The sequence below is a fragment of the Stenotrophomonas sp. STEN033 genome, from assembly GCF_056856655.1.
In genome coordinates this window covers 1-42,948 of the sequence record NZ_JBXFWM010000035.1, presented here as the reverse complement: position 1 = coordinate 42,948, position 42,948 = coordinate 1, and the positions used below count along the sequence as shown (strand labels likewise).

The following is a 42,948-nucleotide window of genomic DNA, read 5'->3' as shown; positions in this document are numbered from 1 at the left end:
CACGGCCGCGCGGGGGTGCGGGGGGTGGGGGGTGGGCGGCCGCGGGGCGGCCGGTTCGCGGGCCGCCCGCCCCCCCCCCGCCCCCCCCCCCCCCCCCCCCACTACCGTGGATGCGCTTCAGCGGATACGTACCGGCAACGGGATGTTGCACAGGTCGATATGGCCGGCGGCGCGCTTGTAGAAGCCGTCAACGCGGTTGCGGCGGGCTTCCACCGCATCGGCGAAGGTCTTGGAATCGGTGCGCAGTACCTGCAGTTTTACCCGCTGTGCTTCCGGCAGCTCGCTGGCCAGGGTGATCGCCTTGATCGGCGTACGCTGTGCGGGGTCTTCGTAGAAGCCCATCGGGTCGGGGCCACGCTTGATGGTGCTCAGCAGTTCCATGCCCTTGAGCACGCGGCCGACCAGGGTGATGTTGCGGTCCAGCTGGCGCGGCGATTGGCCGGTGACCACATAAAGCTCCGCACCGACGCTGCTGTCCTCGTCGTTGTTGCGACCAGCGCCGAGCGCACCATAGCAATGCGCCAACCAGGCATTCTTGCCATCGCTGCCAACGGCGAAGTCGCCAACGAAGCCGGTGCGGGGGGCCCAACCATCGCGGTCGGGCAGGGCGGTGAAGGCCAGGCCTTGCAGCGGTCGCTGGAATTCGGCGGGCAGATGAGACTTGGCGCTGCCCATCGATTTGGCTTTGGCCGCGTCGTCGGCATCGGCGTCGCCGAACTGAACAACGAAGTTGTCCTGCGAGCGGTAGATGCTCAGTCCATCCCAGAAGTGCTCCCTGGCCATCGTGCGGATATTGCCGGCGTGCTCGGGGGCGAACTGCGGGGCCAGCTCGATGATGACGCGGCCGCCTTCCAGGTCCATGTACAGCGTGTTTTCCGCCGCCGGGGTGTGCCAGTCGCTGGCCGGCGCGGCGTCGATGATCTCCTGGGCGCTGCGGTACTTGGCGGGGGCGTCGGCGGCCAGCAGGGGCAGCGGGGACAGCGACAGGGCCAGGGCAAGCAGGCAGGGACGTAACGTCATCGGGCGCATTCCAGTTGGGTGTAGGCCGATTCTGCGCGATTGGCCGGGGCACCCGCCAGCGCCGTGACGGCGGTAGGGGTGACTACCGGCATATTCGCTATAGCGAACTAAATACTAGTATTTGCTTCAGGCTAGTTGGCGGGAGTGAAGGCCATGACGGAGTTGGATGCACATCTGCGCAAGTTCCAGAAGGAATTGAGCACAGGCACGGTGTCGCTGGCCCTGCTGGCGGTGCTGGCCAAGGCGCCGGAGCCGCTGTATGGCTACCTGATCGCCAAGGAGCTGGAACGGATAGGCGATGGGGTGCTCAGCGGCAAGCAGAGCGCGCTGTATCCGGTGCTGCGCAACCTGGAAGCTGCCGGCCTGCTGGAAAGCCATGTGGAGCCTTCGGTGGCGGGGCCACCGCGGCGCTACTACCGCATCAATGACGACGGTCGCGCCGCGCTGCGGCAGTGGGTCGCCGCCTGGAATGCCACCCGCGACTCGGTCGAGTCCGTACTGGAAGGGATCAAATGATGAATACCGAACACAACACGCGACCGCTGCCGACCACCATCCCCGAATACCTGGACCAACTGCGCGCGGCATTGGCAGGTGCCGACCTGGCGATGATCCAGGACGCGCTGTACGACGCCGAGGAATACCTGCGCTCGGAGCTGGCCGAACAGCCGGGCAAGAGCGAGGCCGAGGTGATTGCCGGTGTGGCCGGCAGTTATGGCGCGCCGGAAGAGGTGGCCGAGATCTACCGCGAAACCGAGGTGACAGTGAACCGCGCCCTGCGCACGCCGCGCCCGGCATCGCGTGTCATGCCAGCAGCTGCTGCGGCGGTGGCTGACGCGAGCGCGTCCCCGGTTGAGCCAGGTGTCGCCGCATCGGTGCGCACGCCAGCGCCGCGATCCTTGCTGGCGCGCTTCTTTGGCGTGGCGCTGGATCCGCATACCTATGGCGCGCTGTTCTACATGCTGCTGTCGCTGGCCACCGGCATCTTCTTCTTTACCTGGGTGGTGACCGGCCTGTCGGTGTCGGTGTCCTTGCTGATCCTGATCATCGGTATCCCGATCCTGCTGTTGTTCCTGGGCTCGGTGCGGGTGTTGTCGCTGGTGGAAGGGCGCATCATCGAAACCATGCTGGGCGTGCGCATGCCGCGCCGGCCCACCTATACCGATCGCAGCCAGGGTTGGCTGCAGCGCATCGGTGCGATGTTCTCGGACGGCCGCACCTGGCTGACGATGCTGTACTTCGTGCTGATGCTGCCATTGGGGATCCTGTATTTCACCGTGGCCACGACCTTGTTGTCGACGTCGCTGGCGCTGGTATTCGCCCCTGTGGCTGCACTGTTCACCAATGAGGCAATCGGCATCTGGATCGACGGCGTCAATGTCGGCAGCTCCTTCTGGCTGTGGCCTTTGTCGGTGGGTGTTGGCGTGCTGCTGCTGTTTGGCACGCTGCATCTGGCGCGAGGCATCGGCAAGCTGCATGGCGCGATGGCCAAGCATCTGCTGGTGCGCTTGTAAGCGCCGCTTTTCGAGGGAACGTAGACGAGGGCGCCAACGGCGCCCTCGTTTTTTGTAGTGCCGGGCCATGCTCGGCAGGGGCTTTCCCGGTAAGGCCTCTGCCGAGCATGGCTCGGCGCTACCACGCGCTATGCTGGTGCCGGATTTTTCAAGGAGAACACCATGGCCGGCAAAGGCTGGTTCTACGTGGCGCTGACCTGCCTGTTCGAGTTGGTCTGGGTGTATGGCTTCAACGTGGCTGCCACATGGTGGCATTGGATTCCGATCATCGTGGTGATCGTGGTGGACTTCCATTGGCTGGCCAAGGCCTGCGAATCGTTGCCCACCGGCACGGTGTACGCGGTGTTTGCCGCCGTTGGCACGGTGGGTACCGCGCTGATGGATATCTTCCTGTTCGATGGCAGCTTCAGCCTGGCCAAGGGGGTGTTCATGGCGGTGCTGGTGGCGGGCGTGATCGCGCTGAAACTGGCCGATGGCAAGGTGGCTGCCGCGTCTGATGCTAACGGGCCTAACGGGCAGGGAGGCTGACATGGGCTGGTTTCTGGTGATTGCCGCTGCCTTGATGGAGACGCTGGGCGTGATTGGCCTGAAGCGTTACAGCGGGCGCAAGAGTCTGTTGAACGCGCTGATGTTCTTCGGTGGTTTTGGTGCTTCCTTCGTGCTGCTGTACCAGTCCTTCCGCTACATCCAGTTGAGCATTGCCTATGCGGTGTGGATTGGCCTTGGAACCGCGGCCGCGGTGCTGGTGAACATGCTGTTCTTTGGTGAGTCGCGCAGCGCCGCCCGCCTGTTGAGTCTGGCAGTGATCGTGGTTGGGGTGGTGGGCTTGAAGGCGGTGTCCTGAATGCAGAAGGCCCCGGGAGCGCCGGGGCCTTCTGGTTTGCTTGTTAGCTTCGGTAGAACTGCCGTTGCTGTAAACGTCTGGTTTCGGCTTGCCCTCACCCCCAACCCGTGCTCCGTGCCGCGGCCCTTGCGCTGGCGCAAGGGCGCTCGAGTGACCGCGAACCGGTGGTTCGCAAACGGTCCCTCTCTCCCCGCAGGCGGGAGAGGGGCTTACGCAGGGCGGCTCAGCGCTGGGCGCGGCGGCGCAACGGGGTGACGTTGCTGCTGGCCTTCTTTGCTTTTTTGGCAGCCGGCTGCGCGGATTGGGCGCTGAAGAAATCACGCATCTTCGGGTACACCACTTCGCGCCAACGGCGGCCGCTGAAGATGCCGTAGTGGCCGGCGCCTTCGACGATGAAGTGATCACGGCGCGCGGCCGGGATGCCGGTGCACAGCGCCTGCGCCGCTTCGGTCTGGCCGAGGCCGGCGATGTCGTCCAGTTCGCCTTCGATGCTCAGCAGTGCGGTGTCGCGGATGGCCGAAGGATCGACATGTTCGCCGCGCACATACCACTCGCCACGCGGCAGCAGGAACTCTTGGAACACCACGCGGATCGTGTCCAGGTAGAACTGCGCCGGCATGTCCAGCACGGCGTTGTATTCGTCGTAGAAACGGCGATGCGCATTGGCATCGTCCAGGTCCCCCTTGACGAGGTCCGTGTAGAAATCCCAATGCGACATCAGGTGGCGGCTGGGGTTCATCGACATGAAGCCGGCATGCTGCAGGAAGCCCGGATAGACCCGACGGCCCTGGCCCGGATACGGCGCCGGAATGGTGTGGATGACGTTGTTCTCGAACCAGGACAGCGGGTTGCGCGTGGCCAGGTTGTTGACCGCAGTGGGGCTGCAGCGCGCATCGATCGGCCCGCCCATCATCACCAGCGAGCGCGGCGTGGTTTCGCCACGGCTGGCCATCAACGACACCGCAGCCAGCACCGGCACGGTGGGCTGGCAGACGCTGACCACGTGCACGTTCTCGGCACCCAGGTGACGGATGAATTCCTGCACGTACTCGATGTAATCGTCCAGGCCGAACTCGCCCTGTTCCACCGGCACCATGCGCGCGTCCACCCAGTCGGTGACATAGACGCGGTGGTCGCGCAGCAGGGTGCGCACGGTATCGCGCAACAGAGTGGCGTGGTGGCCGGACAGCGGCGCCACCACCAGCACGATGGGCTGCGCCAGCAGGGCCTCGACCTTGGAGGTCTCATTGCTGTGGCGCTTGAAGCGCAGCAGCTTGCAGAAGGGCTTTTCGACCTCGGTGAGCTGGGCGATGGGCACGATTTCGCCATCCAGCTCCAACTCGTGGATGCCCCATTCGGGCTTCTCATAATCCTTGCCGAGGCGATGGAACAGCTCGTTCATCGCCGCGAAGCGATCAGCGCCCGGCATCGACGACCACCAGTGGCCGGAATTATTGAAGAACGCCGCATTTGCCTGCGCCTGGTGAACCCAGGGCGCAAGCAGGTTGCGGGTCAATTCATGCAGTTGATAAAGCATGACGTCCCAATATGTACAGTCATATGATGCTGTGCAGCATAGCGCACTATGACATTTGCGGCGTTAAGCAGGTATCGGCCTTTAGTCGGCCCTTTCCAGCGCGGCGATGTCCTCGCTGAACGCGGGGGCCAGCCAGCAGTGCGAACCGACCGGACGGAAGCCCACCTCGCGCAGCTGGCGCCGGTACCAGCGGGCCGGGCGCTGCTGGAAGCCGTCGTGGTCGCCATGGAATTCGTCCTCGGCGGTGAACAGCTCCAGGAAGGCGACCCCGCCGCACAGCTCGGCCAGGCCCGGCAGGCCCTGGCGCAGCTCGCGGCTGGGCACGTAGTGCATGACGTCCGAGCAGACCAGCAGGTCCACCGGCGCGCAGGGCCGCAGCCACTGGAAATCGCCGAAGCTGGCCAGGTGCAGGTTGCGGGTGCGGCCGTAGCGGCGCACTGCATATTCGCTGCTGTCAAAGCCCATGTACTGCAGCTTGGGCCGCAGCTTGAGCAGCGGCGCACGCCAGGCGGCTTCACCGGCGCCGATATCGAGCACGCTGCGGATCGGTCGTTCAAGGTAGTACTCAGCGGCGGCAACGGCCAACTGCACCTTGCGCGCGAGCCGGGCCGGGCCGCCGATATCGTCGCGGCGGTACCAGCGTTGGAAGTAGTCGGCGTCGTACTGCTTGTCCTGCATGTGCGTGTCTTGTGCGGATGGGCGAAAATGGGGCACATCCTACGCCGCCGATGGAGCCAGCGCATGCAGTCGTACTTTTGGGTCAAGACCTTCCACCTTGTTTTCGTGGTGGCGTGGATGGCGTCGGTGTTCTATCTGCCGCGCATCCTGGTCAACATCGCCGAGGCGGCGGGCCAGCCGCCGGTGGTGGAACGGCTGCAATTGATGGGTAAGCGTCTGTACCGGTTTGGCCATGTGATGTTCGGCATCGCCTTCATCCTCGGCCTGGTGCTGTGGCTGGGCTACAAGGTGCTGCCCGACTTCCCGACCATGGTGGCGCCGGGTGCTGCCGGTTGGCTGCATGCCAAGCTGGGGTTGGTGGTGCTGCTGATGGTCTATTTCACCTTCACCGGGCGCTGGCTGAAGGGCACGCTCAAGGGCAAGGCACTGCCATCGTCGGGCACGCTGCGTTGGTTCAATGAGCTGCCGTTGGTGCTGTTCATTGCCATCGTGTATCTGGTGCTGGCCAAGCCGTTCTGAGTTTTCTGCTGGGCTGCGAAGATCAACGGCACCCCTCCCAACCCTCCCCATGGCTGCGCCAAAGGGAGGGCTCAAGCTCTGCCCCCTCCCTTTGGCGCAGCCAAGGGGAGGGCGGGGGAGGGGTTGAGCTTGTGACCCTTACTGCCCCCGCAAAGCCTCCGCAAACTGAGGATAGGCAAACACATCGTTGTGATCGGCATCAGCGATGGTCACTGCCTGCGCCACACCGGGCCGGAATTCGCGCAACAACCGCAACGAACTCGCATTCGGAATCACCTCATCCCTGCCGGCGATGATCAGCGTGGTGGGCGCAGTGATCCGCGCGGCGTGGCGCCATGAATCGTAGTGATCGCGTAGCAGCAGGCGCACCGGGAAGGCCGGGAACATGCGTGCAGCCAGGCTGCCAATGCTGTCGTAAGGCGTGATCAGAACCAGCCGCTGAACTGGCCGGGCAGCGGCGAGTTGCACGGCGACGCCTGAGCCGAGGCTGCGGCCAACCACGATGATGTCGTGGGGTTGGCTGGTGCTGGTGCCGTCATAGAGCGCCAATGCATCGCTGATAAGCGAGGCTTCGGTTGGTGAGCCGCTGCTGCCGCCATAGCCACGGTAGTGCATCGCGTGGATGGCGGCTTCGGGAAACGCCTGCTGCAGCATTGGCAGCGCCTGCGAGACGTCTTCGGCATTGCCGCCGAAATACAGTACGAGCTGCGTGCTGTGCTGCCTGTTGCTCGAGACGATGATGTCGGCATCGTCGCGTGGCAGGGTCCAGTGCGGTACATCGGCACTGCGCGGGGCCGGGTGGTAGAGCATGCTGCGGGCATTGAAGGCGAGCAGGGCGCAGGCGATCAGGTACATGCTGGCGAGCACGCTGATGGCGATCAACAGGACTTTCAGGCTGGTGATCATGCTGCTTGGCCTCGCCGGGGATGGGGAGAAGGCAGATAACACAGTCCATTTGCGCATCGCGTCGCCACAATCCGATATCCGTGCGCAGGCGCGGGATGCGTTTGTGGGAGCGGCGTAAGCCGCGAAGCCAGTACATCATCAGATGGCAGAGGTGCCAAGGGCTTTGGCAGGGTCAGCTTCGCGGCTGACGCCGCTCCCACAAAAAAAAACAAGCGGGCTCAGCCTGCCGGCGTCAGCTGCCGCAGTTCCTTGCGTGCGGCATCGATCCACGCGCGCTGCGCCTGCTGGTAATAGCGCGGTGAGGTCTCGGCGCGGTCGAGGATGTTCTGCAGTTGCCTGGCCGCCTCGTCGTCGCGTCCGGCGCGCTTGAGCAGCAGCGCATAGCGCAGCCGCGCTTCCTCGCCCGGGTAGCTGCCGATCATCGCCTCGTACTCGTGCAGGGCGGCAGGGATGTCCGCGCTGTCCTCCACCGTGCGTGCATACAGCAGGTGGCCGTCATGCGATCGGAAACCGGGGTTGGCAGCGATCAGTGCTTCCAGCGTCTTGCGCGCCTGTGCCGGCTGCTGCAGGCCGTACTGCGCCTTGGCCAGGCCGAGCATGAGATCGGGATCCTCGCGGTGAATTCCGCGCAGCGCACCTTCATACAACGCCGCTGCCTCGGCGTACTCGCCGCGTTCCAGGTGCTCCTCGGCCAGGCGTCGGCGGTTGTCGGCGGTGTCCGATACCCGCAGGCGTTGGTCTGCCTGGCGCTTGCCACGCTGCGGGTCGATCTGGTCGCGCACCTGGCGCAGGCCGCGTCGCGCCGTCGGGTTGTTGCGCAGGTCCGGCAGCACTTCGGCGATGACGTAGATCAGCACTGCCAGGTAGGAGAACACCAGCAGGATGAAGATCCAATACAGCGGCCGCCCGGTGCGCACCACGTGTACGCAGCAGGCGATCTGCAGCAGCAGCGAAAGCAGAATGATCGGACTCATCCCTGTGTCCTCGGTCTGGAAGCGGCTCAGGCCGCTTCGTAGGCACCATAGCTGCGCAGGCGCTTGTAGCGCTGCTCCAGCAGTTCTTCCACGCTCAGCTTGTCCAACTTGTCCAGCTCGTTGAGCAGCACGGCCTTCAGGCGCTTGCCCATCTGGGTCGGGTTGCGGTGTGCGCCGCCGATCGGCTCGCGGATCACCTTGTCGATCAGGCCCAGGCTCTTCAGTCGCGGCGCGGTCATGCCCAGCTGCTCGGCGGCGTCCTTGGCCTTGCCGGCGTCCTTCCACAGGATGGAGGCGCAGCCTTCCGGGCTGATCGTCGAGTAGACGCTGTATTCCAGCATCAGGGTGCGGTCGCCCACGCCCAGCGCCAGGGCACCGCCGGAGCCGCCTTCACCGATCACGGTGCAGATCACCGGTACCTTCAGCTCAGCCATTTCCATCAGGTTGCGGGCGATGGCCTCGGACTGGCCACGTTCTTCGGCGTCGATGCCCGGCCAGGCACCGGCGGTGTCGATCAGGGTCAGCACCGGCAAGCCGAAGCGCTCGGCCATCTTCATCAGGCGCAGTGCCTTGCGGTAGCCCTCGGGCTTGGGCATGCCGAAGTTGCGCTTGACCTTTTCCTTGGTGTCGCGGCCCTTCTGGTGGCCGATCAGCATCACCGGACGGCCGCCGATGCGGGCCAGGCCGCCAACAATGGCCTTGTCGTCGGCAAAGGCGCGGTCGCCGGCCAGTTCCTGGAACTCGTCGCAGAAGATGCGGATGTAGTCCAAGGGGTAGGGGCGCGACGGGTGGCGGGCCACCTGCAGCACCTGCCAGGAGGACAGGTTGCGGAAGATCTGGGCAGTACGCAGGCGCAGCTTGTCTTCCAGCGCCTTGACCTCAGCATCGACATTGACCGCCGGCCCGGCGCTGGCACTGCGCAGGTCCTTGATCTTGGATTCCAGATCGGCGATGGGTTGCTCGAAATCGAGGTAGTTCGGATTCATCGGAAACCGTCAGCAATGAAAGGGGGAAAGTGTAGCCGAACGCGCCGTATCAACCCGTACGCGTCCGTCCGGACAATCAATTGGCCCAGGGCGGGCTGTACTTGACCTTGACCCGGCGCACGGCCGGGTCCTCGCGCAGGGCATCAAGCAGCTTGGGCGTGACCCGTACCGCGCCGCTGCTGCCGAGGTCGAGCATGCCGGCAATGCTGCCGCTGGGCTTGCCGTTGAGCAGCAGGTCCAGCCGCAGTGGGGTACGGCCCGGGCGGTGCGCGGCCAGCAGGGCATCGATGCGCTGCCAGATCGGGCCACCGCGGCCGTCCACCCGCATCGACACGCGCAGGGCGTGGTCGGCGCACAGCTGCTCGTAGTCCCAGCATTGGCGGATGCGCAGGGCGTAGCCGCCGTTGAATTCGTCCTCGCGCAGGCCGCCCTTCACGACCAGGATGCGGTCCTTGGTCATCAGGTGGCCGAATTCGGCCAGGCCGTCGGAGAAGGCGCTGCATTCGACGCGGCCTTTGCCGTCTTCCAGGGTCACGAAGACCTGGCTGTCACCCTTGCGGCGTACGCCAATGACCATGCCGGCCAGGATCACCGGGGATTCCTGGCGCCAGGCGCGCTTTTCGCCATCCTTGGAGGGGAAGGCCGGTGCGATCAGTTTGTCCAGGCCGCCCAGGTCGGTGCCGACCAGTTCCTTGACGTCGTCGGCATAGGGATCGAACGGGTGGCCGCTGAGGAAGAAGCCCAGCGTTTCGCGCTCGCCGTTGAGCAGCTGCGCCAGCGGCCATTCCTTGCTCTCGGGCAGATCCAGCTGGCTGGCCGTGCTGACCGGGTCGGGGGCACCGAACAGCGAGTTCTGCCCGGAGGCCTTCTCGCGCGCCATCTGTTCGGTGGCCTTGATCACTTCCGGCAGCTGCAGCGCCAGCGTTGCGCGATTCTTGCCGATGCCGTCGAAGGCGCCGCAGTTGATCATCGCTTCCAGCGTGCGGCGGTTGAGCTTGCCCGATTCCACGCGTACGCAGAAGTCCAGCAGCGAGGCATATTCGCCGCCGCGTTCGCGCTGTTCCACCACCGCTTCGCAGGCGCCCTGGCCGACGCCCTTGATCGCGCCCAGGCCGTAACGGATGGTGTCGGCGTTGGCGGCCTCGAACATGTAAGCCGAATCGTTGACACGCGGTGGCAGCACGGTGAGGTTGAGGTTCTTCACCTCGGCCAGGAACCCCACCACCTTGTCGGTGTTATCCATGTCCGAAGACAGCGTCGCGGCCATGAACTCGGCCGGGTAATGGCGCTTGAGCCAGGCGGTCTGGTAGCTGACCAGGGCGTAGGCGGCGGCGTGCGACTTGTTGAAGCCGTAGCCAGCGAACTTTTCCATCAAGTCGAAGATCTCGTCGGCCTTGGGGCCATCGACGCCGCCCTTGGCCGCACCTTCGCGGAAGATCTCGCGGTGCTTGGCCATTTCCGCCGGCACCTTCTTGCCCATCGCACGACGCAGCAGGTCGGCGCCGCCCAGCGAGTAGCCGCCGACGATCTGCGCCATCTGCATCACCTGCTCCTGGTACACCATGATGCCGTAGGTGTCCTTCAGGATGGCCTCGGTGCGCGGATCGGGATAGATGATTTCTTCCTGGCCGTGCTTACGCGCGTTGAAGGAAGGAATCAGGTCCATCGGGCCGGGGCGGTACAGCGACACCAGCGCGATCAGGTCTTCGAAGCGGTCAGGCCGCGCGTCCTTCAGCAGGCGGCGCATGCCCGAGGATTCGAACTGGAACACCGCGCCGGTATTGCCGTTGGCGAAGATGTCCTTGTAGGTGGGGGCGTCGTCCAGCGGGATATGGGCGATGTCGATCGGCGGGATGCCGGCGCGCTCATGGCGCTTGTTGATCGCCTTCACCGCCCAGTCGATGATGGTCAGCGTGCGCAGGCCGAGGAAGTCGAACTTCACCAGGCCCACTTCTTCCACGTCGTTCTTGTCGAACTGGGTGACCGGGTTCTTGCCGATACCGCCTTCGTCATGTTCGGCGTACAGCGGGCAGAACTCGCTCAGCGGCTCGGGCCCGATCACCACGCCACCGGCGTGCTTGCCGGCGTTGCGGGTGAGGTCTTCCAGCTGCAGCGCCAGGTCGATCAGGTCGCGGACATCGTCCTCGGTTTCATAGCGCTGGATCAGCTCGGCCGAGGCCATTTCCGAACCCACGCCTTCCTTGCCCTTGCCCAGTGCATCCTTCAGGTGGATGCCGAGGATGTTGGGGATCAGCTTGGAAACGCCGTCGACCAGGCCATAGGGGAAGCCCAGCACGCGGCCGGTATCACGCACCACCGCCTTGGCCGCCATGGTGCCGTAGGTGATGATCTGGCTGACGCGCTCGCGGCCGTACTTGCGCGCGACGTAGTCGATCACCTCATCGCGGCGGTCCATGCAGAAGTCGATGTCGAAGTCGGGCATCGACACGCGTTCGGGGTTGAGGAAGCGCTCGAACAGCAGGTTGTAGGGCAGCGGATCCAGGTCGGTGATCTTCAGCGCCCAGGCCACCAGCGAGCCGGCACCGGAACCACGGCCGGGACCGATCGGGATGCCCTGGTTCTTGCCCCACTGGATGAAGTCGGCCACGATCAGGAAGTAGCCGGGGAAGCCCATCTTGATGATGGTGTTGAGCTCGAACTCCAGGCGCTCGTTGTAGTCCTCGCGGCTCATGCCGGCGGCCAGCGGATGCACCTGCAGGCGTTCTTCCAGGCCTTCGCGCGACTGCTTCTGGATCCAGGTATCCAGCGTCTCGTCGTCCGGCACCGGGTAGTTGGGCAGGAAGTAGGTGCCCAGCCGCATCTCGACGTTGCAGCGCTCGGCCAGCGCCAGGGTGTTGTCGATGGCATCGGGGATGTCGGCGAACAGCTCCGCCATCTGCTCCGGTGTCTTCAGGTACTGCTCGCGGCTGTACTCGCGCGGGCGCTTGGGGTCGTCCAGCACGCGGCCGGTGGAAATGCACACGCGCGCCTCGTGCGCGTCGAAGTCATCCGGCGACAGGAAGCGCACATCGTTGGTCGCCACCACCGGCAGGCCGCGCTGGCCGGCGGCCATCAGCGCGAACTGGTTGAAGCTTTCCTCGCCGTCGCGGCCGGTGCGGGTCAGTTCCAGGTGCAGGCCGTCGCCGAACACGCGCTGCCAGTCGGCGAGCTGCTGCTCGGCCAGGTCGTGGCGGCCTTCGCTGGCCAGGCGGCCGGCCAGGCTGTGGCGGCCGGCCAGCGCGAACAGGTTCTGGCAGCCGTCCTTGAGCCACTGCGGGTGCACGGCCACGCCGCCTTCATTGCGGTGGCCTTCCATCCATGCCCGCGTCAGCAGCCGCGACAGGCTCAGGTAGCCCTCGCGATCACGGCACAGCAGGGTCATGCGCCAGGGGTCCTGGCCGTCCTCGGTGATCAGCAGGTCGGCACCGGCGATTGGCTTGATGCCCACGCCTTCGGCGGCCTTGTAGAACTTCACCAGCGCGAACATGTTGTTCAGGTCGGTGACTGCCAAGGCCGGTGCTTTCATTTCGACCGAACGACTCAGCAGGTTGGGCTGCTTGGCCTTCTTGGGATCGGCCTGGTCGGGCTTGGCGGGGACGCGAATGGTGGAGTCCACCATCGAGAATTCGGTGTGGACGTGCAGATGGACGAAGCGGGAAGAAGTAGACATGCGGGGCCAGAAGTATGCCGGTGCAGGGTAGCGACGGGGGCGGGGTGGGGCAAGGCTTGACATGCCCGGCACGCGCGCCGGCCCGGGCCGGAGGCCCGCATGTGCACACTATCAGGGCAGGCGTCGGCCTGACCGCAATGGGGTCGTCCCGGCCTTCTGTGCAGGGGCCCCAGCCCGACCTGGGCGGTGCTGGCTGGGGCCCTGCCGTTGTCGCAGTCAGTGGACGCGGAAGTAACTGAGCGGTTCCGGCGCATAGCTGCCTTCACGCACCCGTCGCTGGTGCTCATGCAGGCGGGCTTCGATCTCACGCAGTTCCAGCCAGCTGCGGCGGTTGAAGGCGATGTCATGGTAGCCACGGCCCTGACGTTCGGCCTCCTGCTGCCGCAGGCGCTGGTAGTCGAGGAAGTTGGTGACTTCGCCGGCAAGTTTTGGCCAGACGGTGTCGATGACGATGGCCTGGTCCAGCTGGCCGACGCCGGGGACCGTGTCGGGGATCAACTGGTGGCTGGCGTGCAGGTAGGCAATGACCATATGCAGCTCGCAGCTCACCTCGGCGGCGGGCTCCCAGTCGGTCTCCTGCAGCAGCTGTTCCAGCAGATGGGCGTGGCGCATCCGCTGCGTGATGCAGGGCGAGGCGCTTTCGTCCCCGGCTGCGTTGTTCAGGTTGCGGGCAGCGGTGGCCAACTGGTCGGTCTGCAGTGGCGGTTGGGTGCGGCCAAGGCGGGCCAGCAGGCTGTTGAAATGCTCCATTTCACGCGGGACCAACAGATAGTCGTTCACATGACTGCGGCGTTGCGGGGCGCCGCTAGGGTACTGGTCCAGAACCTGCGGCAGCGGAAGGCGGGGGTCGATGGTGTACATGGTGTTGCTCCTGCGGGTGGGGGGGCGTCCGGGGGGAGAACGCAGCGCCAGCATCCGCTTGGGCGTAGCATTGGTCATGATGGCAGGCGGAGCCTTCAGACAGTCATTGCGCTGGTTTCTGAGGAATTCATGAGGGCTTGCCGATGGGTGCGGTCGAAGACCCGGGTGACACAGGTCAAGCGGTCGAACGCTACCGTTTCGACGGCATCGTGGTGGATGCGCTGGCGCATACACTCAGCCGTGACGGCCAGTATCAATCGCTGGAGCCAAAAGCGTTCGCCGTGCTGTTGCTGCTGCTGCGGCACGCCGACGAACTGTTGGTGCGCGACCAGCTGCTGGATGCTGTCTGGGGCCATCGCCATGTGACACCAGGTGTACTGACCCGTGCCATCGCCCAGTTACGTTCCGCGCTGGACGACCATTCGCATGAGCCGCGCTACATACAGACCCAGCATGGTTTGGGCTACCGCTTCATCGGCAAGTTGTTGCCGCCGGAGGCCACGGCTTCCTCTGCTTCGGTTGTTGAACCGATCTCCACTTCTACGACGGTCGAGCTGCCTGATGCAGTTGCTGAACGCGCTGAACACGTGGTTGCGGATAGTGACCTGCATGCCGAGCCGCCATCACCGCCAGCACGGCGATTGTCGCGCTGGTGGCGGGAGGCGCCGAAGTTGCCACTACCGGCGTGGATGCGTTCACGCGCGTTCCTGATCGGCTGCGCGTTGTTGCTGCTGTCGGGGGCGGGCTACTGGTGGTGGAGTCGCACGCCGGTTGTGGTCGGCGCTTCGATTGCGGTGATGCCATTCAGCAGCCTCAGCGACGACGCCGCCGACCGCTATTTTGCCGATGGTCTGGCGGTGGAGATGCATGATGCCCTTACCAATGTGCCGGGCCTGAAGGTGGCCGCACGACAACTCGCAGCGCCTGCCGAAGGCGATACCGATGATGACGATGTGCGTCGGATCGGACGCCGTCTGGGCGTGGCCACACTGCTCGATGCCAGCGTGCGTCGCGAGGGTGGGCGGGTACGCATCAGTGCGCGGCTGTCAGATACCAATACAGGCTTCACCTTGTGGGCGGAAACCTATGACCGGGAGATCAACGACGTGTTCGCGCTGCAGGGCGAGATAGCGAACAAGGTCGTGCACGCCCTGCTCGGCCATCTGCCCGGAAAGACTGCCGGAATTGCACAGCGCTTGAATCCCACCAATGACGTCAACGCCTATGACGCCTATCTGCGTGGTCTGGCGCTGCTGCAAAGACCCGTCGGCGAGGCGGGCAACGAGCGGGCGATGGCGGCGTTCGCACAGGCGCTGGCGCTGGACCCGCATTTCGCCCGGGCCCAGGCCGGCCTTTGCCGTGCGCAGATTGCGCGTTTGGAAGGGGTCAGTGACGCAGGTGCGTTCGAGCGCGCGCGGCAGGCCTGTGCGCGCGCGCAGGCGATGGATCCGGGATTGCGCGAGGTGAGTCTGGCGATGGCGGAAATCGCCCGCGTCAGCGGCCAGAACGAACAGGCGCTGAAGCTTTACCAGCAGGTCATCGATGACCCTGCACTGCGTGCCGACGGTCTGGTCGGGCAGGCACGCACTTACGCCGCGCTCGGCAAGGAAGAGCAGGCGCTGCAGTCGTTCCAGCAGGCCATCGCGGCGCGGCCCAGCGATGCGCAGATCTATCGCCTGCTCGGCTACCACCATTGGTTGCGCGGCGACGTTCCCAAGGCCATCGATGCGTTTGTCACGGCCACCGTGCTGCAGCCGGAAGACAGTCGCTTATGGGGCAGCCTGGGCGGTTTGTATCTTGCGCAGGGCGATACCGTGCAGGCCGGGCATGCATTCAACATGTCCTTGTCGATCGAGCCCAATGCCGGTGCCTTGACCAACCTGGGCACGATGAAATTCGATCGCGGCGAATACGCGCTCGCTGCGGAGTTGTTCCAGCAGGCGACGGTGCTGGAGCCGGAGGACTATCTGCACTGGGGCAATCTTGCCGATGCGCTGGCCGCTGCCCCCGCAACGGCAGCGCAGGCACAGGCGCCGTATCTGCGTGCGGCGCATCTGGCACAGCAATACGTCGACGTGCGCCGCGATGATGCTTATGCCTTGGCCTTGCTGTCCTGGTACCGCGCCAACCTGGGCGAGCGAGCACGCGCGCTGCAGGATCTGCAGGCGGCGCGTGCGCTGGGTACGCAGGCGGCCGAAGTCGCGTTGTGGTGTGCGCAGACCTTGACCCTGCTCGGCGACAAGACGGGCGCGCACAGCTGCGTAGAAAGCGCGTTGAAGCAGGGCATTCCGCAACAGCGCATCGACGCCTTGCTGTCGCTGCAGCGTTACGCGCTGGTCGGCAGTGGCGTGCGGAAGGAATAGAAACGGTTTTTCCTGTCCGGGGCGGCGGACCTCATCGAGGAGTGGTCGTCATGAACTACAACATGTGGGTCTATCTTGCTGTCTCAGCGGGAATCATTGTCGGTGCAGTGGCCTGCGCCACGGTTCCGCCAGCCCCGGGCGAAGCGGTGCAATGCACGGAGAATCTGCCGGCCCGGATCGTCAAGCTGGTCTACGTCGACGTGGCCGCAGGGCCGAACGGTCCCGTCATCACCCCGGAGGTGTGTGCGGTGCGCAGTGGTACGCAGGTGTTGTGGCGTACGGCGGAAGATGTGCTGGATCCTTTCGCGCTGGCGTTCGCCGAGTCGCCGGGGGCCGCCGCGTCATACCGCAGCGCTGCAAATACAGGACAGAAGGACTTCGATTCCCAACGCATGGGTCGACGTCAGGAGGTGTTGATCGTCGCCAAGGCAGTAGTCAGCGAGAACAACATCAACTATGACGTACGCATCGGCTCAAGCCATCTTGATCCCGGAATAAAGATCATGCCGCGTTGATGGGGCCGCGTGTGGCTCAGGGCGCTTGCAGGCAGGCTCGGACCGGGGCGAAGCTGCGCCGGTGCTGCGGGCAGGGACCATGTGCGCGCAGCGCAGCCATATGGAAGGGTGTGCCATAGCCCTTGTGCTGGTCGAAGCCGTATTCGGGATGCTGCTGGTGCAGCTCCAGCATGAAGCGGTCGCGGCTGACCTTGGCCAGGATCGAGGCGGCCATGATGCTGCGGTCGATGGCGTCGCCACCTACCAGCGCTTCGGCCGGGCAGGGTAGGCCCTTGGGAATCTTGTTGCCATCGATGCGGGCGAACTGGGCCACATGCCCCACGCCTTCTACCGCCAGGCGCATGCCCTGCATGGTGGCCTGGAAGATGTTGAGGCTGTCGATCTCGGCCACGTTGACCATCACGATCTTGTAGGCCAGGGCGCGCTCGATGATGCGGTCGTAAAGCTGATCGCGGCGTAGTGCGGTCAATGCCTTGGAGTCATCCAGGCCGTTGATGCGCGGGCGTTCGGGATCGAAGACAACGGCCGCTACCGCGACCGGGCCGGCCAGCGGGCCGCGCCCGGCCTCGTCGACGCCGGCGACCAGACGCGGGGCCTGTCGCGCAAGCAGGGCGGCATCGTCAAACAAGGACAGCGAGACATCCGCTGCCTTGGGGCTACGTCTTGCAGTCACGGCTGACCTTGCTTGCGCGGTGTCTGCAGCAGCCCGGCGACAGCGTCGGCGGCGCGCGCCGAGGCATCCTGACGCAATTGCCGGTGCAGCTGCTGGTAGTCGTCCTGCAGGCCGCTGACGCAGTCGGGATGCTCAAACCAGTTGCGTACCGCGGCGGCCAGATTGTCTGGCGTGCATTCGTGCTGGATCAGCTCCGGCGCCAGGTCCTTGCCGGCCAATACGTTGGGCAGGGCAAAGCGATTGACCTTGATCAGGCCCAGTGCCTTGACGATGCGGTAGGTGAGTTCGGCCACGCGGTAGCCCACCACCATCGGGCGTTTGACCAGCATGGTTTCCAGCGTGGCGGTGCCGGAAGCCAACATCACCACGTCGGCGGCGACCATTGCCTGGCGTGCCTTGCCATCGAGCAGGTGCAGGCGCGCGCTGGGTAGCGCGGCGCTGCGGATCTGCTCGGTGATCATCGCCTTGCACTTGGCATTGGCCGCCGGCACCACGATATGCAGGCCGCGGTCTTGCTCGCACAGTTGCCAGGCGGCGGCGAAGAACGGCGGGCCGAGCCGGCTCACTTCGCCCAGGCGGCTGCCAGGCAGTACTGCGAGCAACTTTGCCTGCTCTGGAATGCCCAGCGCTTGCCGTGCGGCAGCGCGGTCAGTGTGTAGCGGGATTTCATCAGCCATCGGATGGCCGACAAAGCGCGCGTCAATGCCGTGGCGGGCGTAGATCGGCGGTTCCATCGGGAACAGGCACAGCACCAGGTCGGCGCTGGCACCGATTTTCTCGGCGCGCTTCTCGCGCCAGGCCCAGACCGAGGGGCTGACGTAATGCACCGTACGCAGGCCGCGCTGCTTGAGCCATTTTTCAACGCCCAGATTGAAATCAGGTGCGTCGATGCCGATGAATACATCCGGTTGCCAGTCGAGCACGCGCTGGCGGAATTCCTTGCGCAGCTTCAGCAGGCGCGGCAGATGGCGCAGGATTTCAGCCAGCCCCATCAGTGCCAGCTCGCTGGCATCAAACCAGGTTTCGCAGCCGGCGTTGCGCATCGCATCGCCACCGATGCCGGCAAATTCGGCATCGGGGTAATGCGCGCGCAGGGCATTGATCAGGCCGGCGCCGAGCAGATCGCCCGACGCCTCGCCGGCAACCAGCGCGATGCGCGGCTTGCGGCCTAGCGCCAATCCGGAATCCTGGGTTACAGCGCTCATCGCTGCAGCGGACGCTCGCCGTGCTCGATGAAGTCCAGCATCTGCTTGACGTCATCGCTGCTCTGCGCCTGCTCGGCCAGTGCCAGCTTGGCTTCGGCCAACGGCACACCGGCCACGTAGATGGTGCGGTAGGCACGCTTGATCGCGCTGATGCGCTCGGCGTCGAAGCCGCGACGTTTCAGGCCTTCGCTGTTGATGCCGCGCGGACGGCCGTGGCCATCGATGCCGACCATGGTGAACGGCGGGATATCGCCGGTGACCAGTGCGCCCATGCCAAGGAAGGCATGGTCACCGATGCGGCAGAACTGGTGCGCCCCCGCGAAGCCGCTGATGATCACCCAGTTGCCGACCGAGACATGCCCGGCCAACGTGGTGTTGTTGGAGAACACGCAATGGTCGGCCACGTGGCAGTCGTGGGCGACATGTACATAGGCCAGCATCCAGTTGTCGTTGCCGATGGTGGTCACGCCGCCGCCGCCGGCGGTGCCGCGGCTGAGGGTGACGAACTCACGGAAGACATTGCGGTCGCCGATCACCAGTTCGGTGCGTTCACCGCCGAACTTCTTGTCCTGCGGTTCGCCACCGACGGCGACGTGGCCGATGAAGCGATTGTCGCGGCCGATCCGGGTCGGCCCATGGATGCTGCAATGCGGACCCACCTCGGTACCGTCACCGATCTCGACGTCGGCACCGATCAGGGTGAACGCACCCACGCGCACGCCCTGGCCCAGCTTTGCCGAAGGATCAATGACCGCGGTCGGGTGAATCAGAGGGGCGCTATCGCTCATCGGCTTGCTCCAGGCAGGTTATTCGCGGGTGCCGGCGCACAGCACTTCGGCGTGTGCGACCACTTCACCATCCACCTTGGCTTCGCCGTAGTAGACCGCCATGTTGCGGATCATGCGCTTGACCTGCACATGCAGTTCCAGCACGTCACCGGGCACAACCTGCTTCATGAAACGCACGTTGTCGACCTTGACCAGATAGAACAGCTTGGACTGCGCGTCGCGGCCAAGGCTGAGCTGGGTCAGCACGCCACCGGCCTGGGCCAGCGCCTCGATGATCAGCACACCCGGCATGATCGGCTGGCCCGGGAAGTGCCCCTGGAAATAGGGCTCGTTGATGGTGACGTTCTTGTGCGCAATGATGCGCTTGGCGTCCACATCCAGATCGACAACCTTGTCGACCAGCAGGAACGGGTAGCGGTGCGGAATCAACGTCTGGATGGTGGTGACGTCGATGGGCATCTGCAGTGGTGCGTTCATTCCTTCTCCTTGCTCACAGCCAGGATGCGACGTGCCAGCGCATCGAGCTGCTTGAAGCGCGCGGCGTTTTTGCGCCACGTGCGGTTATCGGTCAATGGGGTACCCGACGAGTATTCGCCCGGTTCGGTAATCGAGTTGCGCACCACCGAGCGGCCGGTGATGACGACGTGGTCGCAGATCTCCAGGTGGCCAACCACGCCAACGGAGCCGCCGAGCAGGCAATAGCGGCCGATCTTGGCGCTGCCGGCGATGCCGGTGGAACCGGCGATGGCGCTGTGCGCGCCGATCTGTACGTTGTGGGCGATCTGCACCAGGTTGTCCACGCGCACGTCTTCGTCCAGCGTGGTGTCTTCCAGCGCGCCGCGATCAATGCAGGTGTTGGCGCCGATCTCGCAGTCGTCGCCGATGCGCACGCCGCCCAGCTGCGGCACCTTGATCCAGTGGCCGTTGTCCATGGCCAGGCCGAAGCCTTCGGCACCGAGCACGGCGCCCGGGTGGATGCGCACGCGCTTGCCCAGCTTGACCCGGGCGACCAGGGTGACGCGGGCCAGCAGTTCGCTGCCGGCTTCGACCACGCAGTCGTCACCAACGATGCTGCCAGCGCCGATGATGCAGCTCTCGCCAATCACGCTGCGTGCGCCGATGCAGACGTGCGGGCCGACATGGGCGCTGGCGGCCACCGTCGCGCTGGGGTCGATGACCGCGCTGGGGTGGATGCCGGGGGCGCGCACAGGAACGGTCTCGAACAACGCGCCGATCTTGGCGAAGCTGGTGTACGGGTCCTTGGCGACCAGGGCGGTGCCTGGCGCGGCCTCGGCGTCGTCGGCGCGCAGCAGCACGATCGACGCCTTGCTGTCGGCCAGCTGTGCCCGGTAACGCGGATTGGCCAGGAAGGTCAGCTGCCCGGGGCCGGCATGGGCCAGCGTGGCAACGCCATGGATGGCGACCGACGGGTCACCGTGTACCTGCAGGCCGAAACGGTCGGCAAGTTCCTGAGCGGTATAGGTAGGAGTATTCACGCAGCAAGTTTACCGTGTGCGCCGATGGCGGTCATGCGAACGGACGTTATCACCCTTGCAGGGCAAGGGCAGCGGGGGGGGCGGGTTGGCCGGAAGTGGGGGCCAATGGAGCAGTATGGCTTTGATGGAATGTCCCGCTACGCCGAGCGCAGCCACATGTCCCATAAAAGCAAACCCCGGGGCGGTGTTGCTTCCCGGGGCAGGTTGAGGCGGTAGTTCTGGTGGAAAGCCCCCTTTGGTAAAGGGGGCGCGCCGACAGGCGCGGGGAATCGGTAGACCGAAGCGCGCCCGAAGGTTATGCCTGCGGCATAACCTTCGGTCCCCGGGGCTTCACCCCGGGGCAGCGGGTCAGTTCGTCAGAACTGACCACCAAAGGTGAACTGCAGACGCTCGATCTCGTCACCATCTTCCTTCTTCAACGGGAAGGCATAGCTGATCGAGATCGGGCCGACCGGGGCGCGCCACAACAGGGCCACGCCGGCCGAAGCGCGCAGCTCGTTGGCCTTGAAGTTGCTGGTGCCGTTGTAGACGTTGCCGAAGTCGAAGAACGCCGAGACGCGCGCCGACGGGCTGTCGAACAGCTTCGGGAAGTAGGCTTCGATGGAGCCCACCGTCTTCACCGAACCACCCAGCGGCTGGCCGTTGTAATAGCCACCGATGATTTCCGAACGCGGACCCAGGGTGTTGTCCTCGAAGCCACGTACCGAGTTGGTGCCGCCGGCGTAGAAGTTCTCGAAGAACGGCAGGCCGCTCGCCTTGACCTGACGGTGGTTGGCGGTCGGGTTGCTGCCGCAGTCCACCACCTGGGTGGTAGCGGGGGTGCCGGGGGTGCCGGGTACTGCAGGCGTGGTGCCGGTTGCCGGCGTGCCGGGGGTGCCCGGAGTGCCGGGGATATCGTTCCAGCAGATATCGCGGACCTTGTCCTTGCCGTAGGAGTCGCCGTAGCCCAGTTCCAGGCGGGTATTGATAACCAGTGACGGAATGATCGGCCAGTACTTGGAGAACTGGTAGCTGAGCTTGTAATACTCGACCGTTGAACCCGGCAACGTGGTCTCCAGGCCCAGGCGCTGGTAGGTACCGCGGGTCGGCATGAAGTAGTCGTTGCGGGTGTCGCGGGCCCAGCCCAGCTCCGAGCGCCAGGAATGGAAGGTGCGCGTGCCGACCGCATCGATGTAATCGATGATCGCCTTCGGGGTGTAACCCTGATAGGTGGTGATCTGGTTGCTGTCGATGCCGAACATCAGCGAAAACGCATCGTTCTCGGTGATCGGAATGCCGAACACCACCTGCGCCGAGCCGTTGGTGCTGTTGTACTGGGCGGTGTTGAAGTCGGAGTAATCGAGCTCACGCCACGACAGGTTATAGCCCAGCGAGACGCCGTCATCGGTGAAGTAGGGGTTGGTGTAGCTGAAGCCATAGCGCTGCAGGTAGCTGCTGCGCGAGGCTTCCACCGACACGCGGTTACCGCCGCCGAGGAAGTTGTTCTGCGACAGCTGTACCGAGGTGGTCATGCCGTAGGACTGCGAATAGCCCAGGCCGAACACGAAGCTGCCCGAAGTGGTTTCCTTGACGTTGTAGACCACGTCGACCTGGTCGTTGCTGCCGGTGACCGGCTGGGTCTCGACGTCGACCGACTCGAAATAGCCCAGGCGCTGCAGGCGGATCTTGGAACGGTCGATCGCAGCCTGCGAATACCAGCTGTTCTCGAACTGGCGCATTTCACGGCGCAAGACCTCGTCGCTGGTGCGCGAGTTGCCCTTGAAGACGATGCGGCGCACGGCCACGCGCGGGCCCGGCACGACCTGCATGTTCACCGCCACGGTACGGTCGGCGCGGTTGCTGGTCGGGATCGGGTTGACCTTGGCGAAGGCATAGCCAACGTTGGACAGGCTGTTGGTGATGCCGTCGGCACTGAACTCCAGCAGGGCGCGCGAGAACGTATCGCCCGACTTCTGGATGACCATCTTCTCCACGTCTTCCTGCGGCAGGATGGTGTCGCCGGTGACCTTGATCTCGGAAATCTTGTACTGCTCACCCTCGGTCACGCCGGCGGTGATGAACATGTCACGCTTGTCCGGGCTGATCGAGACCTGGGTCGAGTCGATGCTGAAATCGACGTAGCCACGGTCCAGGTACCAGGAGTTGAGCTTTTCCAGGTCGCCGGACAGCTTTTCCTTGGAGTACTGGTCATCGCGGCGGTACCAGGAAGCCCAGTTGTGCTCCTTGGACTCCCAGATATCCAGGATGTCTTCGGCCGGGAACTTCTCGGTGCCGATCAGGTTGACGTGGCGGATCTTGGCCGCCTTGCCTTCCTTGACGGCGATGGCAACGTCGACGCGGTTGCGGTCCAGCGGGCTCACCGTCGGGGTGATTTCCACGTTGTACTTGCCGCGGTCGTTGTACTGGCGGCGTAGCTCCTGGGTCACGCGGTCCAGGCTCAGGCGGTCAAAGGTGCCGCCTTCGCTCAGGCCGATGTCGCTCAGGCCCTTGAGCAGCTGCTCGCTCTTGATGTCCTTGTTGCCGGTGACGGTCAACTTGTTGATCGCCGGGCGCTCCTTGACGGTGACGACCAGGATGTCGCCCTGGCGGTCCAGCTGCACGTCTTCAAAGAAGCCGGTCTTGTACAGGGCGCGGATGGTGTCGCCGACCTTGGCGTCGTCGACCGTGTCGCCGCGTTCCACCGGCAGGTAGGTGAACACGGTGCCGGAGGAAATGCGCTGCAGGCCGTCCACGCGGATATCGCTGGCGGTAAAGGGCTCGGCTGCCTGTGCAAGCGCAGGCAGGGCCAGACCGGCAGCAAGTGCGAGGGCCAGCAGGCGGCGATTGGGAAGTCGCGTCATATCACGTCCGGTTGGAGTCGATTTCGATAATGCGTGGGTGCCGGCGTAAGACGACGACAACGGGAAAAAGTTCATCGCGGAACCAGGCTCAGGATGTCGTTGTAGAACGCCAGTCCCATCAGCCCGGCCAACAGCGCCAGACCGATGTATTGGCCGGCAGCCATGGCACGCTCGCTAAGCGGGCTGCCCTTGACCAACTCGATAAGGTAATACAGCAGGTGCCCGCCGTCCAAGACGGGGATGGGCAGCAGGTTGATGATGCACAGGCTCAGCGACAGCAGGGCCAGGAAATACAGGAACCAATCCACCCCGCGTTCAGCCGAGGCATTGGCCACGCGGGCGATGGTGATCGGGCCGGAAACGTTCTTGAGCGAGGCTGTGCCGGTGAGCATGCGGCGCATCATGCCCAGCGAATCCGACGCCAATTTGCCGGTTTCGCGCACGGCAGCGGGGAGGGCCGCCAACACGCCATACTGCTGGCGGGCGTCGTATGCAGGCGTCTGGTTGGTGGCGAAGCCCACGCCTATCATCCAGCGAGGCTTGCCATCCGGGCCTTGTCCGGCCTGCGGGGTGAGCTCCAGCGCCAGGCGCTCGCCATTGCGCTCTACCTCGACCATGCCGGGGCCGCCACGCTGGCCAAGCTGCTGGATCAGCGGCGTGACCTGTTCGGCGCTGTCCACGCGCTGGCCGTCAACGGCCAGGATCAGGTCGCCTGGCTGCAGCAGGTCGGCGGCCGCCGAATCGGCCGAAACCGAGTCAACCCGCGCCGGTTGCAGCCAGAACTGCCAGATGAAACCGGCCTGCATCGGGACCTGGCGTTCGTCAAAACCGGCCGGCAGCTGCGACAGCGGCAGCACCCGGGTGCGCTCGTTGTCGAGGTTGTCGCGGACGCGGACATGCGCATCCTGGCGATCCATGGCGGCGGTGGTGATGGCCATGCTGGCCTCGGCCCAGGTGGCGACGCTGCGGTCTTCCACGGCCAGGATGCGGTCGCCGGCGACAAAGCCGGCCTGTGCGGCCATGCCGGTGGTGCGGCCGATGGTGGCCGAGTAATCCTGGCGGCCGATCACGAACATCGCCCATAGCAGGGCGATGCACAGGATCAGGTTGGCCGCCGGGCCGGCGGCGACAATGGCGATGCGCTGCCAGACGCTCTTGTTGTTGAAGGCGACGGCGCGTTCACCGGCCGGGACCTCGACCTCGCGCTCGTCGAGCATCTTGACGTAGCCACCCAACGGGATGGCAGCGATGGCGAACTCGGTACCGTTGCGGTTGCGGCGGCTCCACAGTGGCTTGCCGAAGCCCACCGAAAAGCGCAGCACCTTTACCCCGCAACGGCGGGCGACCCAGTAGTGGCCGAATTCATGGAACGTCACCAGCACACCGAGGCTGACGATCATCCACCATACGGACCCCAGGAAGTCAGCCATGGGTGCAGCTCGGTTGTAAGGTGGGATCAGACATTCGGCAGGCGGGCGATGGCGGTTTCGGTGATGTGACGGGCTTGGGCATCAGTCGCCAACAGGGCGTCCAGTGTATCGGCCGCCACGTAGGGCAGGGTAGACAGGGTGTGCTCCACCAGTGCCGGGATCGACAGGAAGCCTATGCGCCCCTGAAGAAACGCTGAAACCGCCACTTCGTTGGCGGCGTTCAGGATCGCCGGGGCGCTGCCGCCGGCCTCCATCGCCTGCCAGGCCAGGCGCAGGCAGGGGAAGGCGTCGGTGTCCGGTGCCTCGAAATCCAACCGGCCCTGGGTCAGCAGGTCCAGTCCAGCAACACCGGACTCGATCCGCTGCGGCCAGCCGAGGCCGACCGCCAGGGTGGTGCGCATGTCGGGCAGACCAAGCTGGGCCAGGGTCGAGCCGTCGATGAACTCGACCAGCGAGTGCACCAGGCTCTGCGGATGGACCAGCACGTCGATACGCGAGCCCGGCACGTTGAACAGGTGGTGGGCCTCGATGACTTCCAGGCCTTTGTTCATCAACGTCGCCGAATCGACCGAGATCTTCGGGCCCATCGACCACTTCGGGTGTGCCACCGCCTGCGCCACCGTCACTGCTTCCAGTTCGGCGCGGCTGCGGCCACGGAACGGGCCGCCGGAAGCGGTCAGGATGATGCGGCGTACCCCGGCCTCCGGCCGCGCATCACGTGAGCGCAGGCACTGGAAGATGGCGTTGTGTTCGCTGTCGATCGGGATGATCTCGGCGCCGGCGTTGGCCGCCTCGCGGGTCAGCAGCTCGCCGGCCAGGACCAGTGATTCCTTGTTGGCCAGCAGCAGGCGCTTGCCGGTGCGGGCAGCGGCAAGCGTCGAGGACAGGCCGGCGGCACCCACGATGGCTGCCACGACGGTGTCGCAGCAGTCGCTGGCGGCCAGTGTGTCGATGGCCGGATGACCGGCGTGCGGCTCGGTTGCCAGGCCGGCTTCTTTCAGGCCATCACGCAGACGAGCGAACAGGGCCGGGTCGGCGATCGCGGCATGATCCGGGCGGTGCTGAAGGCACAGTGCGATCAACGCATCCACATTGCTGCCGGCTGCCAGCACGCTGGCACGCATCTGCTGTGGATGACGGGCGATCACATCCAGCGCCGAGGTGCCGATGGAGCCGGTGGCGCCAAGAATGGCGACCTGACGTAGAGAGGAGGTGGACATGCTCAGAAGCCGAAGATTTCCTTGCCCAGCGCAAATACCGGCAGGGCGGCCAAAACGCCGTCGATGCGGTCCAGCACGCCGCCGTGACCGGGGATGATGTGCCCCGAATCCTTGGCGCCGGCATGGCGTTTGAGCAGGCTTTCAAACAGATCGCCGAGCACCGAGGCCAGTACCGCGACCGTGGTGACCAGCATCAACGAGCCGAACTGCGAGATCTGCACGCCGGCGAACCAGCCGAACACGCCAGCGGTGACCAGGCCGGCGACCAGTCCGCCCAGCAGGCCCTCGATGGTCTTGTTGGGGCTGATACGCGGGGCCAGCTTGTGCTTGCCGAAGGTGCGGCCCGCGAAGTAGGCGCCAGAGTCGGCTGCCCAGACCAGGGTCAGTGCGGTCAGCAGCCAGAGGTTGCCGTTTGGCGCGCTGGCATGGATCAGGACCAATGCGGCCCAGGCGGGAATGATCGCCAGGGTGCTGGCGGCCAGCTTCAGCATGCGCGCGCTGCTTTCCTCGTGTGCGCCGAAATCGAAGAAGCGCAGCCACAGCAGGGCCAGCAGCCAGAAACCGACACCCACCAGCGTGGCCAGTTGGAACAGGACCATGCTGCCGGCCGATGCCCAGACCAGCAGCACCATCAGCAGCAGGTTCAGTACCACCAGTACGGTGCGCGGAAGCCCGTCGACGCCGGTGAGCTTGAGCCATTCCCACAGGCCGATCAGGAAGACCAGTGCGGCCGCGGCGGCCAGCCATTGGGTTGGCAGGAACAGGATCGCGCAGATCGCCACGGGGGCCATGATCAGCGCTGCAATCACACGGGTTTTGGTCATGAATGTGCGCTCTTTGCCGTATTGGCGGCAATCTGGGCGCTGGTCAGACCAAAGCGGCGCTCGCGCCCTGCGTAGTCATCCAGTGCCCGTTGAAGGACGGCCGCATCGACATCCGGCCACAGCACGTCAGTGAACCACAACTCGCTATAAGCCAGCTGCCAGAGCAGGAAGTTGCTGATGCGGGTGTCGCCGCCGGTACGGATGAACAGGTCCGGTGGGGGCATGTCCGCCAGCGCGACGTGCTGGCCGAGGGCCTGTTCGTCGATCTGCTCGGGGCGCAGGGTACCGGCGGCGACCTGCTCGGCCAGGGTGCGGGCTGCCAATGCGATGTCCTGGCGCCCGCCGTAGCTGGCGGCGATGCTCAGGGTCATCGCGGTATTGCCCAGGGTGCGCTGTTCGGCCTTGTCCATGCGCTGGACGATGCTGGCGGCAAAGCGGCTGCGGTCGCCGATGAAGCGCACGCGCACGCCGCGACGGTGGAGTTCATCCACCTCACGGTCCAGTGCGCCGAGGAACAGCTTCATCAGTGAATCGACTTCTTCCTGCGGACGGCCCCAGTTCTCGCTGGAGAACGCGAACAGGGTCAGTGCGCCGACGCCCCGTTCGAGGCAGAAGTCGATGCTGCGATTGACCGCGCGCGCGCCGGCACGGTGGCCGATCATGCGCGGGCGCCGCCGTTGCTGCGCCCAACGCCCATTGCCATCCATGATGATGGCAATGTGACCCGGTACGGACGGGGCGGCTGTGTCGCTATGAGGGACGGAGGACACGCCTCAGACCGCCATCAGTTCCTGTTCTTTGAGCTTGACCACTTCGTCGACGTCCTTGATCGCCTTGTCGGTCAGCTTCTGGATGTCGTCCTGGCTGCGGCGGTCATCATCCTCGGTGATCGCCTTGTCCTTGAGCAGCTTGGCGACTTCCTGGTTGGCATCACGACGGATGTTGCGGATGGCGATCTTGGTTTCCTCGCCTTCCTTGCTCACCGACTTGGCCAGTTCCTTGCGGCGCTCCTCGGTGAGCGGCGGCAGGTTCAGGCGGATCACGGTGCCCATGGTGGTGGGGGTGATGCCGATGTCGGAGGCGTAAATGGCCTTTTCCACTTCCTTGATCATGTTCTTGTCGAACAGGGTGATCACCAGCGAACGCCCTTCGGACACGCTGATGCTGGCCACCTGATTCAGGGGGGTGTCGGTGCCGTAGGCCTTGACCTTGATGCCGTCCAGCAGGGTCGGCGAGGCGCGACCGGTGCGGATGGTGGTGAGGGTATGGCGCAGAGCATCGATGCTCTTGGTCATGCGCGCCTGCGCATCTTGCTTGATATCGTTGATCATCGGCCGAATCCTGGATGTTTCTAGAACCGGCCGATTATAGGCGATTACCCCTGCCCACCGCGCCGGCAGCGTGGGTTAGTGCGCGTCGCGGCCGTGGACCAGGGTGCCAATGGGCTCGCCGTGCAGGATTTTCAGCAGTTCGCCGGGCTGGCTCATGTCGAAAACGCGCAGCGGCAGGTCGCTGTCACGGGCCAGTGCGAAGGCTGCCGTGTCCATGACTTCCAGGCCCTGGTTGATGACCTGGTCGTAGCTCAGGCTGTCATAGCGGACCGCGTCCGCATGTTTGTTCGGGTCCTTGTCATAGACGCCGTCGACCTTGGTGGCCTTGAGCAGCAGGTCGGCGCCGATCTCGATGGCGCGCAGTGCGGCACCCGAATCGGTGGTGAAGAAGGGGTTGCCGGTGCCGGCGGCGAAGATCACCAGGCGGCCCTTTTCCAGATGGCGGATGGCGCGGCGACGGATGTAGTCCTCGCACACGTCGTTGATCTTGATCGCGCTCATCACCCGGGCCTTGCCGCCGGCTTTTTCAAGCGCGTCCTGCATGGCGAGGGCGTTGATGACGGTGGCCAGCATGCCCATATGGTCGCCGGTGACACGGTCCATGCCGCCTGCGGCCAGGCCGGCGCCGCGGAAGATGTTGCCGCCGCCGACCACCAGCGCGATCTCGACGCCGGCATTCTGGGCCTCGATGACTTCATGGGCCAGGCGGTTGATTACCTTGGGGTCAATGCCGTAGTCCTCGTCTCCCATCAGCGCCTCCCCGGAAAGTTTCAACAGGATGCGGCGGTAGGCGAGCTTGGACATGGTGACCTCAGATGGCTGGAAAACGCGGGGGATTCTAACGGATGCCGCAGTTTCAGGTGACATCTATTGTTGCAGCGCAACGACAAAATGCCGGTCAATCGCAATCTGGTTCAGCAGGCGGTGGGGTGGGGATCCGGTGCGCGGGCGATGACCCGGTTGCGGCCCAGGTTCTTGGAGCGGTAGAGCACGTCGTCGGCCGCCTTGAGCAGGTCGCGCATGTCGGTGAAACGCTCATAGGCGCCATGGGTGGCCACGCCGGCCGAGAAGGTCACGTGCAACGGCATGTCGGCGACGGTGACGATCGGGGTCCGGGTGATGGCACCCAGCACGCGGCGTATCACTTCCAGTGCGGTCTGCTCGTTGGTGCCCGGGAACAGGACCACGAATTCCTCGCCGCCAAAGCGGGCCACGGTGTCGCTACCACGCAGCTGCCCCTGCAACTGGCTGGCAAAGGCCTGCAGCACCTGGTCGCCGACCAGGTGGCCGTGCTGGTCATTGATCTTCTTGAAGTCATCCAGGTCGATGAATGCCACCGACAACGGCCGGTCGGCGCGGGCGGCGCGGTCGAATTCCTGGGCCAGCACCACTTCCAGCTGGCGGCGATTCAATAGCCCGGTCAAGGCGTCCAGGTGGGCTTGCTCGGTCAGCCGGCGTGCCTGTTGCTCGAAGTCGTCGGCGCGTCGCTTCGAGGCGCTGGCATCCTGCAGCTCGCGCAGGTTGCGCAATGCCATCAGCTCGCTGGCGTGATCCAGCAGGTAGGTGATGCGGGCCGGGGAGGGTACCGGGACGTCGAACAAGGCACTGATCTCGGGCAGCATCTGGCTGACCTGCTGCAGTACCTGCTCGAACTGGCTGCTGTCCATCTGCAGCTGCGCATGCACCAGGCGCAATGCATTGTCGCGGGCCTGGTCGGTGTCTTGGCTGAGCCAGATCTCGGCGATGCTTCCGGAGAGGGCGACGCAGCGTTCGAACAGGTCGCTTGGCTCGGCCGGGGCCTCGCTGTGGCGGACCGCTTCCACCAGATAGTGCGGCAGGCCCCATTGCTCGCATAGTTCGGCGCCGACGTCGGCATGGCTGCAGTCGAGGATGGTGCGTTCGCGGACCAGCAGTTCGTCGTTGCTGTCGGCGCTGGCAAGCAGGTCCGGGTAGCTGTCACTGCGCAGTTGCAGCAGGGCGAGAATGCCGATGTCCTGCAACAACCCGGCCAGCATCAGCTCTTCCACGCGGCGCACATTGCGCGCCAGGCCCAGGTAGCGTGCGCCCAGTGCGCTGAGGATGCTGCGACGCCATACCGCATCCAGTTGGTTTGCATGGTTCTGGTCGTCGCGCAGGGCGCGCGACAGGCTGAATCCAAGGGCCAGTTGCAAGGTGGCGTTGAGACCGAGCATGGTCAATGCCTGGCCGAGATTCTCGATGCGGCGACGGCTGGCGTACAGCGGGGAATTGGCGATGCGCATCATGCGTGCGCTCAAGCCCATATCCAGTGCGATGACGTCAGCGGCGCTGGCGATATCGGTTTCCGGGTCCTGCGCAAGCTCGATCAAACGGACAGCGATGGCCGGTGGCGAGGGCAGGTTGCGGCAGAGGGACAGGGCTGCAGTGAGCTCGGGAGACATGTCGAAGAAGCAGGCGGCAGTGGTCCAAGCATACAGGATGCCTAAAGCAAAGACGGGTTGTTGCGGTCTGGTGCCGCTGGTGCGGTGTCGAAGCCGCCTTGCGGCAAAGAAAAAGCCGCGGAAATCCGCGGCTTTTTCAGCTACAACAGGCAGCCGGTACTTAGACCTGCATCGCCTTGGCAACTTCGGCGGCGTAGTCTTCCACCACCTTCTCGATGCCTTCGCCGACAGCCAGGCGCTGGAAGCCGACGACGTCGCCGCCAGCGGCCTTCACGGCCTGCTCGACGGTCTTGTCGTTGTCCAGCACGTAGCTCTGGCCGTACAGGGTCACTTCGCTGATGATCTTGTTGATCTTGCCGCTGATGATCTTCTCCAGGATGTCAGCCGGCTTGGCCTTGTCCTTGTCGGTCATCTTGGCCAGCTCGATTTCCTTTTCCTTTGCAACGAAGTCGGCCGGGACGTCGGCAGCCTTGTTGTGCGGCGGGTTCATCGCGGCCACGTGCATGGCCAGGCCCGAAGCCAGTTCGGCGTTGCCGCCGGCCAGTTCGACCAGCACGCCGATCTTGCCGTTGCTGTGCACGTAGGTGCCGACGGTGTTGTTGCCGTCGATCTTGACCAGGCGACGGATCTGGATGTTTTCACCCAGCTTCTGGATCGCGGTGGCGCGGGTTTCTTCAACGGTTTCGCCGCTGGCCAGCTTGACGGCCTTCAGGGCTTCAACGTCGGCAGCGCCCGAAGCCAGGGCGGCAGCGGCGACGGCGTCGACGAACGCCTTGAAGTTGACGTCGTTGGCAACGAAGTCGGTTTCCGAGTTCACTTCGACCAGCACGGCCTTGCCGCCATTGCTGGCAACGCCCACGCGGCCTTCGGCGGTGACGCGGTCGGCCTTCTTGTCGGCCTTGGCAGCGCCGGACTTGCGCAGGGCTTCCGCCGCTGCGTCGATGTCGCCGTTGGTCTCGGACAGAGCCTTCTTGCACTCCATCATGCCGGCGCCGGTGCGCTCGCGCAGTTCCTTGACCAGGGAAGCAGTGATTTCCATGGAATTACCTCATCAATAGAAAGGGGTAGGCCGGCCATGATGGCCGGCCGTTGTTACGCAGCCCTGTCAGCGATCGGCGCCATCGGCGCCCGCGCAGGGAGCGGGTGCAGTGGCTGCACCCGCCAGGGGGATCAGGCCGAAGCCTCGTCACCCTTCTTGGCACCAGCCTTCTTGGCCGGAGCGCGACGGGCCGGCTTGGCCTCTTCGGCAGCGGCTTCGGCGAACTCTTCCTCGCGCACGCTGGCGGCGTTCGGAGCGGCAGCCTTGCCTTCCAGCACGGCGTCGGCAGCGGCGCGAGCGTACAGCTGCACGGCGCGGATGGCGTCGTCGTTGCCCGGGATGGCGTAATCGACCAGTTCCGGGTTGTAGTTGGTGTCAACCACGGCGATCACCGGGATGCCGAGCTTCTTGGCTTCCTTGATGGCGATGTCTTCGTGGCCGATGTCGATGACGAAGATGGCGTCCGGCAGGCGGTTCATTTCCTTGATGCCGCCCAGCGAGGCTTCCAGCTTGTCGCGCTCACGGCGCAGGCCCAGCACTTCGTGCTTGACCAGCTTGTCGAAGGTGCCGTCGGTTTCACCGGCTTCCAGTTCCTTCAGGCGGGCAACCGACTTCTTCACGGTGGCGAAGTTGGTCAGGGTGCCGCCCAGCCAGCGCTGGTTCATGAACGGCATGCCGCAACGCTCGGCTTCTTCCTTGATGGCTTCGCGCGCGCTGCGCTTGGTGCCCAGGAACAGGATGGTGCCGCGCTTCTGGGCAACCGACGAGATGAAGTTCATCGCATCGTTGAACAGCGGGACGGTCTTTTCCAGGTTGATGATGTGGATCTTGCCGCGGGCGCCAAAGATGTACTGGCCCATCTTCGGGTTCCAGTAACGGGTCTGGTGGCCGAAGTGGACGCCGGCTTCCAACATCTGACGCATGGTGATCTGGGGCATTGCAAAACTCCTGATGGTGGAACTGACACCGCGCGCGACCGGTTTGTTGGAGTCGTGCAGCGGTGCGCGGCTTCTCTGCAGAGCGCGCAAACAGTTCCGGGGTTGGGCTTCCCTGTTGCCTCCGTGGCCGAACCCTGTTTGACAGGGCACCCCGGCACGGATGGGGGCGACAGGTGAGGATTCACCGGTGACGCCCGGTGTCAGCGTGCTTTGACGGGACCAAGCCCAAGCAAAGCCCGTCGAGTATAGCGATAGGCTGGACTGGCCGCAAATGCGGGCGATCCGGTCAGTAGGTCAGGGTGACTGTGATGGTGTCGCTGTAGGGCCCGGCTGCCGCGTCCGGCTGGGCCAGCACCTGGCCGTAGACCGTCAGCGAGATGTCCTCATTATCGCCGGTATCGGCCGCGGCAGTGGGCAGGGTGTCGCCCCAGGGGATCAGCAGCGCGGGGTCCCGGTACAGCCCATAGGGCAGGTAATTGCCGTTGGAAGCCATCCGCCGCTGCCCGTTGAGCGCATTCAGCCCATTGCTGAGGGTGACCGACCAGTCGGTATCGGTGGCGCAGCGCAACTGGATCGTCGAGCTGGCCTCGCGGCTGGTGTCCAGCCGGGTAACCGTGCCGAAATCGAGGTCGCTGGCCAGGTTGAGTACGCAGTTGGCGGTGGCGCGGGCCTGGACCGGGCCAAAGTTGAAACTGCTCTGGCCGGCGCTGCCAAATACGGGGGCTACCCCGTCACGGCAGTTTTCCGGGGAAGGCGCGCCTCCAAATGGGGCAGCAAAGGAATAGCGCAGCAGTCCCGGGCCGGGGAAGCCTTCATAGAGATAGGCCGCTGGCAGGTTCTGTCCTGGCGGGATACGGCCGTAGGCGGTGAGGTTGATCTGCGTCGTGCCGGTCAGGGGGATGGACAGGATGCTGTAGAGGATGGGGTGGCCGCTGGTAAGCGAGCCGATAAGTTGGTTGCGTGCGGCATTGGCATAGAGGTCGTAGTTCATCAATGCGTTGACGCCGTTGTCCAGGCGGCGCGGGGCAATGCCGGGCGGGATGCCCTCGTCGATGAAGGCGCATACCGTTACCTGCACCGGCACTCCGGGCAGGCCTTGGCAGCTGACGGTCAGCGTGGCCGAGGCAGTGCTGTCGCCGGTGTTGGAGACCGTGCCGAAGTCCAGTGGCGTTGAGTTGAGCACGCGGCAGGACTGCTGTGCACTCGCTGGCAGGGACGACCAGAGCAGCAGCGCAAGCAGCAGCTTGCTCAGGATGCTTATACCTTGCCGAAGGCCGGATCTCAGGGTTGGCATTGCGCAGGCTCCAGGGCGAGTGGGGTGGCGGGCGGCTTGCCCGGGTCGGGCAGGGCAAGCCGGCATTCGCGGCCGTCCTGGCGGACCCGCAGGCGTGCTTCGGCCGGTGCGTTGTCCAGGTACAACTGGCCGTCATGGCCGATCACCGTGCGGGTGACGATGCGGCCCTGGCTTTCGATCTCGGCCTGGGTACCGGCGGGGAGCCAGCGTTTGTCCAGCCCAAGGATCTGTACGCTCAATGGCTTGCCGGGCTGCAGGCGAAATGTCGCGCGCACGCCGCTGCGCGCGGCCGGCACTACCTGTTGCTCGATGGCGTCGATCTGCATGTCTGCGGGCAGCGCAAGCGGGTCGATGCTGAGCAGGTTGCGTTGCCAGGCGTGCAATGGCGCTACCAGCAGTTCGCCGCGTGCATCGGTGCTGCCGACGCGTTGGTTCTGTAGGCGGATGGGTACGCCGGGCACGCCACTGGTTGAAACCAGGACGAAGGCATCGTCGGCGCGACGCAGCCTGTGCAGTCCGCTGCCGAACCAGGCCAGGCTGCCGGTGCTGTTCGCATAGGCCAGGGTGCCGATGTCACTGACGTGGTCAAGGCCGAGGCTCCAGCGGCCTTGTTCGTCGAGATGGTTGATTTCCAGATGGGCGCTGGATTGCGCACCGGTGCCAGTGCTGGTCTGCGCACGCCAGCCCCAACCGTCGTTGTCCACTGCTGGGCTGTGGTTGGCTTCCAGCGTCATCCCATTGCCGTCATCAGCATGGCGTAGCGCGCTGCTGAGCTGGGTGTGGCGGTCAAGCGGCGCGGAAATGTACAGATAGACATTGTCCATGCCGCGCTCGCCCAGATCGTGATTGAACTGCAAGCTGATCCAGGCCTGCCCCGGCAGGCTCCGTGACCATCCGCCACCGGCCAGGCGGGTGTCTGGATTGCCGGGATAGTGCTGGCTGATGTAGTTGAGGCTGAATTGACCGCTGTGCACATTGCCGAAGCCGACAAAGAACCGATCCGTGCGCAGCGGCAGTGTTGCCTGGCGCAAATATGCCGGTGCATCAACAAAATGCTGGCTGCGGCGCTGGGTGCTGGCCGAAACGCTGAAGCCGGGTGCGTTCCATTGGTAGCCGAGGCTGCGCTGGCTGCCATGAAGTCCGGCCGCTTGGCTGCCGCTGAACGAGGCGTTGAGCATGCCGCCGCGGTGCCCCAGCAGGGCGACTGCGCCGAGGCCGCCCAGCTGCAGGTCCTGCGCAACCTCGGCATGGGCTTCCAGGGTCAGCCGCTCACCCAGGCCATGACGCAGGCTGGCGCTGGCCAGCGGCCGATGGTCATAGGCGAAGGAACGTATGCCGTAGTCGCGGCGCAGAACGCCGATATCCAGTGACCAATCCGACAAGCCTGGCTGCAGCAGCTCGGGCGCTCCGTAGAGCGGAAATTCCAGCGCGCTGCTGTGTCCGTTGATGTCGGTCACCCGCAACTGCGCCTGCCCAATGCCATTGAGTGCGGGCATTGCATCGAGTTGAAAACGTCCGGGCGCCACGCGCTGGCTGGCCTGGCGCACGCCATTGATGTACAGGTCGACGGTGGAAGGCAGCACCGCCTCGCCTGCGAACGACGATAAGGGGGTGGTGACCCGGTAGGGTTGCAGGCTGAAATCGCGTGCGATATGCAGCCCGGCGAAGCGCGCGCTGCGCGACCAGCTGAGCGCTCCGCTGAGCTGGTCACCCAGGCTCAGGCTCAGCATCCGATCCGGAAGATCCAGCTGCCAGCGGCTGTCGAAGCGGGTGCTGGTGGCATGCTGACCGGTGCGGTCGCTGGCCAGGCGGGTGTTCTGACTGCTGCTCCAGGTGCCGGACCCCAGTCCGAACAGGCGCAGCTCCAGGAAACCATCGATATCGCGGTCGCCCTGCAGTTGTTGGGCATGCAGGTCGTAGTTCAACAGCAGGCCGGGGCTGGTATCGCTCACCGCCGCGGCACTGCGCTCAGGGCCTGCGCGCAGATAGGTGGTTGGCCGGTCCAGCATCTGCACCGGCACCTCCAGGTCCAGGCGTTGGTTGCGGGCGTCATAGTCAACGCGCACGCCGCTCAGCTGCTCCAGCGCGATCTCGGGGGACTTGGCGGCAATTCCAGCGGGGAGCCTGAGGCCAAGTTCGCGCAAGGTCTGGGCACTGGCGGTCAGGGTTTGCCCACGCAGGCTGAAACGGGCCAACGAGGCAGCGGGGTCCTGGTTGATATGGACTTCCAGATGCAGCTCCTGGGCTTGGAACGTGGCATCGCCGCCTGCTTCGGACAAACTGAGTGGGTACGCCGGCGTTGACGGTGAAATACCTGCGGCAAGCAGGGCCGCATTAGTGAGTAGCAGAGGGCAGAATCTGCGCGACGGGGGCATCGTTCAGCCTGGCCTGCAGGTGGCCTGTTACAGGGAGTCGCGTGGCCAATGGCAGTTTCCACTGCATGCGCTGGCCGGCCAGCACGTAGCCGAGCAGGCCGCGTTGCAAAGGGGTGATGGTTCCCTTGTCCGCGACCCAGCCGAGCTCACTCAGGCGTACGCGCTGATTGCCGGTGTTGCGCACGTCCAGGATCAGCGCGTCTGCCAATACCTGCCAGCTGGCCTGCAAGGCGCTTGTGTCCACTGGCGCTTTGACGATCTGTTCGCGTGGTTGCGCGCCGTCGGGCAACACAAACACCGGTATCGAATAGCGCAGCAGGAACTGCAGGCCTGCAGGCTGCGGTCCGTCGATCTGCGGCAACTCATCCACCCATACCCGGTAGGCCTGTTCGTGCTGGACGGGCGCCGTCGCCATGGGCATCGGTCGTACGATGCGGACGAGCTGCCGCTGGCCGGGCGGGATCTGGATGATGGCCGGGCTGGCGCGCAGCGCCTGCGAGGGTTCCAGTTGGTCGCTTGCCGTGGTTTGAGACCATTGCTGGACCCGGATCTGTGCGTTTATCGGGTGGTCTGCATTGTTCTGCAGCCATAGTGCGTTCGCCTGCTGTTTTTCAGTGAATTCCAATACGATCGGCGCAACCTGCAGGTTGCCGGCGGGGCAGCCGAATGCACAGGCAAGCAGTGTGGCCAGCAGCAGCCTGTGGCCATGGTTGGCCTTGTTTCCCGGCCGGCGATCGCAGGAGGCGCACATCGCTGGCGTGCTCAATAGGTGACCGTGGCGACGACGGTGTCGCTGTAGCTGCCGGCAGGGGCATCGGTGGAGGGCACGCGGCCATAGACGGGGATGCTCTGTACGCTGGCCGTGCCGACGCCGGCCAAGGTGTCGGTTCCGACGACCTCGCCCCAGAAATCCTGGCGGCCGGCATCGCGATACAGGCCATAGGCGATGAAGTTGTTGTTGCCATCGCTCATGCGCCGGTTGTCGGCCGCTGCGGTGGTGCTGGTGGCGTTGGCGCCGGGGTTCATGCCGATGGTGTAGGGCGTGCCGCTGCTGCAGGTCACTTCCAGGCTGCCCTGGGTGTCGGCCGGGGCGCCGGTGGCGCGGGCCATGGTACCGAAGTCGAGGTCACTGGCAGCTGCGGCCTGGATGTCACAGGACTCGGTGATGACGATGCGGACCTGGAATTGCGCAGTCTCGGTGGCCGCCGCTGCAAGGCCGGTGACGGCAACAACGGCGAGACTGAGTGAAGCGACGAGGAGGTTGTGCGCGTGCATGTCGATACTCCCGTTTGTTGAGCCAATGCGTGAGGTGGTGAGGCATGGCATCGGCTGGCGGGCAAAGCTAAACACGCTGTTATGGGAATGACGCGGGTTTAAAGTGATTGATCGAGCTGAACAGGCGATATTGCTGGTTTCAGTCAAAACCTTCGGTGGACGAGCCCGGCTGGGCAGGTTGGGAAGAGTTTGCTGCCGCAGGCGGCCGTCTGGTGCAAACGCCCGGTACTCACCGTGATGCAGGTTGGCTCCTGCGACGGAGCAGGTACTGGCGGCCGCTTCGTCTTCAGTCAGTACGTCAATGTCACCGTGATGGTGTCTTGGTAGTTGCCGGGCGGGGGACTGGTCTGTGCGGGTACCTGGCCGTAGACCGTCAGGGTCTGCATGTCGCCGGTGCCGGTGCCGCTGACGGCGGTATTCTGGGTGTTGCTCCAGCGGCTGGAATGGCCGGGGTCGCTGTACAGCTCATAGCCGATGCGTTCGGCGCCCATGGCCATGAAGCGATTTGCCGCCTGCGCGTGCAGGCCCTCATCCAGGGTGACCTGCCTGGCGACATCCTGGGTGCACCGCAGTTGCAACATCGTTGTCTGCTCGCTTGGGAGGGATAGTCCGGCCGCCAGGCTGAAGTTCATCTGCGAAAGGGCGCTGATGCGCCAAGTGCGCTGGGGCAGGGGCGATTCCGGGTTCATTAATGTGAAATACTTAGCGAAATAACCCAAATGGGGGATAATCGACAGATGGCAATCCAACTGAAAACCCCCGAAGAAATCGAGAAGATGCGCATCGCCGGCCGTCTGGCGGCTGAGGTGCTCGACATCATCACCCCGCACGTCAAGCCCGGTGTCACCACCGAAGAGCTGGACCGCATCTGCAACGACCACATCATCAATGTGCAGGGCACCATCCCGGCCAATGTGGGCTACCGCGGGTTCCCCAAGACCGTGTGCACCTCGGTCAACAACGTCATCTGCCACGGCATTCCCAGTGAAGCCAAGGTGCTCAAGGATGGCGACATCATCAATATCGACGTGACCGTCATCAAGGATGGCTGGCACGGCGATACCAGCCGCATGTATTACGTCGGCACGCCCTCGGTGATGGCCAAGCGCCTGGTGGAAACCACCAAGGAAGCGATGTGGCGCGGCATCCGTGCAGTCAAGCCGGGCGCGACCCTGGGCGATGTGGGTCATGCGATCCAGGAATTCGCTGAAGCTGAGCGCTTCAGCGTGGTGCGCGAGTATTGCGGCCACGGCATCGGCAAGGTCTACCACGACGAGCCGCAGGTGCTGCATTACGGGCGCCCGGGGCAAGGCCTGGTGCTCAAGGCGGGCATGACCTTCACGATCGAGCCGATGATCAACGAAGGCACCCGCTACACCAAGGTGCTGCCGGATGGCTGGACCGTGGTGACCAAGGACCGCAAGCTCTCGGCGCAGTGGGAACACACCATTGTGGTGACCGAGGATGGCGTTGAGGTACTGACGTTGTCGCCGGCGGAATCCGCGCAGGCATGACCTCACTGCCGGCGGGCCCGATTCTGGACACGCCGGCAGATCCTGCCGGTGACGCGCAATGGGCTGCCGATGCACGGCAGTCACTTGCCCATACCGATGCCCGCCTGGGCAAACGCTTCGAGCAGACCGACAATGTCGAGCGCCTGCCCGGCCTGCGCACGCGCGCGGTTGATCAACTGATCATCGATGCCTGGCACCGCTGCATTCCCGCTGGTGCCGGGCTGGCATTGTTCGCGGTTGGCGGCTACGGTCGTGGCGAACTGTTCCCACGTTCGGACATCGACCTGCTGGTGCTGGCCGAAACCGATGTACAGCACCGCCACGAAGCCGCACTGGCACGTTTGTTCGCACTGCTTTGGGATGCCGGCTTGCCGGCCAGTCACGCGGTGCGCTCGGCGACACAATGCGTGCACGCTGCCGCCGACCAGACCGTGCTGACCGCCTTGATCGAAGCGCGTGCGCTTGTCGCCGATGCCACTGCCCAGCATGGCCTTGCACGGGCAATTGCACCGAGCCTGGTATGGCCGCCGCGTGAGTATTTCCTGGCCAAGCGCGAGGAACTGCTTGCACGCCACCAGCGTTTTGGTGATACCGCCGACAACCTCGAGCCGGACATCAAGGACGGCCCGGGCGGCCTGCGCGATCTCAATACGCTGGGCTGGATGGCGCTGCGCGCCTTCGGCGTCAGCAACATCGATGCGCTGGTCGGGCTGGGCCATCTTGGGCTGGACGAGGCTGCTGCGCTGAAGCGCGAACGCCAGGTACTGGTGCGGCTGCGCTATGGCCTGCATCTGGTTGCACAGCGCCCGGAAGAACGCCTGCGTTTCGATTACCAGAAGACCCTGGCCGCGCGCATGGGCTTCGGTGACGACGCCGAGAGCCTGGGCGTGGAAAAGATGATGCAGGGCTTCTATCGCAGTGCGACGGTCATCCGCCGCATCAGCGACCGCCTGCTGCAGCGGTTTGAGGAACAGTTTGACGGCGAAGCCACGCCGCTGCCGGTGGGCCAGGGTTTCTCACTGCGGCGCGGCTATCTGTCCGCCGACGATCCGCTGTGGCCGCACGGCGACATCCGCAGCATCTTTGCCTTGTTCGCCTGCTGGGCCCGTACCGCCGACGTGCGCGGCCTGCACTCGATGACCGCGCGCGGCCTGGCCGAGATGCTGGATGAAATCCCTGCCTACACCGCGGTGGACGAGGCGGTGCGTGAGCAGTTCATGGCCTTGCTGCGCGGCCCGCGTGCGGTCGATACGCTGGCGCGGATGGCGCGCCTGGGCGTGCTTGGCCAATGGATACCGGCATTCGCGGCCGTGTCCGGACGCATGCAGTTCGACCTGTTCCATGTCTACACGGTGGACCAGCACACCTTGATGGTGCTGCGGAACATGGCCTTGTTTGCCAGCGGCCGCGCCGACGAACGTTTTTCCATCGCCCACGAAGTCTGGCCGCGCCTGCGCAAGCCCGAGCTGCTGTTGCTGGCTGGCCTGTTCCATGACATCGCCAAGGGGCGTGGTGGCGACCACTCGGAACTGGGCGCGGTGGACGCGCGTGAGTTCTGCAGCCTGCATGGCTTGAGCAGCTCGGATACCGAACTGGTTGCGTGGTTGGTGGAACAGCATCTGCGCATGTCGGTGACTGCGCAGAAGCAGGACATCACCGATGCGGAGGTGATCCACCGTTTTGCCGGCCTGGTGGGTGACCGTGATCGCCTTGATTATCTTTATCTGCTGACCTGCGCCGATATCGCCGGCACCAGCCCCAAGATGTGGAATGCATGGAAGGACCGCCTGCTGGCCGACCTGTATTTCGCCACCCGCCGCGCGCTGCGCGAGGGTTTGGAACATCCCCTGCCGGAGGCGGAGCGGGTGCAGGAAGCACGCGACAACGTGCGCGAACAGATGCGCTTGCTCGGTCATGACGACGTGGTGATCGATCGCCAGTTTGCAGCCATGCCCGACGAAAGCTTCGTGCGTTTCCGTCCCGAGCAGCTGGTATGGCAGGCTGCGTCGCTGGTGGAAATCCACAAGGGCGGCACCTTGGTCAAGGTGCGGCGTATTACGCCCGAGAGCGATGCGCTGGAAGTCTTCGTGCATTCACCGGACCGCGATGGCATGTTCGCCGCCATCGTGATGACGCTTGATCGTGCCGGTTATGGCATTCACCGCGCACGCGTGCTGGACGGCCCTGGCGACACCATTTTCGACACCTTCGAAGTCACCCCGGCAGGCAGTTTCGCCGATGGTGATGCCGCACGGCTGGAGGCCGCGCTGCGCAAGGCGCTGGCCGGCAATATCCTGGTCCTGCGTCCGTCGCGACGGGTGATGCCGCGCCAGCTCAAGCATTTCCGCTTCGCTCCGCGCATCGAGTTCCTCGACTCCAGCCATCAGGACCGCACCGTGTTGAACCTGGTGGCGCCGGATCGTCCTGGCCTGCTCGCCGATGTCGCGCATGTGCTGCGCGACCAGCGCCTGCGCGTGCAGGACGCGCGCATCGCGACCTTCGGTGAGCGCGCCGAGGATCAGTTCCAGCTTACCGATCGCCACGATCACCCCCTTACCGAAACCTCCATGCAGGCCTTGCGTGATGCATTGCTTGCCTGCCTGGATCCCGACAACAAGCCAGGAGACCCCCACTGATGGCAAGCAAGCCCGCAACCAAGAAGACCGTGACCAAGACGACCGCCAAGAAGGCTGCGCCTGCAAAGGCCGCGCCGAGCAAGGCGGCTGCGCCGAAGAAAAAGGCCGCAGCAACGACCAAGCCGGTCGCCAAGCCTGTTGCGAAGGCGGTCAAGGTGCCGGTCAGGAAGGTTGCTGCTGCCAAGCCGAAGTCGACCAAGCCGGTCACGCCTTCGGTAGGCCCGCGCAGCCTGCGCAAGCCGCCGGCACCGGGCGTTGCCGAGTTGAAGTTCAGTATTGAGAGCGCCTTCGAGCGCCGCACCATGCTGACCATGGACGAGATCGAAGGTTCGACCCGCGCGCTGGTCAACCGCGTGATCGACGGCCTCGAGTCGGGTGAGTTCCGCGTTGCCGAGCCGGATGGCAACGGCGGTTGGAAGGTCAACGAGTGGTTGAAGAAGGCCGTGCTGTTGTACTTCCGTGTCAATGACATGGCGGTGATGGACGGTGCCCCGGCACCGTTCTGGGACAAGGTCGAGTCGCGCTTCGAAGGCTATGACGAGCCCGCGTTCCGCGCCGCCGGTGTGCGCGTGGTACCCGGTGCGATTGCCCGCCGTGGCACGCATTTCGGCAAGGACGTGGTGCTGATGCCGAGCTTCACCAATATTGGCGCACACGTCGGTGAAGGCACGATGGTCGATACCTGGGCCACGGTGGGTTCCTGCGCGCAGATCGGCAAGCATTGCCACCTGTCCGGTGGTGCCGGCATCGGTGGCGTGCTGGAGCCGTTGCAGGCCAGCCCGACCATCATCGAGGACCATTGCTTCATCGGTGCGCGTTCGGAAGTGGTGGAAGGCGTGGTCGTCGGCCACCACAGCGTGATCGGCATGGGCGTGTTCCTGAGCCAGAGCACCCGCATCTACAACCGTGCCACCGGCGAGGTGACCTACGGCTATGTGCCGCCGTACAGCGTGGTGGTCAGCGGCTCGCTGCCGTCCAAGGACGGCACGCATTCGCTGTACTGCGCGGTGATCGTCAAGCAGGTGGACGCCAAGACCCGCAGCAAGACCAGCGTCAACGACCTGCTGCGCGGGTTGGCGGACTGAGCCAGCCGGAGGTGCAACGCCGTCCCTTCTCCCGCCTGCGGGAGAAGGTGCCCCGAAGGGGCGGATGAGGGGAGCTTTAGCTTCGCTCCTATTCTGAGGGTTAGAAGCTTGGGCAATGAGCTAGAAGCGTCGCCGCCCACCCCCCCCCCGACCCCAACCACCCCCGCGGGGGGGCCGG

The 42,948-nt window shown here is 64.9% G+C and carries 38 protein-coding genes; 10 read left to right on the top strand and 28 right to left on the bottom strand.

The genetic code is table 11. The features are described 5' to 3' along the window. Positions 1-117 precede the first annotated feature (117 nt). Positions 118-1,020 carry a peptidylprolyl isomerase gene (locus tag AC1VXC_RS12915; protein WP_481539995.1) on the bottom strand — a complete coding sequence of 301 codons (903 nt, stop codon included), beginning with the start codon at positions 1,018-1,020 and terminating at the stop codon, positions 118-120. A gap of 153 nt (positions 1,021-1,173) precedes the next feature. Between AC1VXC_RS12915 and AC1VXC_RS12910 the strand changes: the two genes are divergently transcribed. From AC1VXC_RS12910 to AC1VXC_RS12895, 4 genes are all read left to right on the top strand, one after another. Continuing rightward, positions 1,174-1,536, top strand: coding sequence for a PadR family transcriptional regulator (locus AC1VXC_RS12910; RefSeq protein ID WP_293706291.1), 363 nt, complete (start codon positions 1,174-1,176; stop codon positions 1,534-1,536). Next, positions 1,536-2,534 (top strand): sensor domain-containing protein, encoded by a 999-nt coding sequence (locus tag AC1VXC_RS12905; RefSeq protein WP_481539994.1) that lies wholly within the window; start codon positions 1,536-1,538, stop codon positions 2,532-2,534. The genes AC1VXC_RS12910 and AC1VXC_RS12905 overlap by 1 nt, the downstream gene beginning before the upstream one ends. 162 nt (positions 2,535-2,696) lie before the next feature. Beyond that, positions 2,697-3,062, top strand: a complete 366-nt coding sequence (locus AC1VXC_RS12900) for a DMT family transporter (RefSeq protein WP_313643605.1) — start codon at positions 2,697-2,699, stop codon at positions 3,060-3,062. 1 nt (position 3,063) lies between these two features. Next, entirely contained in the window at positions 3,064-3,378 is a 315-nt protein-coding gene (locus AC1VXC_RS12895; RefSeq protein ID WP_313399735.1) for a DMT family transporter, read from the top strand. Between the two features lie 223 nt (positions 3,379-3,601). Here AC1VXC_RS12895 and AC1VXC_RS12890 read toward each other — a convergent pair whose 3' ends face one another. Next, complete coding sequence (locus tag AC1VXC_RS12890; RefSeq protein ID WP_313643604.1) at positions 3,602-4,915, bottom strand: polyhydroxyalkanoate depolymerase; 1,314 nt, start codon at positions 4,913-4,915, stop codon at positions 3,602-3,604. An 81-nt stretch (positions 4,916-4,996) separates the two neighbouring features. After that, positions 4,997-5,593 carry a class I SAM-dependent DNA methyltransferase gene (locus AC1VXC_RS12885; protein ID WP_312366633.1) on the bottom strand — a complete coding sequence of 199 codons (597 nt, stop codon included), beginning with the start codon at positions 5,591-5,593 and terminating at the stop codon, positions 4,997-4,999. A 63-nt stretch (positions 5,594-5,656) separates the two neighbouring features. Here AC1VXC_RS12885 and AC1VXC_RS12880 point away from each other — a divergent pair, with 63 nt between their 5' ends. Further along, positions 5,657-6,112, top strand: a complete 456-nt coding sequence (locus tag AC1VXC_RS12880) for a CopD family protein (RefSeq protein WP_313169312.1) — start codon at positions 5,657-5,659, stop codon at positions 6,110-6,112. Between the two features lie 138 nt (positions 6,113-6,250). Here the strand turns inward: AC1VXC_RS12880 and AC1VXC_RS12875 are convergent, their stop codons facing one another. From AC1VXC_RS12875 to AC1VXC_RS12855, 5 genes are all read right to left on the bottom strand, one after another. After that, positions 6,251-7,018, bottom strand: a complete 768-nt coding sequence (locus AC1VXC_RS12875) for an alpha/beta hydrolase (protein ID WP_481539951.1) — start codon at positions 7,016-7,018, stop codon at positions 6,251-6,253. Between the two features lie 218 nt (positions 7,019-7,236). Then, positions 7,237-7,992 (bottom strand): tetratricopeptide repeat protein, encoded by a 756-nt coding sequence (locus tag AC1VXC_RS12870; protein ID WP_313494539.1) that lies wholly within the window; start codon positions 7,990-7,992, stop codon positions 7,237-7,239. Between the two features lie 26 nt (positions 7,993-8,018). Continuing rightward, positions 8,019-8,978, bottom strand: coding sequence for an acetyl-CoA carboxylase carboxyltransferase subunit alpha (locus AC1VXC_RS12865; protein ID WP_481539524.1), 960 nt, complete (start codon positions 8,976-8,978; stop codon positions 8,019-8,021). 76 nt (positions 8,979-9,054) lie between these two features. Then, complete coding sequence (gene dnaE, locus AC1VXC_RS12860; RefSeq protein WP_481539523.1) at positions 9,055-12,648, bottom strand: DNA polymerase III subunit alpha; 3,594 nt, start codon at positions 12,646-12,648, stop codon at positions 9,055-9,057. A 216-nt stretch (positions 12,649-12,864) separates the two neighbouring features. Next, a complete protein-coding gene (locus tag AC1VXC_RS12855) occupies positions 12,865-13,509 on the bottom strand; it encodes a hypothetical protein (protein ID WP_481539522.1) in 645 nt (214 codons plus the stop codon). 143 nt (positions 13,510-13,652) lie between these two features. On the opposite strand from AC1VXC_RS12855, the gene AC1VXC_RS12850 reads away from it, so the two are divergent. Beyond that, on the top strand, positions 13,653-15,872 hold the full coding sequence (locus AC1VXC_RS12850) for a winged helix-turn-helix domain-containing tetratricopeptide repeat protein (RefSeq protein WP_481539521.1): 2,220 nt from the start codon (positions 13,653-13,655) through the stop codon (positions 15,870-15,872). Between the two features lie 50 nt (positions 15,873-15,922). Further along, complete coding sequence (locus tag AC1VXC_RS12845; protein WP_313169326.1) at positions 15,923-16,387, top strand: hypothetical protein; 465 nt, start codon at positions 15,923-15,925, stop codon at positions 16,385-16,387. Positions 16,388-16,403: 16 nt separating this feature from the next. On the opposite strand, the gene AC1VXC_RS12840 is transcribed toward AC1VXC_RS12845, so the two are convergent. The 20 genes from AC1VXC_RS12840 to AC1VXC_RS12745 form a co-directional block, all read right to left on the bottom strand. Beyond that, complete coding sequence (locus AC1VXC_RS12840) at positions 16,404-17,021, bottom strand: ribonuclease HII (protein WP_313170186.1); 618 nt, start codon at positions 17,019-17,021, stop codon at positions 16,404-16,406. A gap of 35 nt (positions 17,022-17,056) precedes the next feature. Further along, complete coding sequence (gene lpxB, locus AC1VXC_RS12835) at positions 17,057-18,265, bottom strand: lipid-A-disaccharide synthase (protein WP_481539520.1); 1,209 nt, start codon at positions 18,263-18,265, stop codon at positions 17,057-17,059. Continuing rightward, positions 18,262-19,053 (bottom strand): acyl-ACP--UDP-N-acetylglucosamine O-acyltransferase, encoded by a 792-nt coding sequence (gene lpxA, locus AC1VXC_RS12830; protein WP_313169330.1) that lies wholly within the window; start codon positions 19,051-19,053, stop codon positions 18,262-18,264. Before lpxA ends, lpxB begins: the two co-directional genes overlap by 4 nt. Positions 19,054-19,071: 18 nt before the next feature. Continuing rightward, positions 19,072-19,530, bottom strand: a complete 459-nt coding sequence (gene fabZ / locus AC1VXC_RS12825; protein ID WP_313169331.1) for a 3-hydroxyacyl-ACP dehydratase FabZ — start codon at positions 19,528-19,530, stop codon at positions 19,072-19,074. Continuing rightward, positions 19,527-20,549, bottom strand: coding sequence for a UDP-3-O-(3-hydroxymyristoyl)glucosamine N-acyltransferase (gene lpxD, locus AC1VXC_RS12820; protein ID WP_313169333.1), 1,023 nt, complete (start codon positions 20,547-20,549; stop codon positions 19,527-19,529). Before lpxD ends, fabZ begins: the two co-directional genes overlap by 4 nt. A 356-nt stretch (positions 20,550-20,905) precedes the next feature. After that, entirely contained in the window at positions 20,906-23,389 is a 2,484-nt protein-coding gene (gene bamA, locus AC1VXC_RS12815) for an outer membrane protein assembly factor BamA (protein ID WP_313169334.1), read from the bottom strand. A 71-nt stretch (positions 23,390-23,460) separates the two neighbouring features. After that, complete coding sequence (gene rseP, locus AC1VXC_RS12810) at positions 23,461-24,819, bottom strand: RIP metalloprotease RseP (RefSeq protein WP_481539519.1); 1,359 nt, start codon at positions 24,817-24,819, stop codon at positions 23,461-23,463. Positions 24,820-24,845: 26 nt separating this feature from the next. Further along, positions 24,846-26,039 carry a 1-deoxy-D-xylulose-5-phosphate reductoisomerase gene (locus tag AC1VXC_RS12805; RefSeq protein WP_482995053.1) on the bottom strand — a complete coding sequence of 398 codons (1,194 nt, stop codon included), beginning with the start codon at positions 26,037-26,039 and terminating at the stop codon, positions 24,846-24,848. Between the two features lie 2 nt (positions 26,040-26,041). Then, entirely contained in the window at positions 26,042-26,863 is an 822-nt protein-coding gene (locus AC1VXC_RS12800) for a phosphatidate cytidylyltransferase (protein ID WP_313169340.1), read from the bottom strand. Beyond that, on the bottom strand, positions 26,860-27,633 hold the full coding sequence (gene uppS / locus AC1VXC_RS12795) for a polyprenyl diphosphate synthase (RefSeq protein WP_481528285.1): 774 nt from the start codon (positions 27,631-27,633) through the stop codon (positions 26,860-26,862). The genes AC1VXC_RS12800 and uppS overlap by 4 nt, the downstream gene beginning before the upstream one ends. Positions 27,634-27,636: 3 nt before the next feature. Beyond that, entirely contained in the window at positions 27,637-28,194 is a 558-nt protein-coding gene (frr, locus tag AC1VXC_RS12790; RefSeq protein ID WP_313169344.1) for a ribosome recycling factor, read from the bottom strand. 75 nt (positions 28,195-28,269) lie between these two features. Beyond that, entirely contained in the window at positions 28,270-28,998 is a 729-nt protein-coding gene (pyrH, locus tag AC1VXC_RS12785) for a UMP kinase (RefSeq protein WP_313169345.1), read from the bottom strand. Between the two features lie 110 nt (positions 28,999-29,108). Continuing rightward, complete coding sequence (locus tag AC1VXC_RS12780; RefSeq protein ID WP_313169346.1) at positions 29,109-30,614, bottom strand: HDOD domain-containing protein; 1,506 nt, start codon at positions 30,612-30,614, stop codon at positions 29,109-29,111. Between the two features lie 160 nt (positions 30,615-30,774). Beyond that, complete coding sequence (gene tsf / locus AC1VXC_RS12775; RefSeq protein WP_313169348.1) at positions 30,775-31,653, bottom strand: translation elongation factor Ts; 879 nt, start codon at positions 31,651-31,653, stop codon at positions 30,775-30,777. Between the two features lie 131 nt (positions 31,654-31,784). Further along, a complete protein-coding gene (rpsB, locus tag AC1VXC_RS12770) occupies positions 31,785-32,591 on the bottom strand; it encodes a 30S ribosomal protein S2 (protein WP_313169349.1) in 807 nt (268 codons plus the stop codon). 286 nt (positions 32,592-32,877) lie between these two features. Continuing rightward, positions 32,878-33,885: a Csu type fimbrial protein gene (locus AC1VXC_RS12765; protein WP_313494727.1), complete on the bottom strand. Its 1,008-nt coding sequence runs from the start codon at positions 33,883-33,885 to the stop codon at positions 32,878-32,880. Beyond that, the gene (locus AC1VXC_RS12760) at positions 33,873-36,164 is read right to left on the bottom strand and encodes a fimbria/pilus outer membrane usher protein (protein WP_481539138.1); all 2,292 of its coding nucleotides are present in this window, start codon (positions 36,162-36,164) and stop codon (positions 33,873-33,875) included. The genes AC1VXC_RS12765 and AC1VXC_RS12760 overlap by 13 nt, the downstream gene beginning before the upstream one ends. Positions 36,165-36,219: 55 nt before the next feature. Beyond that, positions 36,220-37,011 (bottom strand): fimbrial biogenesis chaperone, encoded by a 792-nt coding sequence (locus tag AC1VXC_RS12755; RefSeq protein ID WP_313169355.1) that lies wholly within the window; start codon positions 37,009-37,011, stop codon positions 36,220-36,222. 11 nt (positions 37,012-37,022) lie between these two features. After that, positions 37,023-37,535: a Csu type fimbrial protein gene (locus AC1VXC_RS12750; RefSeq protein WP_481539137.1), complete on the bottom strand. Its 513-nt coding sequence runs from the start codon at positions 37,533-37,535 to the stop codon at positions 37,023-37,025. Positions 37,536-37,825: 290 nt separating this feature from the next. Beyond that, positions 37,826-38,167, bottom strand: coding sequence for a Csu type fimbrial protein (locus AC1VXC_RS12745; protein ID WP_481539141.1), 342 nt, complete (start codon positions 38,165-38,167; stop codon positions 37,826-37,828). Positions 38,168-38,272: 105 nt separating this feature from the next. Between AC1VXC_RS12745 and map the strand changes: the two genes are divergently transcribed. The 3 genes from map to dapD are packed head-to-tail and all read left to right on the top strand — an operon-like array spanning position 38,273 to position 42,770. Then, positions 38,273-39,049 (top strand): type I methionyl aminopeptidase, encoded by a 777-nt coding sequence (map, locus tag AC1VXC_RS12740; protein ID WP_313169361.1) that lies wholly within the window; start codon positions 38,273-38,275, stop codon positions 39,047-39,049. A gap of 20 nt (positions 39,050-39,069) precedes the next feature. Next, positions 39,070-41,685: a [protein-PII] uridylyltransferase gene (locus AC1VXC_RS12735; protein ID WP_481539140.1), complete on the top strand. Its 2,616-nt coding sequence runs from the start codon at positions 39,070-39,072 to the stop codon at positions 41,683-41,685. Beyond that, positions 41,685-42,770 carry a 2,3,4,5-tetrahydropyridine-2,6-dicarboxylate N-succinyltransferase gene (dapD, locus tag AC1VXC_RS12730; protein WP_313494733.1) on the top strand — a complete coding sequence of 362 codons (1,086 nt, stop codon included), beginning with the start codon at positions 41,685-41,687 and terminating at the stop codon, positions 42,768-42,770. Before AC1VXC_RS12735 ends, dapD begins: the two co-directional genes overlap by 1 nt. Positions 42,771-42,948: the final 178 nt, after the last annotated feature.

Excerpts from the sequence above, each read along its gene's own strand:
- AC1VXC_RS12780 (WP_313169346.1), bottom strand. The coding sequence starts at position 30,614 with ATGTCTCCCGAGCTCACTGCAGCCCTGTCCCTCTGCCGCAACCTGCCC.
- rseP (WP_481539519.1), bottom strand. The coding sequence starts at position 24,819 with ATGGCTGACTTCCTGGGGTCCGTATGGTGGATGATCGTCAGCCTCGGT.
- AC1VXC_RS12765 (WP_313494727.1), bottom strand. The coding sequence starts at position 33,885 with ATGCCAACCCTGAGATCCGGCCTTCGGCAAGGTATAAGCATCCTGAGC.
- rpsB (WP_313169349.1), bottom strand. The coding sequence starts at position 32,591 with ATGCCCCAGATCACCATGCGTCAGATGTTGGAAGCCGGCGTCCACTTC.
- tsf (WP_313169348.1), bottom strand. The coding sequence starts at position 31,653 with ATGGAAATCACTGCTTCCCTGGTCAAGGAACTGCGCGAGCGCACCGGC.
- AC1VXC_RS12875 (WP_481539951.1), bottom strand. The coding sequence starts at position 7,018 with ATGATCACCAGCCTGAAAGTCCTGTTGATCGCCATCAGCGTGCTCGCC.
- AC1VXC_RS12915 (WP_481539995.1), bottom strand. The coding sequence starts at position 1,020 with ATGACGTTACGTCCCTGCCTGCTTGCCCTGGCCCTGTCGCTGTCCCCG.
- AC1VXC_RS12850 (WP_481539521.1), top strand. The coding sequence starts at position 13,653 with ATGGGTGCGGTCGAAGACCCGGGTGACACAGGTCAAGCGGTCGAACGC.
- AC1VXC_RS12755 (WP_313169355.1), bottom strand. The coding sequence starts at position 37,011 with ATGTGCGCCTCCTGCGATCGCCGGCCGGGAAACAAGGCCAACCATGGC.
- AC1VXC_RS12885 (WP_312366633.1), bottom strand. The coding sequence starts at position 5,593 with ATGCAGGACAAGCAGTACGACGCCGACTACTTCCAACGCTGGTACCGC.
- AC1VXC_RS12900 (WP_313643605.1), top strand. The coding sequence starts at position 2,697 with ATGGCCGGCAAAGGCTGGTTCTACGTGGCGCTGACCTGCCTGTTCGAG.
- map (WP_313169361.1), top strand. The coding sequence starts at position 38,273 with ATGGCAATCCAACTGAAAACCCCCGAAGAAATCGAGAAGATGCGCATC.
- frr (WP_313169344.1), bottom strand. The coding sequence starts at position 28,194 with ATGATCAACGATATCAAGCAAGATGCGCAGGCGCGCATGACCAAGAGC.
- AC1VXC_RS12865 (WP_481539524.1), bottom strand. The coding sequence starts at position 8,978 with ATGAATCCGAACTACCTCGATTTCGAGCAACCCATCGCCGATCTGGAA.
- fabZ (WP_313169331.1), bottom strand. The coding sequence starts at position 19,530 with ATGAACGCACCACTGCAGATGCCCATCGACGTCACCACCATCCAGACG.
- AC1VXC_RS12855 (WP_481539522.1), bottom strand. The coding sequence starts at position 13,509 with ATGTACACCATCGACCCCCGCCTTCCGCTGCCGCAGGTTCTGGACCAG.
- AC1VXC_RS12870 (WP_313494539.1), bottom strand. The coding sequence starts at position 7,992 with ATGAGTCCGATCATTCTGCTTTCGCTGCTGCTGCAGATCGCCTGCTGC.
- dapD (WP_313494733.1), top strand. The coding sequence starts at position 41,685 with ATGGCAAGCAAGCCCGCAACCAAGAAGACCGTGACCAAGACGACCGCC.
- AC1VXC_RS12845 (WP_313169326.1), top strand. The coding sequence starts at position 15,923 with ATGAACTACAACATGTGGGTCTATCTTGCTGTCTCAGCGGGAATCATT.
- dnaE (WP_481539523.1), bottom strand. The coding sequence starts at position 12,648 with ATGTCTACTTCTTCCCGCTTCGTCCATCTGCACGTCCACACCGAATTC.
- AC1VXC_RS12800 (WP_313169340.1), bottom strand. The coding sequence starts at position 26,863 with ATGACCAAAACCCGTGTGATTGCAGCGCTGATCATGGCCCCCGTGGCG.
- AC1VXC_RS12910 (WP_293706291.1), top strand. The coding sequence starts at position 1,174 with ATGACGGAGTTGGATGCACATCTGCGCAAGTTCCAGAAGGAATTGAGC.
- lpxB (WP_481539520.1), bottom strand. The coding sequence starts at position 18,265 with ATGAGCGCTGTAACCCAGGATTCCGGATTGGCGCTAGGCCGCAAGCCG.
- AC1VXC_RS12745 (WP_481539141.1), bottom strand. The coding sequence starts at position 38,167 with ATGAACTTCAGCCTGGCGGCCGGACTATCCCTCCCAAGCGAGCAGACA.
- AC1VXC_RS12905 (WP_481539994.1), top strand. The coding sequence starts at position 1,536 with ATGAATACCGAACACAACACGCGACCGCTGCCGACCACCATCCCCGAA.
- pyrH (WP_313169345.1), bottom strand. The coding sequence starts at position 28,998 with ATGTCCAAGCTCGCCTACCGCCGCATCCTGTTGAAACTTTCCGGGGAG.
- AC1VXC_RS12890 (WP_313643604.1), bottom strand. The coding sequence starts at position 4,915 with ATGCTTTATCAACTGCATGAATTGACCCGCAACCTGCTTGCGCCCTGG.
- bamA (WP_313169334.1), bottom strand. The coding sequence starts at position 23,389 with ATGACGCGACTTCCCAATCGCCGCCTGCTGGCCCTCGCACTTGCTGCC.
- lpxA (WP_313169330.1), bottom strand. The coding sequence starts at position 19,053 with ATGAGCGATAGCGCCCCTCTGATTCACCCGACCGCGGTCATTGATCCT.
- AC1VXC_RS12880 (WP_313169312.1), top strand. The coding sequence starts at position 5,657 with ATGCAGTCGTACTTTTGGGTCAAGACCTTCCACCTTGTTTTCGTGGTG.
- AC1VXC_RS12805 (WP_482995053.1), bottom strand. The coding sequence starts at position 26,039 with ATGTCCACCTCCTCTCTACGTCAGGTCGCCATTCTTGGCGCCACCGGC.
- AC1VXC_RS12750 (WP_481539137.1), bottom strand. The coding sequence starts at position 37,535 with ATGCACGCGCACAACCTCCTCGTCGCTTCACTCAGTCTCGCCGTTGTT.
- AC1VXC_RS12895 (WP_313399735.1), top strand. The coding sequence starts at position 3,064 with ATGGGCTGGTTTCTGGTGATTGCCGCTGCCTTGATGGAGACGCTGGGC.